The organism is Paenibacillus sp. FSL R10-2796 (genome assembly GCF_037965315.1).
Taxonomy (GTDB): domain Bacteria; phylum Bacillota; class Bacilli; order Paenibacillales; family Paenibacillaceae; genus Paenibacillus_AQ; species Paenibacillus_AQ odorifer.
The window spans coordinates 6,570,178-6,627,848 of the sequence record NZ_CP150178.1 but is presented as its reverse complement, the minus strand read 5'-3'; the positions used below and the strand labels follow the sequence as shown (position 1 = coordinate 6,627,848).

General features: G+C 44.6%; 53 protein-coding genes, 14 tRNA genes and 4 rRNA genes (2 of these 71 only partly in view). 63 read left to right on the top strand and 8 right to left on the bottom strand.

Annotated features, from left to right (window positions below):
- From sat to NST58_RS29615, 3 genes are all read left to right on the top strand, one after another.
- Positions 1 to 827, top strand: partial view of a sulfate adenylyltransferase gene (gene sat / locus NST58_RS29625; protein WP_076305238.1) — the 3' portion only. Its footprint begins 343 nt before the window's first position; 827 of the gene's 1,170 nt are visible here — the last part of the coding sequence; its start codon lies beyond the left edge, outside the window; the stop codon is at positions 825 to 827.
- A 78-nt stretch (positions 828 to 905) separates the two neighbouring features.
- On the top strand, positions 906 to 1,646 hold the full coding sequence (gene cwlD / locus NST58_RS29620; protein WP_038573445.1) for an N-acetylmuramoyl-L-alanine amidase CwlD: 741 nt from the start codon (positions 906 to 908) through the stop codon (positions 1,644 to 1,646).
- 90 nt (positions 1,647 to 1,736) lie between these two features.
- Positions 1,737 to 2,846 carry an Mrp/NBP35 family ATP-binding protein gene (locus tag NST58_RS29615; RefSeq protein ID WP_339245158.1) on the top strand — a complete coding sequence of 370 codons (1,110 nt, stop codon included), beginning with the start codon at positions 1,737 to 1,739 and terminating at the stop codon, positions 2,844 to 2,846.
- Positions 2,847 to 2,905: 59 nt separating this feature from the next.
- Here the strand turns inward: NST58_RS29615 and gerD are convergent, their stop codons facing one another.
- Positions 2,906 to 3,592, bottom strand: a complete 687-nt coding sequence (gerD, locus tag NST58_RS29610) for a spore germination lipoprotein GerD (RefSeq protein WP_036680627.1) — start codon at positions 3,590 to 3,592, stop codon at positions 2,906 to 2,908.
- Between the two features lie 131 nt (positions 3,593 to 3,723).
- Here gerD and NST58_RS29605 point away from each other — a divergent pair, with 131 nt between their 5' ends.
- The gene (locus NST58_RS29605) at positions 3,724 to 4,314 is read left to right on the top strand and encodes a KinB-signaling pathway activation protein (protein ID WP_038574906.1); all 591 of its coding nucleotides are present in this window, start codon (positions 3,724 to 3,726) and stop codon (positions 4,312 to 4,314) included.
- Positions 4,315 to 4,620: 306 nt separating this feature from the next.
- Positions 4,621 to 5,442 carry a PPK2 family polyphosphate kinase gene (locus tag NST58_RS29600; RefSeq protein WP_052097348.1) on the top strand — a complete coding sequence of 274 codons (822 nt, stop codon included), beginning with the start codon at positions 4,621 to 4,623 and terminating at the stop codon, positions 5,440 to 5,442.
- A gap of 50 nt (positions 5,443 to 5,492) precedes the next feature.
- Here NST58_RS29600 and pdaB read toward each other — a convergent pair whose 3' ends face one another.
- A complete protein-coding gene (gene pdaB / locus NST58_RS29595) occupies positions 5,493 to 6,296 on the bottom strand; it encodes a polysaccharide deacetylase family sporulation protein PdaB (protein WP_036680629.1) in 804 nt (267 codons plus the stop codon).
- A 108-nt stretch (positions 6,297 to 6,404) separates the two neighbouring features.
- On the opposite strand from pdaB, the gene NST58_RS29590 reads away from it, so the two are divergent.
- From NST58_RS29590 to NST58_RS29495, 20 genes are all read left to right on the top strand, one after another.
- Positions 6,405 to 7,016, top strand: coding sequence for a stage II sporulation protein M (locus NST58_RS29590; RefSeq protein ID WP_076277845.1), 612 nt, complete (start codon positions 6,405 to 6,407; stop codon positions 7,014 to 7,016).
- A 253-nt stretch (positions 7,017 to 7,269) separates the two neighbouring features.
- Positions 7,270 to 7,500, top strand: a complete 231-nt coding sequence (locus NST58_RS29585) for a hypothetical protein (protein ID WP_036680631.1) — start codon at positions 7,270 to 7,272, stop codon at positions 7,498 to 7,500.
- A gap of 359 nt (positions 7,501 to 7,859) precedes the next feature.
- A 16S ribosomal RNA gene (locus NST58_RS29580) occupies positions 7,860 to 9,417 on the top strand.
- Positions 9,418 to 9,541: 124 nt separating this feature from the next.
- Positions 9,542 to 9,658: ribosomal RNA gene (gene rrf / locus NST58_RS29575) — 5S ribosomal RNA — on the top strand.
- A 46-nt stretch (positions 9,659 to 9,704) separates the two neighbouring features.
- Positions 9,705 to 9,781 (top strand) — tRNA-Ile (locus tag NST58_RS29570).
- Between the two features lie 24 nt (positions 9,782 to 9,805).
- A tRNA-Ala gene (locus NST58_RS29565) sits at positions 9,806 to 9,881 on the top strand.
- Positions 9,882 to 10,050: 169 nt separating this feature from the next.
- Positions 10,051 to 12,977, top strand: a 23S ribosomal RNA gene (locus tag NST58_RS29560).
- 73 nt (positions 12,978 to 13,050) lie between these two features.
- Positions 13,051 to 13,167: ribosomal RNA gene (gene rrf, locus NST58_RS29555) — 5S ribosomal RNA — on the top strand.
- The 16S, 23S and 5S rRNA genes sit together here with 14 tRNA genes alongside, the layout of an rRNA operon.
- A 6-nt stretch (positions 13,168 to 13,173) precedes the next feature.
- A tRNA-Asn gene (locus tag NST58_RS29550) sits at positions 13,174 to 13,249 on the top strand.
- 1 nt (position 13,250) lies between these two features.
- Positions 13,251 to 13,326 (top strand) — tRNA-Thr (locus tag NST58_RS29545).
- An 11-nt stretch (positions 13,327 to 13,337) separates the two neighbouring features.
- Positions 13,338 to 13,412, top strand: a tRNA-Glu gene (locus tag NST58_RS29540).
- Between the two features lie 40 nt (positions 13,413 to 13,452).
- A tRNA-Val gene (locus NST58_RS29535) sits at positions 13,453 to 13,528 on the top strand.
- 43 nt (positions 13,529 to 13,571) lie between these two features.
- A tRNA-Gln gene (locus NST58_RS29530) sits at positions 13,572 to 13,646 on the top strand.
- Between the two features lie 5 nt (positions 13,647 to 13,651).
- Positions 13,652 to 13,724, top strand: a tRNA-Lys gene (locus tag NST58_RS29525).
- A 16-nt stretch (positions 13,725 to 13,740) separates the two neighbouring features.
- Positions 13,741 to 13,824 (top strand) — tRNA-Leu (locus NST58_RS29520).
- Positions 13,825 to 13,830: 6 nt separating this feature from the next.
- A tRNA-Gly gene (locus NST58_RS29515) sits at positions 13,831 to 13,905 on the top strand.
- Between the two features lie 7 nt (positions 13,906 to 13,912).
- Positions 13,913 to 13,989 (top strand) — tRNA-Arg (locus tag NST58_RS29510).
- 31 nt (positions 13,990 to 14,020) lie between these two features.
- A tRNA-Pro gene (locus NST58_RS29505) sits at positions 14,021 to 14,094 on the top strand.
- Positions 14,095 to 14,105: 11 nt separating this feature from the next.
- Positions 14,106 to 14,179 (top strand) — tRNA-Gly (locus NST58_RS29500).
- A gap of 14 nt (positions 14,180 to 14,193) precedes the next feature.
- Positions 14,194 to 14,267 (top strand) — tRNA-Pro (locus NST58_RS29495).
- A 99-nt stretch (positions 14,268 to 14,366) separates the two neighbouring features.
- On the opposite strand, the gene NST58_RS29490 is transcribed toward NST58_RS29495, so the two are convergent.
- Together NST58_RS29490 and NST58_RS29485 are read right to left on the bottom strand one after the other, a co-directional pair.
- Positions 14,367 to 14,780, bottom strand: a complete 414-nt coding sequence (locus NST58_RS29490; RefSeq protein WP_036681396.1) for an ImmA/IrrE family metallo-endopeptidase — start codon at positions 14,778 to 14,780, stop codon at positions 14,367 to 14,369.
- 28 nt (positions 14,781 to 14,808) lie between these two features.
- Positions 14,809 to 15,240, bottom strand: coding sequence for a helix-turn-helix transcriptional regulator (locus NST58_RS29485; protein WP_076277838.1), 432 nt, complete (start codon positions 15,238 to 15,240; stop codon positions 14,809 to 14,811).
- Positions 15,241 to 15,525: 285 nt separating this feature from the next.
- Between NST58_RS29485 and NST58_RS29480 the strand changes: the two genes are divergently transcribed.
- The 24 genes from NST58_RS29480 (at position 15,526) to NST58_RS29365 (ending at position 31,699) form a co-directional block, all read left to right on the top strand.
- Positions 15,526 to 16,026: an ArpU family phage packaging/lysis transcriptional regulator gene (locus tag NST58_RS29480; protein ID WP_094902361.1), complete on the top strand. Its 501-nt coding sequence runs from the start codon at positions 15,526 to 15,528 to the stop codon at positions 16,024 to 16,026.
- A gap of 531 nt (positions 16,027 to 16,557) precedes the next feature.
- A complete protein-coding gene (locus tag NST58_RS29475; RefSeq protein ID WP_038573440.1) occupies positions 16,558 to 16,971 on the top strand; it encodes a DUF6838 family protein in 414 nt (137 codons plus the stop codon).
- Complete coding sequence (locus tag NST58_RS29470) at positions 16,968 to 17,147, top strand: hypothetical protein (protein ID WP_036681241.1); 180 nt, start codon at positions 16,968 to 16,970, stop codon at positions 17,145 to 17,147. Before NST58_RS29475 ends, NST58_RS29470 begins: the two co-directional genes overlap by 4 nt.
- A complete protein-coding gene (locus NST58_RS29465) occupies positions 17,147 to 18,469 on the top strand; it encodes a phage tail sheath family protein (RefSeq protein ID WP_076193913.1) in 1,323 nt (440 codons plus the stop codon). The genes NST58_RS29470 and NST58_RS29465 overlap by 1 nt, the downstream gene beginning before the upstream one ends.
- A gap of 1 nt (position 18,470) precedes the next feature.
- The gene (locus tag NST58_RS29460; RefSeq protein WP_036681245.1) at positions 18,471 to 18,941 is read left to right on the top strand and encodes a phage tail tube protein; all 471 of its coding nucleotides are present in this window, start codon (positions 18,471 to 18,473) and stop codon (positions 18,939 to 18,941) included.
- Positions 18,942 to 19,066: 125 nt separating this feature from the next.
- Positions 19,067 to 19,489 (top strand): phage portal protein, encoded by a 423-nt coding sequence (locus NST58_RS29455; RefSeq protein WP_339245153.1) that lies wholly within the window; start codon positions 19,067 to 19,069, stop codon positions 19,487 to 19,489.
- Positions 19,490 to 19,683: 194 nt separating this feature from the next.
- A complete protein-coding gene (locus NST58_RS29450) occupies positions 19,684 to 21,627 on the top strand; it encodes a hypothetical protein (RefSeq protein ID WP_280753584.1) in 1,944 nt (647 codons plus the stop codon).
- Position 21,628: 1 nt separating this feature from the next.
- Complete coding sequence (locus NST58_RS29445) at positions 21,629 to 22,381, top strand: LysM peptidoglycan-binding domain-containing protein (protein ID WP_076186589.1); 753 nt, start codon at positions 21,629 to 21,631, stop codon at positions 22,379 to 22,381.
- A 9-nt stretch (positions 22,382 to 22,390) separates the two neighbouring features.
- Positions 22,391 to 23,353: a hypothetical protein gene (locus NST58_RS29440; RefSeq protein ID WP_076099867.1), complete on the top strand. Its 963-nt coding sequence runs from the start codon at positions 22,391 to 22,393 to the stop codon at positions 23,351 to 23,353.
- 5 nt (positions 23,354 to 23,358) lie between these two features.
- Complete coding sequence (locus NST58_RS29435; RefSeq protein WP_076099903.1) at positions 23,359 to 23,655, top strand: DUF2577 domain-containing protein; 297 nt, start codon at positions 23,359 to 23,361, stop codon at positions 23,653 to 23,655.
- Positions 23,652 to 24,083 carry a DUF2634 domain-containing protein gene (locus tag NST58_RS29430; protein ID WP_076099869.1) on the top strand — a complete coding sequence of 144 codons (432 nt, stop codon included), beginning with the start codon at positions 23,652 to 23,654 and terminating at the stop codon, positions 24,081 to 24,083. The genes NST58_RS29435 and NST58_RS29430 overlap by 4 nt, the downstream gene beginning before the upstream one ends.
- Entirely contained in the window at positions 24,076 to 25,134 is a 1,059-nt protein-coding gene (locus NST58_RS29425) for a baseplate J/gp47 family protein (RefSeq protein WP_248549696.1), read from the top strand. Before NST58_RS29430 ends, NST58_RS29425 begins: the two co-directional genes overlap by 8 nt.
- Position 25,135: 1 nt before the next feature.
- The gene (locus tag NST58_RS29420; RefSeq protein ID WP_076304948.1) at positions 25,136 to 25,549 is read left to right on the top strand and encodes a phosphoglucomutase; all 414 of its coding nucleotides are present in this window, start codon (positions 25,136 to 25,138) and stop codon (positions 25,547 to 25,549) included.
- 1 nt (position 25,550) lies between these two features.
- Positions 25,551 to 26,573, top strand: a complete 1,023-nt coding sequence (locus NST58_RS29415; protein WP_339245146.1) for a DUF2793 domain-containing protein — start codon at positions 25,551 to 25,553, stop codon at positions 26,571 to 26,573.
- Positions 26,574 to 26,584: 11 nt separating this feature from the next.
- Positions 26,585 to 26,920 carry a hypothetical protein gene (locus NST58_RS29410; RefSeq protein ID WP_076099872.1) on the top strand — a complete coding sequence of 112 codons (336 nt, stop codon included), beginning with the start codon at positions 26,585 to 26,587 and terminating at the stop codon, positions 26,918 to 26,920.
- 3 nt (positions 26,921 to 26,923) lie between these two features.
- On the top strand, positions 26,924 to 27,535 hold the full coding sequence (locus NST58_RS29405) for a putative phage tail protein (RefSeq protein WP_339245143.1): 612 nt from the start codon (positions 26,924 to 26,926) through the stop codon (positions 27,533 to 27,535).
- 11 nt (positions 27,536 to 27,546) lie between these two features.
- A complete protein-coding gene (locus tag NST58_RS29400; RefSeq protein ID WP_339245140.1) occupies positions 27,547 to 29,082 on the top strand; it encodes a hypothetical protein in 1,536 nt (511 codons plus the stop codon).
- Between the two features lie 13 nt (positions 29,083 to 29,095).
- Positions 29,096 to 29,536, top strand: coding sequence for an XkdW family protein (locus NST58_RS29395; protein ID WP_076193931.1), 441 nt, complete (start codon positions 29,096 to 29,098; stop codon positions 29,534 to 29,536).
- A gap of 25 nt (positions 29,537 to 29,561) precedes the next feature.
- Positions 29,562 to 29,780 carry a hypothetical protein gene (locus tag NST58_RS29390; RefSeq protein WP_076280157.1) on the top strand — a complete coding sequence of 73 codons (219 nt, stop codon included), beginning with the start codon at positions 29,562 to 29,564 and terminating at the stop codon, positions 29,778 to 29,780.
- A 94-nt stretch (positions 29,781 to 29,874) separates the two neighbouring features.
- Entirely contained in the window at positions 29,875 to 30,156 is a 282-nt protein-coding gene (locus tag NST58_RS29385) for a hypothetical protein (RefSeq protein ID WP_036681272.1), read from the top strand.
- A gap of 2 nt (positions 30,157 to 30,158) precedes the next feature.
- The gene (locus NST58_RS29380) at positions 30,159 to 30,359 is read left to right on the top strand and encodes a hypothetical protein (RefSeq protein WP_036681274.1); all 201 of its coding nucleotides are present in this window, start codon (positions 30,159 to 30,161) and stop codon (positions 30,357 to 30,359) included.
- The gene (locus NST58_RS29375; RefSeq protein WP_339245136.1) at positions 30,352 to 30,741 is read left to right on the top strand and encodes a hypothetical protein; all 390 of its coding nucleotides are present in this window, start codon (positions 30,352 to 30,354) and stop codon (positions 30,739 to 30,741) included. Before NST58_RS29380 ends, NST58_RS29375 begins: the two co-directional genes overlap by 8 nt.
- Positions 30,713 to 31,405: a M15 family metallopeptidase gene (locus NST58_RS29370; protein ID WP_339245134.1), complete on the top strand. Its 693-nt coding sequence runs from the start codon at positions 30,713 to 30,715 to the stop codon at positions 31,403 to 31,405. Before NST58_RS29375 ends, NST58_RS29370 begins: the two co-directional genes overlap by 29 nt.
- 12 nt (positions 31,406 to 31,417) lie before the next feature.
- The gene (locus NST58_RS29365; RefSeq protein WP_076129773.1) at positions 31,418 to 31,699 is read left to right on the top strand and encodes a holin; all 282 of its coding nucleotides are present in this window, start codon (positions 31,418 to 31,420) and stop codon (positions 31,697 to 31,699) included.
- 103 nt (positions 31,700 to 31,802) lie between these two features.
- On the opposite strand, the gene NST58_RS29360 is transcribed toward NST58_RS29365, so the two are convergent.
- The 4 genes from NST58_RS29360 to NST58_RS29345 all read right to left on the bottom strand — a co-directional run bounded on the left by NST58_RS29360 (position 31,803) and on the right by NST58_RS29345 (position 36,930).
- A complete protein-coding gene (locus NST58_RS29360) occupies positions 31,803 to 33,113 on the bottom strand; it encodes an MBL fold metallo-hydrolase (protein WP_339245131.1) in 1,311 nt (436 codons plus the stop codon).
- A complete protein-coding gene (locus NST58_RS29355) occupies positions 33,110 to 34,789 on the bottom strand; it encodes an iron ABC transporter permease (RefSeq protein WP_076193939.1) in 1,680 nt (559 codons plus the stop codon). The genes NST58_RS29360 and NST58_RS29355 overlap by 4 nt, the downstream gene beginning before the upstream one ends.
- Before the next feature lie 5 nt (positions 34,790 to 34,794).
- Positions 34,795 to 35,871 carry an ABC transporter substrate-binding protein gene (locus tag NST58_RS29350; protein ID WP_339248809.1) on the bottom strand — a complete coding sequence of 359 codons (1,077 nt, stop codon included), beginning with the start codon at positions 35,869 to 35,871 and terminating at the stop codon, positions 34,795 to 34,797.
- A gap of 90 nt (positions 35,872 to 35,961) precedes the next feature.
- Complete coding sequence (locus tag NST58_RS29345; protein WP_339245128.1) at positions 35,962 to 36,930, bottom strand: ABC transporter ATP-binding protein; 969 nt, start codon at positions 36,928 to 36,930, stop codon at positions 35,962 to 35,964.
- Between the two features lie 165 nt (positions 36,931 to 37,095).
- Between NST58_RS29345 and NST58_RS29340 the strand changes: the two genes are divergently transcribed.
- The 14 genes from NST58_RS29340 to NST58_RS29275 form a co-directional block, all read left to right on the top strand.
- A complete protein-coding gene (locus NST58_RS29340; RefSeq protein WP_076129777.1) occupies positions 37,096 to 37,989 on the top strand; it encodes a LysR family transcriptional regulator in 894 nt (297 codons plus the stop codon).
- A 234-nt stretch (positions 37,990 to 38,223) separates the two neighbouring features.
- A complete protein-coding gene (ppc, locus tag NST58_RS29335) occupies positions 38,224 to 41,016 on the top strand; it encodes a phosphoenolpyruvate carboxylase (protein ID WP_339245126.1) in 2,793 nt (930 codons plus the stop codon).
- 513 nt (positions 41,017 to 41,529) lie between these two features.
- On the top strand, positions 41,530 to 42,096 hold the full coding sequence (sigW, locus tag NST58_RS29330; RefSeq protein WP_036681288.1) for an RNA polymerase sigma factor SigW: 567 nt from the start codon (positions 41,530 to 41,532) through the stop codon (positions 42,094 to 42,096).
- Positions 42,097 to 42,217: 121 nt separating this feature from the next.
- Complete coding sequence (locus NST58_RS29325; protein ID WP_036681404.1) at positions 42,218 to 42,832, top strand: zf-HC2 domain-containing protein; 615 nt, start codon at positions 42,218 to 42,220, stop codon at positions 42,830 to 42,832.
- A gap of 214 nt (positions 42,833 to 43,046) precedes the next feature.
- Positions 43,047 to 43,877, top strand: coding sequence for a diadenylate cyclase CdaA (cdaA, locus tag NST58_RS29320; protein WP_036681290.1), 831 nt, complete (start codon positions 43,047 to 43,049; stop codon positions 43,875 to 43,877).
- On the top strand, positions 43,870 to 45,330 hold the full coding sequence (locus NST58_RS29315; protein WP_081387931.1) for a CdaR family protein: 1,461 nt from the start codon (positions 43,870 to 43,872) through the stop codon (positions 45,328 to 45,330). Before cdaA ends, NST58_RS29315 begins: the two co-directional genes overlap by 8 nt.
- Positions 45,331 to 45,418: 88 nt before the next feature.
- Complete coding sequence (glmM, locus tag NST58_RS29310) at positions 45,419 to 46,759, top strand: phosphoglucosamine mutase (RefSeq protein ID WP_076129780.1); 1,341 nt, start codon at positions 45,419 to 45,421, stop codon at positions 46,757 to 46,759.
- 640 nt (positions 46,760 to 47,399) lie between these two features.
- A complete protein-coding gene (glmS, locus tag NST58_RS29305; RefSeq protein WP_076129781.1) occupies positions 47,400 to 49,232 on the top strand; it encodes a glutamine--fructose-6-phosphate transaminase (isomerizing) in 1,833 nt (610 codons plus the stop codon).
- A gap of 368 nt (positions 49,233 to 49,600) precedes the next feature.
- The gene (locus NST58_RS29300; RefSeq protein WP_076193947.1) at positions 49,601 to 49,870 is read left to right on the top strand and encodes a helix-turn-helix transcriptional regulator; all 270 of its coding nucleotides are present in this window, start codon (positions 49,601 to 49,603) and stop codon (positions 49,868 to 49,870) included.
- A gap of 3,064 nt (positions 49,871 to 52,934) precedes the next feature.
- On the top strand, positions 52,935 to 53,915 hold the full coding sequence (locus NST58_RS29295; RefSeq protein ID WP_076193953.1) for a hypothetical protein: 981 nt from the start codon (positions 52,935 to 52,937) through the stop codon (positions 53,913 to 53,915).
- A gap of 906 nt (positions 53,916 to 54,821) precedes the next feature.
- The gene (locus tag NST58_RS29290; RefSeq protein WP_305953706.1) at positions 54,822 to 55,145 is read left to right on the top strand and encodes a transposase; all 324 of its coding nucleotides are present in this window, start codon (positions 54,822 to 54,824) and stop codon (positions 55,143 to 55,145) included.
- Positions 55,103 to 55,564: a transposase gene (locus tag NST58_RS29285; RefSeq protein WP_256716579.1), complete on the top strand. Its 462-nt coding sequence runs from the start codon at positions 55,103 to 55,105 to the stop codon at positions 55,562 to 55,564. Before NST58_RS29290 ends, NST58_RS29285 begins: the two co-directional genes overlap by 43 nt.
- Positions 55,565 to 56,471: 907 nt before the next feature.
- Positions 56,472 to 57,173 carry a thioesterase domain-containing protein gene (locus NST58_RS29280; protein ID WP_076193955.1) on the top strand — a complete coding sequence of 234 codons (702 nt, stop codon included), beginning with the start codon at positions 56,472 to 56,474 and terminating at the stop codon, positions 57,171 to 57,173.
- 13 nt (positions 57,174 to 57,186) lie between these two features.
- Positions 57,187 to 57,671, top strand: partial view of an ACP S-malonyltransferase gene (locus NST58_RS29275; RefSeq protein WP_076193957.1) — the beginning only. Its footprint extends 784 nt past the window's final position; the window shows 485 of its 1,269 coding nt (coding positions 1-485); it begins with the start codon at positions 57,187 to 57,189; its stop codon lies off the right edge, out of view.

The window sequence follows — 57,671 nt, the reverse complement described above, 5'->3', positions numbered from 1 at the left end:
TGGATATTGAGAGTATTTATACGGTTGATCAAAACCTTGAAGCGCAAAATGTATTCAAAACAACAGACCCTGAACATCCAGGAGTAAGTAAGCTGTTGGCCCGCCCGGCTATCTATGTAGGAGGACCAATTACAGTGCTGAATAGACCACAGCCAGAAAAGTTCGGAGAATTTTATTTTGACCCTTCAGCTACACGTAAGATATTTGCAGACAAGAGCTGGAGAACAGTTGTAGGCTTCCAGACGCGTAACCCAGTTCATCGTGCACATGAATATATTCAAAAATGCGCTATGGAGGTTGTAGACGCTCTGTTCTTAAACCCGCTAGTGGGTGAGACGAAGTCTGATGATGTACCGGCAAATGTACGAATGAAGAGCTACCTGGCGCTTTTGGAGAATTATTATCCTGAGGATCGTACCTTTCTAGGTGTTTTCCCGGCGGCCATGCGTTATGCTGGTCCGAGAGAAGCGATTTTTCATGCTATGGTTCGCAAAAATTACGGCTGCACACATTTTATTGTCGGACGTGACCATGCGGGCGTAGGTGATTACTACGGAACTTATGAAGCGCAAGAAATTTTTGCGAATTTCACCGCTGAGGAACTTGATATTACTCCATTATTTTTTGAACACAGCTTCTTCTGTAAAAAATGCGGAAATATGGCTTCCAGTAAAACCTGCCCACATCCTGGCGACGATCATATGACATTGTCGGGTACAAAGGTACGGGCTTTGCTTCGGGAGGGTCAATGTCCGCCTCCTGAATTTACGCGACCTGAGGTTGCGCAGATTCTAATTGAAGGCATGACTCAAGAAGTAACAGCTTAATCATCGTTAGCTAGTACTATTTGGCCTTCTTGTCCCATATAGATGAGTATTATCTATCGGGACGAGGGGGTCTTTGTTATGTCTGGCCGAAAACACAGTAAAGTCTCGGTCTGGATCTCATGGAGCAGTATCAAAAAATGTATGCTGGGCGCGACACTGCTGGCTATAATGATCGGCATTATAGCGTATGACATGCCTACTGCCAAAACGTTAAATTATTGGAGTCTGCCTTTGTCTGGTAAAGTGATCGCTATCGACGCTGGACATGGGGGAGCAGATGGAGGGGCAGTTAGCCGGGAAGGGCTAATTGAGAAAGACATTAATCTTGCGGTCTCTCTTTATTTACGTGATTACCTGCAACAGGCAGGGGCTATTGTTGTAATGACCCGTGAAGGGGATTATGATTTGGCTCAGGAGGGCACTAAGGGCTATTCTAAGCGCAAGACTGAAGATCTTAAGCAAAGAGTAAGAAGCATTGAAGAGAAGGGCGCAGATCTTTTTATAAGCGTTCACATGAACAGTGTGCCTTCAAACCGATGGAGCGGGGCGCAGACCTTTTACTATCCCAATCACAAGGATAATAAAGCTATCGCAGAGTTTGTACAGAGTGAGCTGAAGACTACACTGGAGAATACTGATCGTGTAGCTAAGACTGTAAATACTGTTTATCTACTAAAGGCATTAAAAATACCTGCGATCCTTGTAGAGGTCGGTTTTTTGTCGCACCCTCAGGAATCAGTTCTACTCGGAGATGATGTTTATCAACGCAAGGTAGCGACTAGCATATATCGTGGCATTCTTCGTTATGCTTCCGAGTAGCCGGGACTACTCATCAGGAGATGGGTAATGCTATAATAGACAAAAACTCCGGAAGAATTCTCCTCCGGAAAGGAAACAGAGGTGCTTTCCATGCTGACTAGGGAACATATCCAGGAAATACTGCAGTCAATAACAGACCCGGAAACCGGAAAAAGCCTTGTGGAACTACAGCTGATCCGTGACATTATGATTAAAGAAGATCGTATATCTTTATCAATCGTATGTCTGGATCCTGAAGAGCAAAGTCGCATGGATCTAGAACAACGGGTTCGTGAGTTGCTTGAAGCGGGTGGAGTCACTAATGTGCATATCCGGCTGCGTGATGCAACCGATTATGAACGTGCTCTGCTTCGCGGAGAGAGTGCCGGGGAAGAGCCGTTGACTGATGAACCTGGGAAACTTAAGGGACATGCAGCAGGCCTTGACGATCATGAATTAATCAATGAGAACTCTGGTGTTAACTTTATCGCCATTGCCAGTGGTAAAGGCGGTGTTGGAAAGTCTACGGTTACTGTGAATTTGGCAGTAGCTTTGGCTAGAAAAGGTAAAAAGGTTGGATTGATTGATGCGGACATTTATGGGTTTAGCATCCCTGATATGATGGGAATCGAAGAGGGACCCGTTGTAGAAGAGGGAATCATTATTCCTGTGGAACGTTTCGGAGTGAAGGTCATGTCTATGGGCTTCTTTATCCGTGAGAATAGTCCGGTAATTTGGCGGGGACCTATGCTTGGCAAAATGCTGCGCCAATTCTTCGGTGATGTGGGCTGGGGAGAACTTGATTATATGCTGCTTGATCTTCCTCCAGGTACAGGTGATGTGGCGCTTGACGTACATCAGATGCTTCCTCACAGCAAAGAGATTATTGTTACTACCCCTCATGCTACCGCAGCGTTTGTGGCGGCTAGAGCGGGCTCTATGGCTCTGCAGACAGAACATGAGATTATTGGGGTCATTGAGAACATGGCTTATTATGAGTGTAAAGACTGCGGTAAAAAAGATTATATTTTTGGCAGAGGCGGAGGCGCTCGGCTTGCGGAGACACTCCATACGGAGCTGCTTGCACAAGTTCCATTGGGCGCACCGGACAACCATATTTCTGAACCGGATTTTTCACCTTCCGTATACAAGGAAGACACAGCAACTGCGTTGTTGTTTGCTGATATCGCCGATAAGCTGATTGCGAAATATGAGCACTAATTATTGTGCATAAAAAGAGGCCGTCCCACTTTGTTAGGTGGGATAAGGCCTCTTTTTTGTTATGTGCTTGAATCATCGCCGCTACCGCTGCCACTTTCACCACCGCTGCCGCTGCCTTCCTGTTTATCGCCGCTTTCGCCGCCCTTCTTCTGTTCCTTCGGTTCGAGCTCGTCCTGAACGACCTTTTTAAGTAAATTCAATACCTCCATCCGGAATAATGGAGTCTGCATAGATTCCTGGATGGTCTTCATGGATTGCTTTCGGTAGTCAGGTGTTTTGGTGAGATTAAGAAACATGGTCATCATTTCTGGAGACTTCATGATTTCTTCGACGGATTTTTGATAGGTGGGATCTTTAATTAGTTGCAGGTGCAATTCTTTGCTTTGTGATTGAATGGCTTTAGCAAAATCGCCTGCGAACTTGGGATCAGTCATAATTTTCTCGATTTCCTTTTGATATTCCGGTGCAGTGAGGGTATCTTTAACAGCGGTTTTTATATCCTCTGTTGTTTGAAGTGGCATCATTTTCATACTCATTCCGCTGGTGCCTCCAGAACTGGAATTTGATAATGATTCCTCAACTGCTTTTTTTCCATCTTCACTTTTTAATATATCAATAACCATGGTCTTCATTTCTTTATAACTGCCCTGACCAGAAGAAGAACTGCTCTGCTCACTTCCGCAAGCCGTTAAGGCCATAACAAAGCTTAAAGCCAAACCCACAGATCCGATAAATCTCCATTTCATTGGCGCTGCCCTCCTTTATTAGGATTCTCCAGTTGTATTATGCCGCATTAACACACATTTATGTTGCTGATGTAATGGTGTTTTGTCGGTATCCTTGGTAAAATAAATCTGACATAGGGGAGGTGAAGTGGCTGAGTATAAAAAAATGGTTTTATTTATTTTGGACAACCCTTCTAATAGGAGCGGGCGGAGCAGTAATCGCAGGTCTGGCACTGCAATTCGTGAACGGTCGAATTGATTTCAAAAGTGTCGCTGATTTCTTTTTATACCCGCTGATACTATTCGGCTACGGTATGCTTGTCAGTGTTTATGCGCAACTTGGTTTTTTTGCTTATCTAATTTTGAATTACATGGGCAATGGTGTTTTCCCGCCAAAAATTTGGAAATACATACAACTGGTGCTTTCTGTACTCGCATTGCTTGAACTGATTTTTTTGCGTACCGTCGTTGGCGGGGAAAGAAGTGTCTTGTCTGATCTAATATTAGGAATCTTTATTTTGTTAGCTGCCATTATTGTGTCTTATTTCAAAGTGAAAAGTACAAACATCTCAGCTTGGATTCCAACCCTCTTTTTTATGACAGCTATTTCAATTGTGGAAATTATCGGCGTGCTCCGTATAGGTGTTGATAGTGCGACAGTGTTTATTGTTGTTCCGCTCATCGCCTGTAATGCATTCCAAATTTTGATGCTTCACCGTATTCTCAAGCCGGCAGCCGGATAAAGGCTGGGGCGAATTCAGCAAATCATGAACCCCGTGCTCTGGCCTTCAGAAAACGGGGTTTTTTGCTCTAGAATGTATCCTAACGATTAAAATCCGCTGGAGGAGGTTAATCTTAAAGAACAATAGAGCGGATTCTTTGTGTGTAGCAACGCTCACAAAACTAAGCAGATGCTTCCTAAGTGAGTTTTGTACGAAGTTTTTCAATGATGCATATGCTTTACAAAACTAAGCGTATGCTTCCGAAGCAGTTTTGTACGAAGTAATACAAGCGTAGCAACGCTCACAAAACTTTTAGGAGGGGAATATATGGACATCAAGCGTTATATGATAAAAGACACAAATGAAATCCAGCTTAACAAGCTGGACCCGGACGATACAGGTAACTTTAAATCAAAAAAAGAAGCAGAAGCCAAAACAGAGCAGTTAAAGGAACGGTTGGCAGAGCTTCAAGATATTCTTTTTGCACAGAAAAAGCATTCACTGCTCGTAATTCTGCAAGGGATGGATTCCAGCGGTAAGGATGGAACGGTTAAACATATTTTTTCAGGGATTAATCCACAAGGCTTTATAGTGACCAGCTTCAAGAAACCTTCTCTGGAGGAAGAAGCTCACGATTTCTTATGGAGAGTGCATCAAAAGACACCCCCTAAAGGCTACATCTCTGCATTTAACCGCTCACACTATGAAGATGTATTGGTACCGCGGGTACATGGGGGATTGAAAAAGGATGATTTGAAGCGCCGCTTTCGTTACATACGGCAGTTTGAGGAGATGCTGGTGGAAGAGGGAACGACAATTATCAAGCTTTTTCTGCATATTTCAAAAGAGAAGCAGCTTAAGAAAATCAAAGAACGGCTTGAAGATCCCAAAAAACACTGGAAATTTGACGCAAGTGATCTACAGGAGCGGGAGTTTTGGGATGATTACCAAGAGGCATATGTAGATGTTTTTAAGGAGTCTAGTATTGATAAAGCACCCTGGTACTGGATACCAGCCAATCATCAATGGTACCGCAACTATTTGGCCTTATCCATCGTTGTAAAGACACTGGAGAGTCTGGATCTGAGCTATCCGAAGCTGAATACCCCCACACCCGACATATCGGAGCTCATTTCCCCGCGTCATTAATATTTGGATAAAACCAACATCTATTGCGGTACCTAAGATTGGGAGGAGCGTTACAGCCCGGCAGCATCCTCTAAGGCACTATTTAGTGAGGCCGAGTCACGAACCTCTTTACCCTCTGCGTTGCTTTGGCTGATCAGCTCAGAGACGGTAACGAATTCATAACCTTGTCTGCGGAGCTCATCGATAATTTGCGGAAGAGCTTCGTGAGTTTGTTTGCAGGAATCACTGGCATGTAGTAGAACGATATCACCAGGATGTGCTTTAGTCGTTACACGCTTCACGATATTGTCTACACCTATGTTCTTCCAGTCTAGAGAGTCTGTGTCCCACTGGATGACTTTGTAACCAAGATCATTGGCCACTTGCAGAACTCTTTTGTCAAAATCACCATTAGGCATACGAATTAAATTTGGTTCTTTACCGGTTAATTCTGTAAGCACAGTGTGAGCCGTTGTGATCTGAGTGCGAATCTCTTCGTTACTTAGAGTGCTGTAATTGACGTGTTTATGGCCATGGCTGCCAATTTCGAATCCTGCGTTTTTAATGCTTGTTACAATATCCGGGTGAGTCTTACTCCATGGTGACGATAGGAAGAAGGTGGCTTTGTCCACTTTCTTGTCTTCAAGTACCTTCAAAATTGGTTCGGGTCTCTTTTCCCCCCAGCTAATATCGAAGGTTAGGGCAATCAGCTTCTTCTCTGTTGGCACACTGTAAATGGCAGAAGGTCCAGCCTCAGAAAAAACGGTGATATTACCCCTCTCGACATAGACAACTCCAGCAGCAAGAAGCACAGCGGCGAAGATATAGATGAACCTTTTGATCTTTTTGCCGCTGAATACATAAAAAGAATTCATTAATGACAGCGCTCCTCTCCCATGCGAAATGCTTGTTTGTTCTAAATGTATGCTCGTACCGCAAGGTTATGACCTAAGAAACAGAGATCACAATTTCAGGAGGTATTTATGTTGTCGTTCTTCACGTTTGTTAAAGATATTAAATCGATCCGCAAGGCTGTGCTGCTATCCTGTCTGCTCTTCGTAATAGGAGCGGTTGTTGGCTGGGTAGCGACAAGTAGTCTGGAAAAGCTATTGGTTCAGCAATTGGAAGGGCTTAGTGAGATCAGTGGGAACTTAAGAGACACCGCTAATCCGCAATGGAACTTCTTTGTATTTATATTTCTGAATAACGCCATCAAGGGCGTGGTTATTATTTTCCTGGGAGCGTTGTTCGGCATATTGCCAGCTATATTCTTATTTATAAACGGAGCGGTAATTGGCTACTTGATACATTTATCCGCACTGCAAGGACAGGATTTGTTCGATTTAATCGTAAAAGGATTGCTGCCACACGGGATTATAGAGATTCCGGCAATCATTATCGCGTGTGCCTTTGGGCTGCACTTTGGCGGAAAAGTGATTTCAAGTCTATTTCGATCTACAGATAGAAAAGAGGAGAGAAGCGCAGACTGGTCTGCTTTCATGCGTCAAACACTTACGGCTTCCATATGGACTGTAATCCTGTTATTTGTTGCAGCCATTATTGAAAGTACAATTACTTTTTCACTTTTATCATAAAACTTCCGGGAATAGAGCATAACATTAAGGGCGTTCATCCAAGGATTGCCTAAAGGTAAGGAGTATATAATCTAGACGAAACCATAAAGGGAATTTTTAATAATTATGGTTATAAAAAGAGGACTCCGGTTAATCTAGTGTAAGAGGATCTTAAGGCAGCTTTCTCCATGAGATGTACTTACTGATTATGCAAAAAAGGTTTTGGGGGTTTAGAGAAGGTGTTAATTGCAACTTCATGAAGGAGGCCAAGCATATGTTGGGAATGTTGTTTAACGAAAAGGAATGCAAGGAACTGGATTATGTTTTGAGAAAAGAACTAGATGAGATGCTGTTAGATTTGAGTGATCAGCGCTTGGACCAAAATATCAGGCACGCCATCGCTAATAGATATAAGACTGTATTCCGGATGTATGCTCGCTTCGCTCCTCAGAAAGAGCTTTCCAAGTATGCATGGGGTGGGCGTTCTTCTCAGTATAAACACTGAAGATATACGAGAATTGCTACAGTTTTATAAAGTTTTCAGATTATTTAATAAAATAGCTTGACTAAAAAGGAGTGCTCATGATAAATTATATCTCGCGCTCCTTTTGCTTGTGTAAAAGGGAAGCGGAAGGCAAGAAAAATTGAAAAAAAGATTTTTCAAAAAAAAGACTTGCCAAACAGCTTAACACTGTGATATATTATAAAGGTCGCCGCTGATAAACAACGACGACGAAATGAGAGACATTGATCTTTGAAAACTGAACAACGAGTGAGTGGGAAATCACGTAAGTGAAATCCAAAATTAGAGAATTAATTTTCTCGTCAGATGTTTCAAAATGAGCATATCGCTCTTTTCAATACTAATTGGAGAGTTTGATCCTGGCTCAGGACGAACGCTGGCGGCGTGCCTAATACATGCAAGTCGAGCGGAGTTACTTTGAAAGCTTGCTTTCAAAGTAACTTAGCGGCGGACGGGTGAGTAACACGTAGGCAACCTGCCCTTCAGACTGGGATAACTACCGGAAACGGTAGCTAATACCGGATAATTTCTTTTTTCTCCTGAGAGAAGAATGAAAGACGGAGCAATCTGTCACTGAGGGATGGGCCTGCGGCGCATTAGCTAGTTGGTGGGGTAACGGCCCACCAAGGCGACGATGCGTAGCCGACCTGAGAGGGTGAACGGCCACACTGGGACTGAGACACGGCCCAGACTCCTACGGGAGGCAGCAGTAGGGAATCTTCCGCAATGGGCGAAAGCCTGACGGAGCAACGCCGCGTGAGTGATGAAGGTTTTCGGATCGTAAAGCTCTGTTGCCAGGGAAGAACGTCCGGTAGAGTAACTGCTACCGGAGTGACGGTACCTGAGAAGAAAGCCCCGGCTAACTACGTGCCAGCAGCCGCGGTAATACGTAGGGGGCAAGCGTTGTCCGGAATTATTGGGCGTAAAGCGCGCGCAGGCGGCTATTTAAGTCTGGTGTTTAAACCTTGGGCTCAACCTGAGGTCGCACTGGAAACTGGGTGGCTTGAGTACAGAAGAGGAAAGTGGAATTCCACGTGTAGCGGTGAAATGCGTAGATATGTGGAGGAACACCAGTGGCGAAGGCGACTTTCTGGGCTGTAACTGACGCTGAGGCGCGAAAGCGTGGGGAGCAAACAGGATTAGATACCCTGGTAGTCCACGCCGTAAACGATGAGTGCTAGGTGTTAGGGGTTTCGATACCCTTGGTGCCGAAGTTAACACAGTAAGCACTCCGCCTGGGGAGTACGGTCGCAAGACTGAAACTCAAAGGAATTGACGGGGACCCGCACAAGCAGTGGAGTATGTGGTTTAATTCGAAGCAACGCGAAGAACCTTACCAGGTCTTGACATCCCTCTGAATCTGCTAGAGATAGCAGCGGCCTTCGGGACAGAGGAGACAGGTGGTGCATGGTTGTCGTCAGCTCGTGTCGTGAGATGTTGGGTTAAGTCCCGCAACGAGCGCAACCCTTAACTTTAGTTGCCAGCAGGTTAAGCTGGGCACTCTAGAGTGACTGCCGGTGACAAACCGGAGGAAGGTGGGGATGACGTCAAATCATCATGCCCCTTATGACCTGGGCTACACACGTACTACAATGGCCGGTACAACGGGAAGCGAAGCCGCGAGGTGGAGCCAATCCCATCAAAGCCGGTCTCAGTTCGGATTGCAGGCTGCAACTCGCCTGCATGAAGTCGGAATTGCTAGTAATCGCGGATCAGCATGCCGCGGTGAATACGTTCCCGGGTCTTGTACACACCGCCCGTCACACCACGAGAGTTTACAACACCCGAAGTCGGTGGGGTAACCCGCAAGGGAGCCAGCCGCCGAAGGTGGGGTAGATGATTGGGGTGAAGTCGTAACAAGGTAGCCGTATCGGAAGGTGCGGCTGGATCACCTCCTTTCTATGGAGAATCGTTCTCTGCAATGAGAACATTCAAATCGGAAGTTTAACTTCCACAATAGAACCCTCGGGTTCGAACACTCACTCGTGTTCAGTTTTGAAAGAGCAAGTCTCTTTCGTATGCGTTTGGTGGCGATAGCGGAGGGGTTCCACACGTACCCATCCCGAACACGACCGTTAAGCCCTCCAGCGCCGATGGTACTTGGACCGAAGGGTCCTGGGAGAGTAGGACGTTGCCAAGCGGACAACCAATTCATTGGTTGATTCACAATGTTATATATGTTATATGGGCTTTTAGCTCAGTTGGTTAGAGCGCACCTCTGATAAGGGTGAGGTCGGTGGTTCGAGTCCACCAAGGCCCACCATATAACATTATAGAGTAATTTTATGGGGCCATAGCTCAGCTGGGAGAGCGCCTGCCTTGCAAGCAGGAGGTCAGCGGTTCGATCCCGCTTGGCTCCACCATAAATTTTTAAATGAATAACTTTTTCAACTTGATCCTTGAAAACTGGATACCGAAACGAATTTGCGTTTTAGAACATCTTTTAGCAACTTGTGCAAACAAGTAAATGTTATTAGTGAGATGATTCCAAAGAGAATGTCATCGTATGATATTTTCCTGCGGAAGAATCAAGGTTAAGCTAATAAGAGCACACGGAGGATGCCTAGGCGCCAGGAGCCGACGAAGGACGTGGCGAACAACGAAACTGCCTCGGGGAGCTGTAAGCAAGCTTTGATCCGGGGGTGTCCGAATGGGGAAACCCAGCTGTGGTAATTCGCAGTTACTCATTTCTGAATACATAGGAAATGTAGAGGCAGACCAGGGGAACTGAAACATCTAAGTACCCTGAGGAAGAGAAAACAATAGTGATTCCGTCAGTAGCGGCGAGCGAACGCGGAACAGCCTAAACCTAAGAGCTTGCTCTTAGGGGTTGTGGGACGTCTCACATGGAGTTACAAAGGAATATGGTAGGCGAAGAGGTCTGGAAAGGCCCGCGATAGAGGTAAAAGCCCTGTAACCTAAACTGTATTCTCTCCGAGACGGATCCCGAGTAGTGCGGGGCACGTGAAACCCCGTATGAATCCAGCAGGACCATCTGCTAAGGCTAAATACTACCTGGCGACCGATAGTGAAACAGTACCGTGAGGGAAAGGTGAAAAGCACCCCGGAAGGGGAGTGAAATAGAACCTGAAACCGTGTGCTTACAAAAAGTCAGAGCCCTATTAATGGGTGATGGCGTGCCTTTTGTAGAATGAACCGGCGAGTTACGTTTAACATGCAAGGTTAAGCCGAGAAGGTGGAGCCGCAGCGAAAGCGAGTCTGAATAGGGCGAATTAGTATGTGGACGTAGACCCGAAACCGTGTGATCTACCCCTGTCCAGGGTGAAGGTGCGGTAACACGCACTGGAGGCCCGAACCCACGTACGTTGAAAAGTGCGGGGATGAGGTGGGGGTAGCGGAGAAATTCCAATCGAACTCGGAGATAGCTGGTTCTCCCCGAAATAGCTTTAGGGCTAGCCTCGGTATAAGAGTAGTGGAGGTAGAGCACTGATTGGGTGCGGGGTCCGCAAGGATTACCAAGCTCAGTCAAACTCCGAATGCCATATACTTATTGCCGGGAGTCAGACAGTGAGTGCTAAGATCCATTGTCAAAAGGGAAACAGCCCAGACCATCAGCTAAGGTCCCCAAGTGTGTGTTAAGTGGGAAAGGATGTGGAGTTGCACAGACAACCAGGATGTTGGCTTAGAAGCAGCCACCATTGAAAGAGTGCGTAATAGCTCACTGGTCGAGTGACTCTGCGCCGAAAATGTAACGGGGCTAAACACACCACCGAAGCTATGGCTAGATACGTATGTATCTGGGGTAGGGGAGCGTTGTGTAGGGGTTGAAGGTGTACTGAAAAGAGCGCTGGACACTACACAAGTGAGAATGCCGGTATGAGTAACGAAAAGATCAGTGAGAATCTGATCCGCCGAAAGCCCAAGGTTTCCTGAGGAAGGCTCGTCCGCTCAGGGTAAGTCGGGACCTAAGGCGAGGCCGAAAGGCGTAGTCGAAGGACAACAGTTTGAAATTACTGTACCACCGTAATCCGCTATGAGCGATGGGGTGACGCAGGAGGGTAGTGACGCGGACTGATGGATGTCCGTCTAAGCAGTGAGGCTGATGTGTAGGCAAATCCGCACATCGATAAGGCTGGGCTGTGATGGGGAGCGAAAATTGTAGTAGCGAAGGTCATGATCTCACACTGCCAAGAAAAGCCTCTAGCCAGGAGAAGGTGCCCGTACCGCAAACCGACACAGGTAGGCGAGAAGAGAATTCTAAGGCGCGCGGAAGAACTCTCGTTAAGGAACTCGGCAAAATGACCCCGTAACTTCGGGAGAAGGGGTGCCCCGGTAGTGTGAATAGCACGAGGGGGCCGCAGTGAAAAGGCCCAAGCGACTGTTTAGCAAAAACACAGGTCTGTGCGAAGCCGCAAGGCGAAGTATACGGGCTGACGCCTGCCCGGTGCTGGAAGGTTAAGGGGAGTGGTTAGGGGTAACCCGAAGCTATGAACCGAAGCCCCAGTAAACGGCGGCCGTAACTATAACGGTCCTAAGGTAGCGAAATTCCTTGTCAGGTAAATTCTGACCCGCACGAATGGCGTAACGACTTGGGCGCTGTCTCAACGAGAGATCCGGTGAAATTTTAATACCTGTGAAGATGCAGGTTACCCGCGACAAGACGGAAAGACCCCATGGAGCTTTACTGCAGCTTGATATTGAATTTGGGTACGATCTGTACAGGATAGGTGGGAGCCGTAGAAATCGGAGCGCAAGCTTCGGTGGAGGCGCCGTTGGGATACCACCCTGATCGTATCTAGGTTCTAACCTAGTACCCTTACCGGGTACGGGGACCGTGTCAGGCGGGCAGTTTGACTGGGGCGGTCGCCTCCTAAAGAGTAACGGAGGCGTTCCAAGGTTCCCTCAGAATGGTTGGAAATCATTCGCAGAGTGCAAAGGCATAAGGGAGCTTGACTGCGAGACCTACAAGTCGAGCAGGGACGAAAGTCGGACTTAGTGATCCGGTGGTACCGCATGGAAGGGCCATCGCTCAACGGATAAAAGCTACCCTGGGGATAACAGGCTTATCTCCCCCAAGAGTCCACATCGACGGGGAGGTTTGGCACCTCGATGTCGGCTCATCGCATCCTGGGGCTGAAGTAGGTCCCAAGGGTTGGGCTGTTCGCCCATTAAAGCGGTACGCGAGCTGGGTTCAGAACGTCGTGAGACAGTTCGGTCCCTATCTGTCGTGGGCGCAGGAAATTTGAGAGGAGCTGTCCTTAGTACGAGAGGACCGGGATGGACGTACCGCTGGTGCACCAGTTGTTCCGCCAGGAGCATGGCTGGGTAGCTACGTACGGACGGGATAAGCGCTGAAAGCATCTAAGCGTGAAGCCCCCCTCAAGATGAGATTTCCCAATTAGTAAGACCCCTTGAAGACGACGAGGTAGATAGGTTGGAGGTGGAAGTGCAGCAATGCATGGAGCTGACCAATACTAATCGGTCGAGGGCTTATCCTATATGTAGAATGCAGATTCGTTTCGGATTCAGTTTTCAGGCATCAAGCCTGAGCATTTACGCTGTAAATGCCCGTTTGGTGGCGATAGCGGAGGGGTTCCACACGTACCCATCCCGAACACGACCGTTAAGCCCTCCAGCGCCGATGGTACTTGGACCGAAGGGTCCTGGGAGAGTAGGACGTTGCCAAGCGGATATTCCCTGATAGCTCAGTTGGTAGAGCACTCGACTGTTAATCGAGTTGTCACAGGTTCGAGTCCTGTTCGGGGAGCCATGCTCTCATAGCTCAGCAGGTAGAGTGCTTCCATGGTAAGGAAGAGGTCACCGGTTCGAATCCGGTTGAGAGCTCCACAGATTTGCAAGGCCCGTTGGTCAAGGGGTTAAGACACCTCCCTTTCACGGAGGTAACATGGGTTCGAATCCCATACGGGTCACCAACTTTTACTTGTACTTACCCTTAGAGGGTCCCATAGATATGGAGGCTTAGCTCAGCTGGGAGAGCATCTGCCTTACAAGCAGAGGGTCGGGGGTTCGATCCCCTCAGCCTCCACCATAATCTTCCTAAGAGATTATGGGCAACATAGAGGTACCATCAATGGGGATTAGCCAAGCGGTAAGGCAACGGACTTTGACTCCGTCACTCATAGGTTCGAATCCTATATCCCCAGCCAAGTGCGAGCCATTAGCTCAGTTGGTAGAGCACCTGACTTTTAATCAGGGTGTCGAAGGTTCGAGTCCTTCATGGCTCACTTTTATTATTATCATGCGCGTGTGGCGGAATGGCAGACGCACCAGACTTAGGATCTGGCGTTTCACGACGTGGGGGTTCAAGTCCCTTCACGCGCACCACTTATTGCGGACGTGGCTCAGCGGTAGAGCATCGCCTTGCCAAGGCGAGGGTCGCGGGTTCGATTCCCGTCGTCCGCTCCATAATTTTGCGCCCTTAGCTCAGCTGGATAGAGCGTTTGACTACGAATCAAAAGGCCGGGAGTTCGAATCTCTCAGGGCGCGCCATTTTATTATTAAGCAATTATAGTATTTATAACGGGATGTAGCTCAGCTTGGTAGAGCACCTGGTTTGGGACCAGGGGGTCGCATGTTCAAATCGTGTCATCCCGATTTTCACCTTTGCGGGTGTAGTTCAATGGTAGAACTTCAGCCTTCCAAGCTGATAGCGTGGGTTCGATTCCCATCACCCGCTCCATAATTTTATAGTAACGGGATGTAGCTCAGCTTGGTAGAGCACCTGGTTTGGGACCAGGGGGTCGCATGTTCAAATCGTGTCATCCCGATACTCAGCTTAATCGCTGCTCAAAAGCTCTTACTTCGGTAAGGGCTTTTTGTTATGTATTGAATATACATATAAATACAACTAAAGAACATATGTTCTATTATTCCTCCAAAAAAAATCGGACTTCCGGTGGAATTCCAATCCGTAGATAATAGTTTCTCCATGATTCCTCTTGTTCGGGGCTTCTGCCCGAAGAAAGTAATTTTACAGCAAAGACATTAGCTTGACGTTCAAGCTTCCCAGGAGAGAAATAGGAGCTTTCCTCCAGAAAAAAGCGATTGATCCCCTTGTGAAGCCGATCATGTCCTAATTCATGCGCACAAACGAAGCGCTGCCATTCTACAGGCAACTCATTATGAATGACGATAAACCTTCTTCTTAGTTTTCGATAATATAATCCCTTTGTGCCAGTCCCCAGGTTCATGAAGCGGATTTGAATGCCTAGTGCTGCGGCAAGCTCGAACGGGCAGTTGGTTTTATATTTTTTAATCAGACTATTGATCAGTTCATCCATGTTCTTCACCTGCAGCATGTTAGTATAGTTATTTAGTGTCTTTGGATTTTTTTCTCTTATTCATCTGTTTGGCTTCCCAGAACAATCCGGTTAGTACATCTTTAATCCTCTGTTTATCTTCTTTGTCTAATGGAATTCCGTCAAACATCAGCTCTCCATCATCCTCTAGCATTTTTCGAAAGTCTCTTTTATCTTTGCTTGTAGCCCAATCTGGGACAGCCTCATCGCTTGAAAGAGTCTGGTCCTGCAAATACCCTGCCTGATCCATTAGCTCCCCGTAGGGGACGCCAGTGGCCTCAGCAATTTTGCGTAACGTGGTTGGTTTAGGAACCCCTCTTAATCCATTCTCAATCCGGGAAATTTGCGAACCGCTAATTCCGGCTGCTGCTGCTAATTGATTAATGGTGAGTCCTTTTGTTTCCCGAAGATGCTTCATATAATCCCCGAATTCCTGTTTCATCTCAACTCACTCCTTATTGGCTTTAACCTTATGATAATAATATAAGCCATTTTTGCCAATAGGTAAACAACAAAGCGTATATTATTGCCAAAAGGCAAGATAATGGAGGGATATACGCTCTTTTTCGATAAAAACAGCCTAAAACGGGGTTTTACGAGATTGGTAAAGAAGTGGTATATTGTAGAAAAATACGAACAGAATACGAACAAGACTTATTTTATCACATTGGGCTGGAAAATTCCGCAAATTAAATCTCATTCAGTTAAACCCAAAAGGAGTGCATAAATGATGAACATATCAACTTTACCAGAGTTGGACCGTCGCCGAACCCAGGTCGCTATAGAGAGCATGTTGGAGAAATACCGTATTTTTAAGACCGTTACATTTGAAGCTAAGGAAGCAAGCACAACTTATTCATACACAGAAAGATTTCATGGTCCTACTAACACTGTAACTGATCAGACTGCTGCGATAGCTTCTTATAATGTGGACATCCCCGCCGCAAGGAGAGCTTATTGTTCCGCAATAGACTCTGTGGTAGAGAGACTCGATACGAGAGAACAGCAGCTGGTACGGGAAAGGTATATGAGAAGAGACGAGATGTACGATTATACGATTTACAATCATGTGTTTGATCCACCGGTAAGTAAGGACACTTACGTGAAGATACGCTCGAAGGCTTTTTACAAGATGGCATTAGCGTTAACGGATCTCGGCTTACTGTCTCTGCAAACTTTAGTAACAACAGCGCCTAGGGTAAAGAAAGAGAAAATGAGTATTACTTAATAGAAGTAGAATAGTTTGATTAGTAAAGAAGACTGTATCGTCCGAGCGGATGATGCGGTCTTTTTTTGAATTATAAGAAAGTATAAGTTTCAGGGTGTACTTTATCCTTATAATCCTCGCACAAATGCTTGCCGTCCATAAAAGGAGGGTCGAAAGCTCTTTAGCTTGTCTTCAATTGTGTACCACCAAAAAAACGCTCTATACCATCCCAAAGCTAGCCAAAACCTCGTCCGTTTACCCTCTCCGCAAGGATAATATGGGGGTATGATTATAACATGGCAAATGAAGCAAAAGAACACCGCAAGAGCATGAATGCTCTGCTAATAGTTCCGCCCTAAGGGTGATGAGAACAACCTAGCGGTGAAAGATTCTTCTCGCATTTGCCTAATGAAGAAGGGATATTATCCAACCTCGGATAGTATCCTTTTTTCTTAAATCTAGTTGAGGGGGTGTCTGCTTAATGTTCATGCAGTTGAAGGTTAACACCATCAAGGATCGACGAACGGTCGCAGATCAGAAAGGAATGGAGTGATGTCGGTACAACAATTGCGAGAACACATTACAAGTACACTTGAACGGTATTTTCCTGATGTGCCTGTATATGTAGAAGGAGAAAAACCTCAAACCGCTTATTTTCATCCCGGATTGATCTCAGCAACACTGGATCGGCAGCGGGAGGGCAGATATTTAGCGGTCTACCGTTTTGGCATCCGTTATGAGCAAGGCAATTTGCTGGAAGCTGAGAGAATGGCAGATAAGCTGAGTGAGGCGATGGCAGGAATGGAGCAGGATGGTGGAGCTTTTCGTGTAGTTAGGCAAGCTTGGGAAGCTGGAACTGAAGGGCATGGGCCGCTGTTTACAGTTGACTATATGTTGTATTTGCAAAACGACAAGCCTGACAGCATTAAGATGGGACAAATGATTGGAGGAGAACGATTGAAATGAGTACTAAAGGGAGTAACGGGAATGGGTTCAGTAAGGAACAGATTGTGAATTCCTCACTTTTTACGCCGAGGGAAAAGGATATATTGAACGTTATTTTGCAGGATGGCAAGAACTATACGCTCGAAGAAGCAAAGCAATCTATGGGATTGTTCAAAAATAAGGAGGTAATGAACTAATGGCAGGCGGAACATGGACAACGCAAAATAAGGTGCGCCCTGGGGTGTACGTAAATGTAGCATCAAATCAAGGTGCCATCGGCAAAATGGGAGAACGCGGGATTACGGCATTGGCGCTTGCCCTATCTTGGGGAGAGCCGGGAGTAATCATGAAGATTACCCCGCAGGATGATGTGAATAAGCTGCTAGGAGTGGATTTGGAACATCCAACTCTACTGCCAGTGCGTGAAGCGCTGAAACGGGCGGGAACCTTGCTGCTCTATCGATTGAATGAAGGCGTTAAAGCGGCAGTCACGAATAACGGCCTTCAGGTAACAGCTAAATATGGCGGTGTACGCGGAAATGATCTTTTGATTGTGATTGAGAAAAATATAGAGAATGCTGCTCTTTTTGATGTAAAGACGTTGCTTAATGGAACCGAACTGAACAAGCAAACGGTCGGAACGGCTGAAGAGTTGGTCGCGAACGATTATGTTCAATTCCAGAAAAATGGTGCAGAAGGCTTGAAGCTAATTGCAGGCATGCCGCTTACAGGGGGGGCTAACGGAACCGTGACGAATGGAGCACATAGTGACTTCCTGTCTGCTCTTGAGGTGCAGGAATTCCAAACAGTGGGTCTAGTATCGCAGGATAGTGCTCTGAAGGCACTCTACAGTTCTTTTGTGAGACGGCTTCGGGATACAGAAGGGAAAAAGGTACAGGCTGTACTATCCGATTATGCGGCTGCAGGTCATGAAGGTGTGATTAGCGTGAATAATGGGGTAGTACTGAGCGACGGAACTACGATTGATAACGTCAATGCCGTTGCTTGGGTAGCTGGTGCTACAGCAGCAGCTGCTGTTAATGAATCGCTGACTTATCAGGGTTATGATGATTCGGTGGATGCTGATGTAAGACTTAGCCATTCTGAGACTACAGCTGCGTTGCTAAAAGGAGAGCTTATCTTTACTTACAGTGGCGGACGGGCTGTGGTGGAACAGGATATCAATACATTTACCGCGTTTTCACCGGACAAAGGCAAAGCATTCTCCAAAAATCGTGTACTGCGCGTGCTGGATGGAATTGCAAATGATATGAAGCGTATTTTTGAGAACTACTATATCGGTAAGGTCGCGAATAATGAAGATGGCCGTGCTCTTTTCTGGTCACAGTGTGCGACTTATATGAATGATTTGCAGGATATGGGTGCAATTGAGGGCTTTAACGCGCAGACAGATGTTGTAGTTGTGGCTGGTGCAGATAGTGATAGTATCGTGCTGGATGTGGCTGTGAAACCGGTAGATTCCGTAGAAAAAGTATATATGAAAGTGAAGGTGGTTTAAGATGGCATTTTTAAAAGCTAGTGATACGATTTCCGGCCAGGAGGGCCGTGCTTATGCTGTGATTGGTACGCAAACCGAAGAGATGTTCTATGTGAAAACTCTTGAAGCTACAGTAGAAAAAACAAAGGCAGAGGTGAAAACACTGGGCCGCCGGGGTGTTCAGCATAAAGCGACTGGATGGTCGGGCAGCGGTTCGATGACGATTTTTTATATGACTAGTCGTTTCCGCCAGATGATGCTCGATTATATGAATACGGGTGTTGATCAGTACTTCGATATTGAGGTTACGAACGAAGATCCATCGTCCAGCGTGGGAGCACAGCGTATTATTTTAAAAGGCGTGAACCTTGATAGTGTCATCATGGCCTCACTTGATACAGAGTCAGATGCTCTGGAAGAAGAAGTTAGCTTTACCTTTGAAGATGTGCAGATTGTGCAAGCTTTTGGTGCTCCGGCAGGTTCCGGGCTTTAATTAAGACAACTAGATAGATTGGAGCAAGCAAGACCCGAACGTAGAATGAGCGGCGGGTCTCTTCTCTGTCTATTGGCAGCTAGTAGCAGGAGAAGTATCTAATAAATAATTCTAGGAGGAAGACAATGAGCGAATTAAGTTTGTTTTTTGCCCAAAATGTAGCATGTGACACGACCGAGGAGTTTGTAGTATCCCAGCGTTTTAAGGATAAGGTAGGAAATGCGGTAGCTTGGAAGCTGCGCAGTATGACTGAGGATGAGAATCAGGAATGCCGCAAGGCCGCAACCCGTAAAGTCAAAGGTAAAAACGGAGTGTATACCTCCGAAATTGAGCCTAACGATTATATGGCGAAGCTGATGACCTCAAGTGTAGTGCATCCGGATCTGAAAAATGCTGAATTGCAGCGTTCTTATGGCGTACTTGGCGCTGAGACACTGCTGCGTAAAATGCTGCTACCAGGTGAATTCGCGGCGTTGGGTGAGCGGGTGCAGGCCTTAAATGGTTTTGGCACGGACATGAACGAGCTGGTGGATGAAGTAAAAAACTAATCAACGAGGGCGATAGTGAAGCCAATTTTGCTTATTACGCCCTCCATGAGCTGCACATTTTACCCCATGAGCTGATGAAGCTGTCTTCCCGCGAACGCGCCGCAATATATGCGATGATTGCTGTTCGTGTGGAGAAGGAGAAGCGCGATCAGGCACGGAGTAAGGCGAGGAAGAGATAGTTAGGGGGTGAGAGAATGAAGATAGACGCATCTAAAGCCGTAATGCTACCGATGAAATCTCTGGCAATTTGGAAGAGTGTTAATAAACAATGTGTTCGTGTGAACAGCAATCTGGATATCGTTAATCGATTGGTCAAGGGAGTGCAGGTAGTTGTTAAGCGGTCAAGCGATGAGATGAGCCGTTCTCTGAATCTAGTGAACCAATCTTTGCAGGATATCAATGATACGCTACTTGAAGGCTTTAAGAGACTTCCTCCTAAGGTCATAGTTTCTAGAGATATAGTTATCGAGCAAAGCCAACAAGCAGGGCAATCACAACAGTTAGCGCTTCGAACATTAAATAGCTCCCCAAGTGTGCAAAAAGGTAAGGCTGAAGAAGAAGAGGCGAAAAAGGTAGAGTGGTGGAAAGGGCTAAAAGCGAAGGAGAAAAAGAAAGAAGAGGAGAAAAAGCCGGAGGTTAAGGCTGATCCGGTCCCCAAGCCCAAAATTAATCTGAAAAAGGAACCTCCGGTTCCACCATCCCCACCAACTCCTGACTCGAGAATTATGAAGTTTCTCAAGACAGTTGATGTGGTAAAGCCATTTAATGCCGTGAAGTCTTTTGGGGAGAAAGCTGTAAAAGCTGCGGCACAACCAGGAGATATCGCTGACTGGAATAAGCTGAATGACAATACAGATGCTGCACTTGGGAAAATCGGTGAGAAAGCAATGGGAGCCTTGAGGCCAGTGATGGATACTTTGAACGAGGCGCTGACTTCAAACCAATTTATGCCGATTATAGATGCTATGGCTAACGGCTTTCTGATCATTGCTAATGTGATTGGCATGGTAGTGGATGGCTTATTATGGTTGGTTGGAGTGTTGCAGGAGAACTGGTCTTGGATTAAACCGATTCTTGAAGCGATAGCCATTGTCTATCTCGTAGCTATGATCGTACAAGTGGCTCTACTTGTAGCAGCCGCTTATCAGCTTGCAGCAGCATGGTTGGTAGTAAACTGGCCTATTTTAGTGGTTATCGCTGTTATAGCTGTTCTTATTTATATTTTTCAAATGTTAGGTATTTCTGCGGGGGATGTCGTTGGAGCTATAGTGGGAGCATTTGGATGGTTAAGCGCAGTGATGGATAACATTTGGATTTTTATACAGAATGCAGCTATCTCTGCATGGGATTATATAGTGAATAAATTTCATGAAGCGGTCAATTTTATGAAGCAGCTGCTATATGATTTGGGTATGGGTGCCCTTAATGTTCTTTACAATATGACAGTTGGAGCAGAGGGCTTTGCCGGGGGATTCATGAAGGTAATGGCAAAAGCAATCAATTGGGTACTAGACAAATTCAATTCCATGATTGAGGCTTTAAGTCATATTCCATTCTTCGACGAATTGGGGATAAGTGAACTAAAAGTTGAGAGGAAGGAGCCGGAAATTCCTCATGCAGCAAGCGATATGATCGATAAATACCGGCAAAATTTTAAGGCGTTTGCTCCTACCGCTGATAATTTTCCAGAGCAAAAGACTGCTAAGATCGAGTACGTTAATCTTGAAGATAGTTTTAATAGCGCCAGTCAAAAAGGAAAGAATGCCACGAACAAGTTGATGGACAAAGGGCGCGATGCTACTGAAAAAGTGAAGGATATGTTGAATCCGATCAGCAGTACAAAAGCACTGGATTCAACAGGTCTACTAGCTACTCAGGGCAATAATCTGAACACCGTCAACCGTGTGAACGAGCTCGGCTCCATCAACGACACCGTAGACATCTCCAGTGATGATCTGAAAATGCTGCGCGAGCTGGCCGAGATTCAGGCGATCCAGAATTTTGTGGAGCTTACGCCGACGGTGCAGGTGACGACCGGGAATATTAACAATGCCGGAGACATTGATACGATTATCAACAAGATCGGGCAAAAGCTGAACGAGGAGTTTGTCTCTACGGCGCAGGGGGTGTATACGTAACGTGGAAGAGTACGGGATTTTTTTGGGCTTTAATAATCAGGAGGATGCAATCCGGCTGCCAGTCAATCCAGAGACCTTGGAAATCAAGGAGAGTGGAGATGGAAAAAGCTATACCATTATCGATCTGGGTGAGATCAATACGATTGCTTATCCGAAGCTTACGGAGATCACAATTGAAAGTATTTTCCCGGCACAAAGGTATCCGTTCGTATTGGTGCAAGAGGATGGATTGAAAAGGCCTTTTGAATATGTGGAACTTATTAAGAAATGGATGAAGAGTCGTCGGCCTATTCGGTTTGTGTTCTCCGGTGTGAGGTATCCCGATGATACGAAAAAGGATGAGAAGAAGTTAAACAAACCGCAGAAATGGCTAGAGGAATCTTCAATTAGTGAGGATAGATCTTTAGAAATTGATTTTGCTGTGAATATGGCTATGAGCATTGAAGGTTTCACTTGGAAGCTTAGTGCGGGTACGTCAGGGGATATTGAATATTCGTTATCTCTCAAAAAATACGTATTCTATCAGGCGGTAGCTGTGAAGGTTGTCAAAGGTGAAGTGAAGGCGGAGCAGAAGCGGGCCAATGAAAAAGCAAAGCCTACTACCTATACCTTAAAAGCTGGAGACAGTCTATGGAGCATCGCTCAAAAAAACCTAGGAGATGGCTCGAAGTACAAAGTCATTCAGAAGCTTAATGGCATTCCGGATAGTGAGCTGAAAAAGCTGCCCATCGGTAAAGTCATCAAGCTGCCGTAGGAGGGTGTTATGGAACTGCTAGTGAAGAATAAAGAAGGGAATCTATGGGATATTTCTGGCATCGTCTCAGATATTTCTTGGAAAACCGCACGGTCAGGTAAACCGTCAACGCTAGAGTTAACGCTTGTGGACAGCGGAATCTATCAGCTCCCCAAGTTCGGGATCAGCAATGGTGATATTATTCAGTTCAGTAAAGATAATGTGGATGTATTTTACGGATTTGTGTTCAGCATTGATACGGGCTCGGATCAGGAGATTAAGCTGACAGCCTATGATCAGATTCGTTATTTGCTGGGCAATGGTAGTTATGTTTTGCAGGATGTTACGGCTAGTGATGTTATCAAGAAAATAACAACGGACTACGGATTAAAGACAGGTGTGCTGGAGGAGACAGAGTACCGGATTCCTTCTTTAATTGAAGATGACAAAAAGCTGTTAGACATCATTATGGGAGCCATCGGCAGTGAGCTTCAGTATAAGGGGCGGTTGATGGCTTTTTACGATGATTTTGGGAAGCTGACGCTGCGTAAACCGGATTCTATGCTGCTTAACCTGGTGCTCGGAGCGGGTCATTATCTGTACGATTATTCGCTCAAAAAAAGTATTGATGACGATACGTACAACACGATTTTTCTGTACAAGGATAACGAGGCATCGGGCAAACGCGATTTCTATCCGGTTAGTGACAAGGACAATGTGAAACGCTGGGGTATCCTGCACTTGTATCAGAAGGCTGATGACAAAGCGAATGCTGCCCAAATTCAGGAGAAGGCAAACAATTTACTGAAAATGCACAACCGTGAAAAGCTCAGTCTCTCCGTACAGGCGATTGGTGATATGCGCGTAAGAGCAGGCAATTTCATTTATGTCCTATTGGATGAATTCGAGACTCAATTGTTTCTGGTGGACCAATGCAGCCATAAGATTTCTGGAGGGGAGCATACCATGTCCCTCGATATTAAGGTGGTGTAGAAATAATGTTAGATATTATTAAAAAAGCAAGTCTAGGAGCCGTGGGAAGTACAAATCCCGTGGCTTTTTCTTATGGAACGGTAACGGAGGCAGCTCCTTTGCAGATCCAGGTGGATCAGCGGTTTATTTTATCGGGGAATGCGTTAGTGCTGCCTGAATCGGTAATGGAAAGCAAGATCGACATCGAGGGCAAAGAAGTAATACTTCGGCGAGGACTAGCGAGTGGGGACCGCGTATTAATGGTTCGAATGCAGGGCGGACAAAGCTACATTGTTCTGGATCGGCTGGTGAGCCCGATATGATCCCTGCGATTGGAAAAGCTGGACCGATAACGGCCCTGCTTGAGGGGGAGGTCAACCTTGAGCGTGGGGAAAGTCCTAGTCTTACGTACCGGATGGATTGGGAGAGAAAAAGGATTACAGGCCAAACGGATGGACTAGAAGCTGTTCAACAGGCGGCGGCTAAAATATTGCGAACCGATCGGTTTGAACATCTGATTTACAGTTCTGATTACGGAACAGAGTGGCGGTTGGTGCTTGGCAAGGATCGGCTGCTGGTTAGAGCTGAAATCAGACGTATCGTAAGTGAGGCACTACTTCAGGATGAACGAATACTTAGCTTAGAGAATATTGTTGTTTCGTTTACCGGAGATAATCTAACTTTTGACTGCAAGGTCGTCACACGTTACGGAAATTTTCAGCTGAGAAAGGAGTGGAATGAGGATGTATGAGGATCAGACGTATGAGGCTCTTTTGGAGCGGATGCTGGACCGGATTCCATCAGGATTGGATAAACGCGAGGGCAGCATCATTTATGACGCGTTGGCTCCAGCAGCCGCTGAGTTGGCACAGATGTATATTGAGCTGGATGTGAATAATAATCTGTATTTTGCAGATACGGCTACCGGAGAGTACTTAGAGCGAAGTATCTCCTGGTTAGGCATTGTAAGACGTGAAGCTAGCAAGGCGCAGCTGAAAGGGATTTTTTATAAGGCGGATGGAGGATTGTTAGATGTTCCACTCGGCAGCCGCTTCTCACTCGAAATGCTGAATTATACGGCTGTGGAGAAGTTATCTCCTGGAGTGTATCGCTTGGAAAGTGAAACCGCTGGAGAAGAAGGAAATCGATATTTTGGCTCTTTACTGCCAGTGGATTATATCTCAGACCTAGCGCGCGGAGAAATAGCTTCTCTTCTGATCCCTGGGGAGGACATTGAAACGGATGATGCACTACGCCAGCGTTATTTGGATTCAGCCAGACGCCCAGCTACTAGCGGAAATAAATATCACTATATGGAGTGGGCACTACAAGTTCCGGGTGTGGGAGGCGCACGTGTTTTTCCATTATGGAAAGGTCCTAAAACTGTGAAGGTGATTATTGTGGACGCCGAAAAAAAACCAGCATCCGAGCTGTTGGCGGCTCAGGTGCAGCAATACATTGATCCGGTCTCAGGAGCGGGTGAGGGACAAGCACCGGTAGGGGCTGTTGTGACCGTGGCACCGGCTGCGGGCAAAAACATCAGTATAAGCGCCAAGGTAACCCTTGCTTCTGGCTATGCACTGCAAGCTGTAAACCAAGGCTTTCAGGTGATGCTTGAGAAATATCGCAAGGAGAAGGCTTTTTCAGCAACCTATATCAGTCAGTCTGTCATCGGGGCATTATTGCTTGCTACTGAAGGAGTTGCGGATTACACAGAGCTGAAGTTGAACAGTGGAGCGGGCAATGTGATGTTGAACGAAGAAGAAGTACCGTTGTTCGGCAACGTTCTACTGGAGGTGTAGCATGGGTTATCCAGAGCAAATTGATATTTTTCAAGAAAAACTTAATAAAAAAGTAAACGGTAGTAGCTATGTTATCGAAGAGAGATTACCGCTTGTAAATGGCGTTTACAGTGGTCTTCTAGCGCATGACAATATTAATAATCAGACCATTGCGGTGTACACAGGGTCACAGTATTCCGGGATCGAGCTACGCAATTTCACTGTGTCTTTTCCGGATGAGGCGCCCTGGCGGCGGTTGATTAAGATTTTTGCCGATGTGCCTGAGGTATATGTGACTTACGAAACTCCCGGCGATACGGTTGAAGCAGAGGATATTAACGGTTTGCAGGTGAGTCTTACTGCTGTCCAGACTGAAATAGAGCGTTATAAGAACAAGGGCCAGATTGACGGAGGATCATTTAGAAGAGAGGTGTAAAATGGCACAGACCATACAAATAAAGCGGGGTACAAAGGCTGAGCTAATGAGTTATGGCGTGTTGAAGGCAGGCGAGCTTGGTTTTTGCAGTGATACTAAGGAAGTTTATATTGGTGACGGCACGTCCAATTCCATGGTCGGCAGGGCGCTGTCAGGGCCAGAAGCTTCGCGTCCGGTTGCAGGAGCCGTTGGTCGTTTGTATTACGTGACTACGGGTTCGAATAGCGGATATTTATATTTTGATGATGGGGCAGCTTGGCGGCGGGTGAATGCGCAGAAGCTTACCGATCTGACAGGTACAATTGATGATATCGCTGATGGAGCAACCTATGCGAAGGTGCTTAAAGCGGATATTAGTGCGGGACATATCAATAAAGTATCGGATGGCACAAACGTAAAGACTGCCGCTGAGATCAAGACTCACATTGATGATGTGGCCAAGCACCGGACAATCAATGATGCAGGGACTACGATTACAGACTTGTGGTCTGCGCAAAAGATTAAAAATGAAATTGAGCTGGCTAAGCATAACATCGAACCGCAAGCATCGGTAAAAGACCAGAACCTGCTGGCTCCACCTGCCAGTCCGGTTGAGGGTGATCGTTATATTATTCCAGCAGGGGCAACCGGGGTATGGGCGGGCAAAACGAATCAAATTGTTGAATACCAATCTGCGGCTTGGGTATTTTATGTTCCTGCCGTCGGTTGGACCGCTTACGTCGATGATGAGCAGAAGATTTACAGCTGGAACGGCAGCGCATGGGTACGTACCGGTGGTGCACTACAGACCATTACAGCCGGGAACGGGCTAATTGGTGGGGGTCAGGCCGATGTTGTGACACTCAATATTGGTGCAGGCAATGGAATCACGGTTACTGCAGACGCGATTGCGGTTACGGCAGGAAAAGGGATCACCGTAGATGGATCCGGTGTAGTTGTCAGTGTGGATGGAAGCAGCATCATTTATGATGCAGCGAATGGCAATAGACTTACCGTAGCCAGTATTGATGGCGGAACATTCTAGGGGGCGGGACAATGGCTCTAAAAACATTGATTCAAATACGCCGCGGCTTGGAAAGCGCCATTGGAGCGCTGGCTATTGGTGAGCTTGGGTATTGTACAGACAGTGGCAAGCTGTACATTGGTTCTGCCGCTGGTAATGTCTTGCTGGTAGCCGCGCAGAGTACCGGGGATATGCTGAAAAGCATTTACGATACGAATAACAATGGCAAGGTGGATTTTGCGCAACAAGCGGATAGTGTAGCTTGGGCGGGGGTAGCAGGTAAACCAGTGGTATTTCCTCCGGCGGCGCATACACATGATTATTTGCCCAAAGGCCCCCTAACCTGGAATCAACTGAAGGGGGTGTAGTAGATGAGTTACGGCAGCTCTTTATACAACGAATTGCAATATTCCGCAGATAAAGATTCGAGCCATCCGGGTGAAGTCGAGGCGCCTGATCTAATGCAGTATTTGCCGGACTATTATAAGGATGTCCGCGAAATGGAGAAGCTTCAGGAGACCATCGGGCTAGAAATTGGTGGACTGAAGCTGGGCACTATAGACGTACTGGATCAGGCTTTTGTTGAAACGGCAACGGTGAGCCTTGGACGATGGGAAGCTGAGCTTGGACTAAATATCGATTCATCCAAGTCATATGCCACACGCCGAGAGATGATTAAGGCAAAGCTGCGTGGAAATGGGACGACCACACCGGAGATGATTCAGCGGACGGCGTCAGCTTTTTCAGGTGGAGTGGTTGAAGTAAAGGAAGTGCCTGAGGAGTACCGTTTTGAGATTCATTTTGTGAGTACACTGGGGATTCCTCAAAATATGGCAGGGTTGATTCAAATCATCGAAGAGATTAAACCTGCGCATTTAGCTTATGAATTTGTGTTCAGCTATACCTGGTGGGACTCTGTTAAGGCTTTGACTTGGGAGAGTGCTCACAGTAAAACCTGGAACGAATTAAGAACTTATAGATAGGAGAGTGACATATGCAAACCACAGGAAATTTGGGCTTAAAAAAGCCAGAGGGAACAGATATCGTTGATATTGCCGATTTGAACGGGAATATGGACATTTTGGACAATGCCGTTAATGGCAAGGTCGATAAAGTAACAGGCAAACAGCTATCTACGAACGACTACACCGCAGCTGAGAAAACGAAGCTGGGGGGGATTGCTACGGGAGCGAATAATTATGTGCATCCTAATCACACGGGGGATGTTATAAGTACTGGTGACGGGGGGACCGCAATTGCGGCTGGGGTGATTGTAAACGCCGATGTTAATGCTTCAGCCGGAATTGATGCTTCGAAGATTGGAACGGGAGTGGTCTCTAACGCGGAGTTTGGGTACTTGGATGGGGTGACTAGTGGGATTCAGGGGCAGCTGAATGGTAAGGCGCCGTTGGTTACTACGCCTCAGCAGACGACAGCGGATATTACGTACTACGTACGGACGGACGGGAATGATAATAATACGGGATTGGTGAATACGGCGGGTGGGGCGTTTAGGACTATAACAAAAGCTGTGAACATGATTCCGCAGATTGTTACTCATAATGTGAACATTATTATTGCTCCTGGAACTTATGCAGAGAATATAAACATTACTGGATTTGTAGGAAAAGGAGTAATAGAATTAAAGGCTCAAGGTGGAGCAGTTCTTTCAGACTCATACATTATTCAGTCCCTTACTGTAACCCGTTGTCTTAATTCTGTTGTTGTAACCGGACTTAAAGCTTCTTCAACTACGAGCAATGGATTCAATGCAACTTACACGCATTCAGTTCTCTTCAATTATTGTAAAGTTGATGCTGCTACTTCTAATTTCGATGGTGTTTTTGTATCGTTTGCATTTGTGCGTGTTTACGGAGGTTCTTTTTCAAACAGGCGTTCTGGGATCACAGCCTATCTTGTCTCTCAAGTTAACGCTGAAGGAAATACAGGAAACGGAAATGCGACAGGACTGTTTGCAGATGGAGGTACAATTGTTAAAGCATCAATAAATCCATCTGCTTTAGTTGTGGTTAATAACGAGGTTGTCAGTACGAGTGGCGGTATTATTACCTCGGGGGTTGTTAATCCTTGGGGAGATAATACATTTTCAAAACGAAGTGCCTTTTCTGCCATACCATCTACTAATCAAGTGGTTCCGAAAGCCGTTTTAACAAAGATTAATTTCCAAACTGAGTATTACGACAATCTGGGTGAGTATAACCCTTCGACTAGTATGTTCACAGCAGCGAAATCAGGATTTTATCTAGTTGAATGCTCTATTGTAGTTAGTTCGCCGGAAGCACTAACTTCTCATTATCTTCAAATTTATAGAAACGGAACAAGTAGAGAAATAGGTGCTTATGGTATACCAGTGAACTCTGGTGGCGATATACAGCTATCTATAACTGCTATGCTCCCTATAAATGCAGGAGACAAACTTGAAGCCTATGTGCAGCATCATAATTCAATAGATAAAAGTATAACGACTGATTCTATATATTCAAGATTCAAGGTATCTCAAATTGCGTAATGGAGGGATTATAATGAACATATCAGCAGCAATTATGCACATGTACCCAAAATCTGACCCAGTGCATGACTTTACGGTGCGGGACAACGGGCCTGAACCTATTTTACGTGAAGGCGTACACGGACGGACACGCTACGAAATCCGACCATTAGATGAAGACGAAACCGAGTATATAGAAGATGTACACTATCGTTATGTAGTGGATTTTAACCGATTGAAAAAGGGCGTAGACTACGACATTATTGAACGTGGCCCATACATCGCAGCTTGGAACCTAGATGTCCCACAACCAACGGAAGAAGAACTCGAAGCCGCGTGGGAAGCATATCTAGAAGCAGAAGCTAACAAACCACCAGAATTAAGCGAAGTCGAGCAACTCCGTGCTGAAAATACTGCTTTGCAAGACAGGCTTCAAGATGTCGAAGTCATTATGGCTGAATTACTCAGCATATAAACCCAAAGGGAGGTGAGTTGTAATCATGACAATGAATTCATTAACAGCCGCCAAAATTCGGTTGATGGCTAATGCCTGCATCACTCGTTTTGAGCGTGAGGAGGGTCCGATAGAGAATATCATTTCTTCCTATAACATGCAGCCGGATAATGAGAATTTGGTTAAGGATCAGATTCTCGAGAAACGATCAGATATTCATTTTGCTGAAAACGATTCGACTGAGCAAGCTTCATCAGCCAAATAATTAGCACGCATCCACACAGGAGCGTGTTTTTTTGTGCCCTCGGTGGTGCCGGGGGCTATTACGCATCAACATCATTATAGAAAGGAGCGGACGAATGGGCGAAGGGGATATTGCGCAATTGGAGAAGCTGCTGCCGCTGGCAGATAAGTATGGGCTGGCTTATATTGTTGCTTTCATTTTGATGATCGTGCTGATGGTGTTATTGCGTGCGATTGTCAAAGGGAACCTTGTACCGCGAGAAATGCTGGATCGGGCAGAGGAGGATCGGGATCGTCTGCAAGCGATTTTGGATAAGGAGCGCTCGGAGTTTATGCAGCCCACACTGGACGTCTTAAAGAAACTGAAGATTGACCATACGGAAGACAGGGGGAGTTAGGAATGCTGTCACAATGGATTCGGCGGCTGCTTCTCCCCCGGCATGTTGATAAAGAGATGGAGCTCCGCAGAGCCTCTACCAGCGTTACACTGACCATAAGTCATTATAAAAATGTCTCGCAGGAAATTCAGGAGGAGATTGATCGCAACCGGTTCGCCAAATATTTAGTTTATGATCGAGGGGATCATGATGCACATGATTGAATTTTTATTATTGGTGCTATATGGCACTACTACGGCCTGCGGATTATATATTATTCATCGCCACAGGCAATATTTTTACGAAAGATTTCATAAAGGTGTGGTCAGCGTTTTTATGCTGGCTATGCTTTTTTTCTTATTGGCTTATACATTCAATATGCTTATCGTTCTACTATTCCGTTTGGCAGAATTACTAGGAGTGGACATGGCAACAGGGCTGACTTGGCTTCATTATAGCTGGGCTATTGCCCAATTCGGTACAACTGGTGGAATTATCATATTAGCGATACTGACACGTTCCGGGAAATACGACCAATTTATTTATCTGAAAAAGATAGACAGAAAAGAGGAACTTCATGCTGACATTAACTCAGGTGAAAAATAAATCAGCCCAACGCCTAACAGGCCTACATCCCGTAGTTCGTTCCGCTGCTACTGCGCTTATCGAGCGGTGTTACAAACTCAACATCCCCATTCTCATTACGCAGGGACTGCGCACGATAGCTGAACAGGATGCTTTATATGCACAAGGCCGCACCAAGCCCGGAGCAATTGTTACCAATGCACGTGGCGGATATAGCTATCACAATTTTGGATTGGCCGTAGATTTTGTTCTTTTGCTGCCGAATGGATCGAGTGTGTCATGGGATATGTGCCGGGACGGCAATAACAACCAGATCGCAGATTGGCAGGAGGTTGTGAAGGAGGCAAAAGGGCTGGGCTTCGAGTGGGGTGGCGACTGGACAAGCTTCAAGGATTACCCCCATTTTCAAATGGCGTTTGGGTTAACACTCACACAGTTACGAGCAGGGACAAAGCCCTCAACATCTGCGGTGGAGTCAGCGTATAAGGTCATCAATCGGAAGGAGGAGGAAGAATTGAAGAGTGATGTTATTGCTGTCGTAAAGGTTAACGGGGTTAAGGTTGCAGATGGAGTGCTTGAAAAAGGCATCACCTACGTCCCTGTACGTGTTATTGCAGAAGCGCTGGGTGCTCAGGTAGGTTATGATTCTGCGACTCGAACGGTTGAGATTATGAGTAGCCACTAAGGAGGGAAAAGGATGGAAAATGGAACAATTTTAGATGATGTTATGGCATTCGCCTCTATATTAGCAGTATTCGTACTGGCACTGGTTCAGTTGGTCAAAAATAGTATCAACATCCCGCGTAACGTAGTCCCGATTATCGGACTATTGATAGGTTTGTTCATCGGCGTAGTAGCGTATCCTTTTACTGAACTTGATTTAGTGCTTCGCCTTTGGGCTGGGGGTCTTGCAGGCTTATCTGCAACCGGGTTGTTTGAACTAGCTTTTAAGGATCGCCCGGGCACGACGAAAGGGTAAGTGGATAATAGGTACGAATCATAAAAAGGGCTGTTCCAAAAAGTCTGAAAAAGACCTAAGGAAGAGCCCCATTGTTTTTCTTATGATATTACATAAATAAGTTTCAGAACGAAAGCGTGCTGCCGGGTTGTAAAGAATATAGTCCTGTGAAACCTTCTCCTTTTAATATAGAAGCTACTTGGTCGATATGTGGTTTGGGAGCATGGACAAGCACTGTCCGGTGGCTGGGAATCGTTTGGAGCATTTTGCGAATGTCCGGCAAGCCTTGATGGACTTTATAGCGGATAAGTGAGACTGTACAGCGTAAGCTGCTAGATTCTCCGATCATAGCTTGCTCAACAAGACGATGTCCAAAGCTTCCCGCCGCTAAATGTCCCGTAAAAATCACATGGTTGTCAGGAGAAACAGAGAGTTGATGGAAGTATTCTTGTGCTTTTGCTGACTGCATCATCCCGTCATTGGTGAATACGATAGCTCTCTTAAGATTCAGCATTGCCTTCGCGCGTTCGTCCGAATTAGATACAACACACAAGTTTTTTCTGTTAAAAAGGGCATTTACGCGCTGAATAGCGTCCTCTTTCAGCCATTCCACCTTGTCGCTTAATGCTCGTAAAGGAGCGACGAGTGCTTCTTCTACGATCAATTGATGATCTGGAAAACATTCATTTGCCCATACGACCAATTCTTGGCTTCTGCCATGGATAGGCACAGGAAGGAGGACGGAGCCCCCTTTTTGCAAGGTATTGTGGATGGCTAGTTCTAATTGCTGTAATTTCACAAGCTGCTCATCAGGATCTGCCCCATAAGCGGCATCGATAATGGACAGATCAGCCACATTTTTAGTTTTGGCTTCCATAATTGCTGGGGTGTCTGCCATGAGCAGCTGCGACTCCTCCGTATAATCCCCTGAGAAAAATACAGTTTTGTCCTCCCATTCTAGGCCCAGCCAAACCGAACCTGCTAAATGCCCGCTACGTCCCCATTGAACTCGAAGGTTAGGCGCAAGCGTCAGCCAAGTTTGAGGGGAGACATGCTCCTCTAAATACTTGAATTGAATAGCTTCTTTATCCGTTTCCTCATAGGGGAGCGGGGCGGATTGAGCCGCCACATATTTATCCCAGGCCTCGAAATAATCAGGAAGCTGTAATGAGGTGGATCTAGTAGTCCATACCTTACCTCTGTATCCGTGTTTATAAAGTAAGGGCAGCGCTATGGAATGATCCTCATGAGCATGAGACAGAAAGACTGCCTGCAAATGTGGAATAATATCCTTATCAAGTAGGGGGTATTCCCCTGGGCCTTCTTTTTTTACGCCACAATCGAGCAGGATGCCATTTCGTGAATCCTTGCCCTGCAAAAGATAGGAGGAACGGCCATGCTCTCCGGCCCCTCCCCAAATCGTTAGTCTGCTCATTGTTGTCTCCGCTTTCTATCTGGGCTTAAATATTCTAAGACTAATAGTAATAGGGTAGTGATGCCTACAGAGATTACAGCCATGGCCATCCCCATGGCTACCGCACCTTGTTCAAACTGGGCAAAAATATAGGTTGCCGAGGTCTGCATTGAAGGTGGCAGAATGAGTAATGAGGCTACCAGTTCCCGATTAGAAATGGTGAAAGTCATCATCCAGCCAGCCACCATCCCCGGAAGGATGAGGGGAAGCAGGATACGGCGGAACACATACAGCTTACTACCTCCGAATACTTGTCCCGCTTGCATCAGAGAGGAATCGATTTGCCCATAGCTTGCTTTTACATACTGAACAGTATAAGGAAGGAAAAGTACGACATAAGTCAGTACAACCATCCAGTAGGTATTATAGAGCGGGATAGGCATCCAGCGGGCATTCCACAGCAGAATTAGCCCTACTACAATTACAATTCCAGGGACTGTATTTGGAAGCAAGCTGAATAAATCTGTAATTTTCTGCTTGAATGTAGCCCCTTTTCCTACCGTTAAGGCAAACCAAGTCCCCAGAATAACAGCGATACTGGAAGCAACGATAGCTAATGTGAAGCTATTTAATAAGGCCTCAAGTCCTTGTGAGCCCGGGGATAACAGCTCTGCATAATGTTTTAAGGTTAAATTGCTCCAGGATACACCTTCTCCCCGAAGCTTCAATAATGAGGCTGTTATGATAGAGAAATAAGGAATGCCGATGGATGCCAGAAGCAACAGAAGAACATAACCCCAGCTAAGAAACCCTACGATGCCTGTACTCTTATAACGTTTAGTACGAGTTCCTTTTCCACCGATCAGACGGTAAGAGTAGCGGCTGCTAATTATAGTTTGGATGTACCACATGACAAGACAAACTCCGAGCAGCAAGGAGGCTAGTGAAGTAGCCTTACCAAAATCAATCGGCCAACTGGAGATATATTTATGGATCTCAGAGGTCAGCACGTAAAAGCCGATCCTGCGGCCAAAGGTCGCAGGGGTACCGAATTCAGCAATGGTTTTGACGAAGATGAGCAGTGCTCCAAGCCCATAGCTAGAGAGCAGTAAAGGAATAATCACTCTTTTAAATCTGTAAAAGAAGGGGGCGCCGTGAACAGAGGCTGCTTCCTCCAGATTGCCCCCGATCTGCAAAAGCGCATTGCGCAGCAGCAGGTACAGGAAGGGAAACAGGTGAAGGCTCATGATCAGCACCATACCCCCATAGCTAAAGAAATATGGTGTCAACACGGAGGAGGAGGGCAGAAACTGCTCCATATACCCACCCGTCTGCATAAACAACATCCAGCCCATAGAACCAATGTAAGGCGGCGTCATAAATGGAATTAACAGCACGACATCCAGCCAGTTGTGGCGCCCTAAGTCGGTTTTTGCCATAATCCAGGCTAGAGGTAGCGCAAACAAAGTAGTTAGCAGAATGACGCTTACCCCAAGCCCGATAGAATTCAGCAGCACCTCTACTAGGTCATTGCTCCCCATAATGGTTCGTAGTGGTGCGGCTATGTCGAGATGCTCCTCTGGATAAATACTGGTCCAGAAAATGAGCAGGAGTGGCAGCAGCACGATCACGGTTAGTATAAATAAAGCCAGTCCACCGCTCACCCATTTAAATGAGCGCAAAGAGTTAGTATTCATTACGCTTATTTAAAAATTTGTGTGAAGGTCGAGGAAACTTCATCGCTGTGCTCATTCATCCATTCCCAATTCACATCAAATGTTTTGATTTCTTCAAGATTGGCACGATTTTCTGCCTTCACGTCAGTTCTGCCTGGCAGCAAATAGGCTTTGGCAACAAGGGCTTGTGCTTCATCGGAGAGCAGGTAGTCGATAAAAGCCTTAGCGTTATCTACATTTGGGCTTGTCTTAATGATCGCAGCCGGACGAGGGCTGATTACAGTTCCTTCAGCAGGATAGACGATATCCACAGGTTCTCCGTCAGCCTTTGCTTTATAAGCCATGTAATCTACGCCAGCAGCAACGACGGATTTAGCACCGGTAATCACCGGATCAAGTGTCTCTTGATTGGCGCCTGCCATAGCTACTTCATTGCTTTTATATTGTTTGAAAAGATCCCAGCCACTGTCCCCCTTAGCACTTAAATACCCAGTCATGAAATCAAGAGCCGAGCCGGAAAGTGAAGGATCAGGGATATTGACTGCACCCTTCCATTCCGCTTTGATGAGGTCATCCCAGGAGGTCGGCGGTGAGCTTACTTTTTTGGTATTGTAGACAATACCGAGTGCGGATGCACTGTAACTGAAATAGTTACCTTCATCTATATCTGACCAATCGCTAACCAGCTTGTCTGCATTAATCGCTTCTTTATATGGAAGTAATAATCCGTCGTTTTTCATTCCTTGCATGGACGGAAGAGAGGCGAGGACAACAACATCAACGACCGGATTGGATTTTTCTGCTTCCATGCGGGCAAGTATTTTTCCTGTAGTGCCTTGGAACATTTCAACCTTAACGCCAGTTTTGGCTTCAAAGCCGTCTTTGATTTTATTGGCTAAACCTTCAGGGCCTGCACTGTAAACGACAAGATTGCCGCTTAGTGTCTTTTCTGTTGGTTGTGGGGCTTCAGTTTGCGTCGCCGCAGTATCGGTTTGGTTGTTGCTTGCGTTAGCCGCAGGGGTGTTCGAGGAGCCGTAGCCCACTAAAGTAATACCAAGTGCAGTTGTTAGAAGAAGTGAACTTAACCCTTTTGTCTTTTTCATTTGATTCAATGTTATTGCCTCCCTAATATTGTTGTGTGCATCTTGCTGCATGGAACAGCATCATATAGAGCCATTCCATGCAGTAGACGCTTAATTCAGATGATGGATTTGGCGCTCTGAAGCGTACAGCTGAATCTTTTCCCCTACAGGTAGGCGCCGCTCATGATAAGCGGTCCAAGTCCCATTGTGTTCCATGTCCAGAATGATCTCATAGCGATCCCCCATATAACTCACATGCTGAATAGTCCCTGTAAAAGGAAGAGAGGAAGCATTCTCCTGAGACCAGCGTAAATGTTCTGGACGCAGCATCTGTTTATCCGGAACGATCCAGTTGGATTTACCAATAAAGTGGGCTACAAAAGGATGACTCGGTTTACGATAAATGTCCTCAGGAGATCCACTTTGTAAAATAGTACCACCTTGCATTACAACTACTTCATCTGACATAGACATCGCTTCGGTTTGATCATGCGTCACATACAGGGCTGTAATGCCCATGTTTTTTACCAAGGAGATTAACTCCAGCCTCATTTCATCTCGCAAGACCGCATCCAGCGCACTTAAGGGCTCATCGAATAATACAAGCTGAGGGCGCATGACTACGGCTCTGGCAAAAGCAACCCGCTGCTGTTGTCCACCGGACAGCTGATGTGGAAAACGCAGCTCCAGCCCCTCCAGCTTGACCGATCGAAGCGCCTCCTGCACCCGAACCCGTAAATTCTTTTTTTGCTTGGAAGCTCGAAGTCCGAAGGCTACATTCTCGAACACAGTCAGATGCGGCCAGAGGGCGAAATCTTGAAAAACCATGCCAAAGTTACGGCGATGAATGGGGTGGCTAATTCTTTTGCTGCCTGAAAAAATAAACTCATCATCGATCAGAATTTCTCCTGCATCCGGTGTTTCCAGCCCAGCAATCAGACGGAGTAGTGTCGTCTTTCCACAACCTGAAGGACCGAGTAATGTCGTAAAGCTTCCAGCGGGAATCTTCAGATCTGCAGCTTTCAAGGCATGCACATCTCCGAATTTCTTTTCCAATCTGTGGATTGTAATTTCCTTCATTCTATCTACCTGCCTGTTCTTAAGCTTGTTCTTAGTGTAAAGGTAAAGAATTCCCGCTATATTTGCTGAATGTAACTGTGATATTAACTTTTTTGCCGATTTATTTTAACATTCATAGAATTCTTCTATGTTACCGTTTAGGAAAAGGCGAGGGAGTGGAAGAGAATGAACCTTAATCTAATGAAGCTGGAAATTGTAGAACTGCTGAATAAACATAAGAAAATTACCACGGTAGCAGATAAACTCGGACTAAAGCAGCCCACCGTTACGTATCATTTGAAGAATTTAGAGCAGCAATTGGGGGAGAAGTTATTTGAATCCAGAATGGATAAAATGATTCTTACGGAGAGTGGCAAAGCTTTTCTTCATTATGCGATCAAAATCAATGCGCTTGCTGCGGAAGCGGAGCGGGTGGTAAAAGAGTTCAGTCAGGCAGGTCGGGGGACACTGAAAATTGGCGCCAGTTATGTTCCAGCTACTTATATTCTTCCACAAATATTGGGGCAGTTTGGCGAACAGCATCCGGGGATTACCATTTCTTTATCGGTTAAGCCTTCACCGGTGATCAAAGAAATGCTTGCCAGCCATGAGATTGATCTTGGTATTTTGTCTACGGAATCTTTTTATCTGCCTGATCTGCATACTCAAGCCTTATGTGAGGATGAGCTTGTCCTTGTTTTTGCACCTACACATGATTTTGCCGGATTTTCTAATTTAAACTCGGCGATGATTGCTTCAGCCAGCTTTATTTTACATGACAAGGAATCAAGCACACGCCAGTTGACGGATAAATGGTTTGAACGAGAGGGAAAAGAATCAAAACCGCATATTTTACTCGATTCACTGGAGGCAATTAAGCAATCGCTCATGAGTGGACAACATGTTTCATTTATTTCACGCCTTGCTGTGGAGGACGAGGTAGCCAGAGGAAGATTGCTAATGCGAGCCATTCCGGATTATAATTTTGAAAGACATATTTATTATTCGTATAACCGTGATCGCCATTATTCTCCTTTAATTGGGCTGTTCATTGACCAGCTCCGCACAATCCGAATATAAGCATACATAGAGAATATACGATAGATCCATTATATATATGAAAGAATACATAAAATATAAGGACTGTATAAATTCAGAAATTGGTGTATAATCTTAGGTGCTGTGTCGCTTTACAGCACAAAAAAGTTGCAGATTTTCAAACGGTTTTATTGTATGATATGAGGAAGCTTTAATAGACGATATTTAGACAGACAAACTTAACACATTGATCCGGAAGAGAATGGGGGGAGCAGCATGACCGAACTTACGACTACCGTCAGCAAAAGCAACTCTAACAATCTGCTGCGACGGGACGTACGGTTCTTGGGGAACATTTTAGGAGAGGTCTTGGTTCACCAAGGCGGTAACGAACTGCTGGAGATCGTGGAGAAGATCCGCGAGACCAGTAAATCGCTACGCTCACTATTTTTACCTGAACTGCATAGTGAATTTAAGGAGTTAATCAATTCTTTGGATCCGGAGAACCGTCATCAGGTAATAAGAGCGTTCGCCATTTATTTTCAATTGGTGAATATTGCCGAACAGAACCACCGGATTCGCCGTAAACGTGACTATGAACGTTCAGCTGGGGAGACAGTACAACCCGGTTCTATAGAAAGCGCTATTCAAGAGCTTCGTGAACGTGATTTCTCTCATGAGGAAGTCAACGAGATTATTGAAGGATTGTCTCTGGAACTTGTAATGACGGCACATCCAACGGAAGCTATGCGCCGTGCGATTCTCGATATTCATAAACGGATATCCGATGATGTTATGGGTCTTGATAACCCTACCTTAACTTTCCGTGAACGTGAACAGCTTCGCGAGAAGTTATTGAATGAAGTGATTACGCTTTGGCAAACGGATGAGCTGCGTGACCGCAAGCCTACAGTACTCGATGAAGTGCGTAATGGAATGTATTATTTCCATGAGACGATTTTCCATGTATTGCCCGACGTGTATCAAGAGCTTGAACGCTGTCTGAGCAAATATTATCCAGGACAGAATTGGCATGTGCCAACCTACTTGCGTTTTGGATCATGGATTGGCGGAGACCGTGATGGTAACCCATCGGTAACCTCAACAGTCACTGCGCAGACTTTACGCATGCAGCGTAAGCTGGCCATTCGTGAATATCAGCGTATTATGCGTGAACTCATGAAATATCTAAGCTTTAGCACAAGTATTGTTAAAGTGACGCCTGAGCTCGCAGAATCCATCGAAGCTGATCGTCAGATCATTAACCTAGGCAAGATGGAAGAATGGCGCAATGACAATGAACCTTACCGTATTAAACTTAGCTACATGATCTCTAAGACACAAAATGTTTTGGATGATGAGAAAAAAGATACTCCTGAGCGTTATGCTACACCTGAGGAGTTCATAGATGATTTGAATGTCATTGACCGCAGTCTACGGCATCACTACGCCGACTATGTGGCCGATACTTATATTAAAAAGCTAATCCGCCAAGTGGAGCTGTTCGGATTCCATACGGCAACTCTTGACGTGCGTCAACACAGTCAAGAACATGAGAATGCCATGACAGAAATTTTGGCGAAGATGAACATTTCGCCGGATTACTCTAAATTGACGGAGATTGAGAAGATTGATCTGCTGGAGAAATTGCTGAATGATCCACGTCCGTTGACCTCTTCTTACCAGACTTATACTGAAAGTACAGAGGAGTGTCTGGCTGTTTACCGGACGATCTTCGCATCGCAGGAAGAGTACGGCAAACAATGTATCACCAGTTATCTGATCAGTATGGCTGAAGCTGCGAGTGACATTCTGGAGGTTATGGTCTTCGCCAAAGAGGTAGGACTATTCCGCAAGGATAACGACGGTACAGTTGTATGTACCCTGCAAGCTGTGCCACTTTTTGAAACGATTGATGACTTGCATGAAGCACCGCAAATTATGAACACACTGCTCAATATGCCGATCTACCGTGATGCGGTAAGAGCAATGAATGATTTGCAGGAAATCATGCTTGGATATTCAGATAGTAATAAAGATGGCGGCGTGGTTACTGCTAACTGGGAACTGCGTGTTGCCCTAAAAGAAATTACAGCGACAGCGGATAAGTTCGGAATCAAGCTGAAGTTCTTCCATGGTCGTGGTGGAGCGCTCGGCCGTGGGGGTATGCCACTTAACCGCAGTATTCTTGCTCAGCCTGCTTCGACAATTGGCGGCGGGATTAAGATTACCGAGCAGGGAGAAGTAATCTCCTCCCGTTACTCCATGCAAGGGATTGCTTACCGCAGTCTGGAGCAAGCGACATCTGCGCTTGTAACAGCAGCAATTAGTGCGAGAGTGCCACAAGCGGATCTTTATGAAGAGAAATGGGAAGAGATTGTTGCCCGTATTTCTGAGGTCTCGCTGAACAAATATCAGGATTTGATCTTCCGTGATCCGGATTTCCTGACTTATTTCAAAGAATCAACACCTCTGCCTGAGGTAGGAGAGCTTAATATCGGTTCCCGTCCTTCCAAACGGAAGAACAGCGATCGTTTTGAAGATCTGCGTGCAATTCCTTGGGTATTTGCATGGACACAAAGCCGTTATTTGCTCCCAGCCTGGTACGCTGCTGGAACCGGACTGCAGAGTTTCTATGAGGGTAAGGAAGAGAATCTGAAGATAATGCAACATATGTATGAGAACTTCTCATTCTTTACTACACTGATAGATACGCTGCAAATGGCTATTTCAAAAGCGGACTTGATCATTGCTAAGGAATACGCCAGCATGGGCAAGAACGAGGAAGCACGTCAACGGATCTTTGGCCAGATTGAAGATGAATTTAATCTGACCTCTGAGCTAATCCTGAAGATTACAGGTCAGCAGGATATTCTGGATAACGTTCCTGTGATTCAAGAGTCGATCAGACTCCGCAATCCATACGTTGATCCGCTTAGCTACCTGCAGGTTCAATTGCTATCTGAGCTTAGAGCGCTCCGTGAAAATGATGGAGATGATAGCGAGCTGCTTCGCGAAGTATTGCTTACCATCAACGGCATTGCCGCCGGTCTTCGGAATACCGGCTGATATAGTCTTAACAACAAAAAGTCCGCCCTATTTGGGGCGGACTTTTTTTGCCTAATACAAGTTGTTGTGATCATAAACTGTATATTGCTGCTGTGAACATTACTTGTTCCTAAATATTGGAGAGTCAAACCCGATATTTCTTTATTACCCTACCCAAGTAACCGAGATGTAATCGGAGGTAATTAACGTGGCACTTATTACTTCGGTGATGGAGCAGCGTAGAGGATATTTGGAACTGTAGGAGCGCCAGCGTTCGCCTTTATCCTCAGATTTCGACCGCTATATGCGGTTTATAATCAGGAAATGTGAGGATAACAGCGACCGGAAGTCCAAATATTTCTCGGAGCTGCACTTAATCGCCTATACCAAGTTGTCCAGTTTTTAACTCAGTTTACATAGAAGGTTACAATACAATCCTTGATTTTTACACAAACTTGAATTACGATTTAATTGCTTGTACCGTGGATATTTGCGAAGAAATACCAAGGGCGGCAAGTCTGGGGGAGTTAACAGGTGGAGAATTTGGAAGGCAGATTGACAAAGCTCGCCTTGAAGGGCGACCAAAGGGCATTTGCCGAGCTTGTGGAACTATATAAAGACAAAATATATCATTTAGCTTACAGGATGTTGAACAATCGCCATGAGGCCGAGGATATTGTTCAGGAGACCTTTTTGCGTGTGTATAGGAATTTGGATCGTTATGATGATAAACAGAAGTTCTCCACATGGATTTACCGGATTGGAACGAACCTCTGTATTGATAGATTGCGTAAACGAAAACCAACCTATTCGCTGGATGCTGAAATGAACGATCAGGAGGGCCTTGATGGCTATTCATTGATTCCGAGCGACAATGTGACACCTGAGACCGAACTATTGCTCTCTGAGACGCAGGGGCTAATCTATGAAGCGATTGACAGTCTGCCTGTGAAATACAGGTCGGTGATGATTCTGAGATACCTGCAGGATCTGTCCCTTCAGGAGATTAGTGATGTCCTGGACATGCCCGTGACCACGATTAAGACGCGTGTACACCGAGGCCGTGAATTTTTGCGTAAAAAATTAGGCCCAAAAATGTAAAAATAGATTTTATTTATGAAACATCTTTTCGAGAGCGACGTATGTAAGTTAAGCAAGTCTTATGTGTCCTGACCCTTTGTCTTAGGATAATTAAATAGCACTCATGAAAGGATTGGCTCCTATGGAATGCAAACTGGCCGTCTCTATGATGCATGACTACTTGGATGACGACTTGCCCGAACAGCAGCAGAGGGAATTGAAGGAGCATCTTCTATCCTGTCCAGATTGCCGTGCAAAGTTTAAAGAATTGGAACAGACAGATATGTTGATGTTCTCCCTAATGCATCAGAATCCTGTAGCTTCAGATGATCTTGTGAGCCGGATAATGAGTTCATTGCCAAAGACTAAGAAAGAAAAAGCCTTTATTACCTGGATCAAGAGACACCCTGCACTTACAGCGGCATCTCTATTCCTTGTCGTTATGCTGATGAGCACCGTAACTTTTTGGAGTCCAGACAGACAACTTGTAGTTAGAGGTGTTGATTTGGATCAAGTGGTCATCAAAGGGGATACTGTAATTGTACCTTCCGGCAAAATAATTACCGGGGACCTTACCATAGAGAACGGTAAAGCACAGGTATATGGAGAAGTGAACGGCAACGTGACAGTCATTGACGGATCTCTATATCAGGCTTCAACAGCTCATATTTCTGGGCAAGTCAAAAGCATAGACCAGGCAGTAAGCTGGTTCTGGTATAAAGTGACGAACATGTTCTCTGAAGTTGCCTACCGTTAATGCGGGCAGTGGTTACCTTGAGCAGGAATATTAATTAGCGCCTCTTTTTCCGGAAAGATGGCGCTTTTTTGTTTCCTTAAATTGGGTGGTTTCGGAAAGGATTGAGGGACTAAACTTGCAACTGAAGCCCGAACGTTATAACCTAGATATGATACAGAGCTAACAGACATTTTACATAAACCCAGCTAATTTGAAATGACGGGGGTTTTAGGCAATGAGTTATTTTACTGAGCTAACATGGAAAGATTCCATTAAAGATATAATTGATATCCTAATCGTCAGTTACATTATTTATAAAGTGCTTAATATGGTACGCGGGACGCGAGCGATTCAGCTTTTAAAAGGGATACTGGTTCTGGTCTTGATTTGGGCGGTAAGCACAATCTTGGACTTGTATACACTTAAATGGCTAATGAATCAAATGTTTACTTTCGGGGTCCTAGCTGTCTTTATTATTTTTCAGCCGGAACTACGAAGGGGACTGGAGCAGCTTGGACGGGGCAGATTTTTCGGACGGGCTGGAGAAAGTGACGAAGAGATTAGTAAGTTAATCGGCGAAGTGATTAAAGCCGTGAATTATTTATCTCGCAGAAAAATAGGGGCGTTAATCGTTTTTGAGCGGGAGACGGGGCTAAACGAATATACAGAGTCAGGTATACCCATGCGTTCCCTGGTCAGCTCCGAATTGCTTATTAACATCTTCATTCCCAATACACCTTTGCATGACGGAGCCCTTATTATGCAGGGAAATCAGATTGCTGCGGCTGCTTGTTACTTGCCTTTGTCCGAGAATCCTTTTATCAGCAAAGAACTGGGAACCCGGCATCGGGCTGCTATAGGAATAAGTGAGGTTGCGGACTCGGTGTCTGTCATTGTCTCGGAGGAGACAGGGCAGATTTCCCTTGCCATCAATGGCCAGATCGTTAGAGACATTAAGGAAGAATCCATGATATCGAAGCTCCATCAAGAGCTTAGTGTAAGTTCATCGCTGAAGGAGAAGGGTTCAACTTTCTGGAAACGGAAGGGGGACAAGAATCATGGATAAGTGGATGAACAATAACAATTTCAATAAGATTCTGGCCCTTGTGTTTGGGATCATTTTGTTTACGATGGTTCATGTCGATACTGCGCCTTCTGGACAGACAACAGTGGATATTAAAACAAAAACTATTGAGAATGTGAAGATTGAAGTGACCGGCCTTGACGAGGACAAATATGTCCTTGAACCCTTGGCTGTCGATAGTGTCAGTCTGGAGGTAGCGGGTAAAAATTCCGATATCTCCTTTCAGTTCTCGGATGACTATAAAGTGATGCTTGATCTGAGTAAGGTTGAACCTGGGGACACCACGTTGCCACTTTACTATAAACTACCCAAAGGTGTATCTCTGGTAAGAATGAATCCTAAAGAGGTTACTGTACATGTAGAACCGCGAAACACGAAGTCTTTTCCCATAACATTGGTTACAAAGGGAAAACCTGCAGCGGGCTATCAAATAGGCACGCCTGTCTTGCAGCCTACAGATACTGTAAAAGTGACACTTGCCGATAATGAACTAAGCAAGGTAGCCAAGATACAAGGGACTATTGAGCTTAACGGTGAGAACGAAACCTTTGTAGAAAAAAAACTGAAGCTACACGCTTATGATAATAATGGAAATGAAATTAAAAATGCTGTAATTGAACCTTCTACTGTATCTGTGGAATTGCCGATTACCTTACCTTTTAAGAGTGTGCCGCTGGAGATTGGCTTTACTGGGCAACTTCCAGATTCACTCGTATTATCCAAAGTGACCCCTGAGCAGGAAACGGTCGTAGTGTATGGACAAGCAGAGGCTTTAAAAGCTTTATCTGCTTATGAAGCTACAGTCGACCTTAGTGCAATAGATTCTGCGGGGACGAAACAAGTAAAGGTGGATCTGAAGGCACCGGCTGGAACGGAGAAAGTTATGCCAGAAGCTGTGAATGTTTCATTAACCATCTCAGAAATTGCTGAGCGGACGATTGAGGCGGTACCCATCAAGCTCCAAGGCGTGGGGGATGAATTGGAAGGAAGTATCGTTAATCCTTCAAGCAAGGAAATTGCGCTTACCTTAAAGGGTGCACCTGCTTTACTTGATCAACTTGATAAGAAAAATATAGGGGTTGTGGCTGATGTTAGCGGACTTTCAGCTGGAACTCACGAGGTTTCTTTGCGGGTATCATTACCCAAGTTCATCGCATTAGCCAATGCAGGGGTGCCACTTACTGTGACCGTGCAGCTGCTATCGCCTGCAGCACCAGTCCCTACGCCTCATCCAGATACGGGGGGTGTGACTACTCCTGAGCCGAGTTCTGAACCTGTTATAGGCGATGTGGAACCTACGGAGAAGCCCACGCATAGTGGAGAGGCTGGTGGAGCAACACCAACGCCTGTCCCGACGGATAACAATCCGGAGAATAACGGCACAGCTAACACAAGTACGAATTCCGAGAATCCTGTAAGTACAGGTGGGACGTAATCTTTTGAGCCCAGAGGTACACCAAAATAGTATGCAATTCATATGATAGTACATTAAGCTAACGTAGCGTATTCAAAGGAGAAAAATAATGGGGAAGTATTTTGGAACTGACGGTGTGCGGGGAGTAGCAAACCGTGAATTGACTGCAGAAATGGCTTATAGTATTGGCCGTTGTGGAGGATATGTACTAGCGGGTAACTTGGATAAACCGAAGGTTGTTATCGGAATGGATACACGTATTTCCGGTCCTTTATTGGAATCCGCGCTGATAGCGGGCTTATTGTCTATTGGAGCCGATGTAATCCGTATAGGCGTAGTGAGTACCCCTGCTGTTGCTTATATTACGAGATTGTTAAAAGCAGACGCAGGCGTCATGATTTCAGCTTCTCACAATCCTGTAGAGGATAACGGCATTAAGTTCTTTGGTGGGGATGGCTTCAAGCTTACAGATGAAACTGAACTGCGCATTGAAGAGCTTATGGATGCTGAGGTAGATGAATTGCCACGTCCTATCGGTTCGGGTTTAGGTATGGTTACCGTAGATAATGATGCTAAGTATCTTTATCTGGAGTATTTGAAAACTACCATTTCTCAGGACTTTAAGGGAATCAAGGTTGTACTGGACTGTGCGCATGGCGCAGCGTATGAGCTTGCTCCAAGACTGTTCAGAGAGCTTGGCGCTGAGGTTATTTCTATCGGGGCTGAGCCGGATGGATTGAATATTAATGATGGATTTGGTTCGACACATCCAGAGACTTTGCGTGAAGAAGTCTTGCGGCATGGAGCCGATTTGGGACTTGCTTTTGACGGAGATGCTGACCGCCTGATCGCTATTGATAATAACGGTGATGAAGTCGATGGTGACTTTATCCTTTGTATTTGTGGTGATGCCATGAACCGTGCAGGTAAGCTGAAGGATAGCACGATTGTGTCAACCGTTATGAGTAACATCGGATTCTATAAAGCTACCGAGAAATTATCCCTGAATACTGCTAAGACAGCTGTAGGGGATCGTTATGTTATGGAAGAAATGCGTCGTGGGGGCTTTAATCTAGGTGGAGAACAGTCTGGACATGTTATTTTCCTGGATTACAATACAACTGGTGATGGTATTCTTACAGCTATTCAGCTGGTAGATACGCTTAAGGCTACAGGCAAACAGCTTAGCGAAGTTAAGAGTATGATGACTAAATACCCGCAGGTGCTGGTTAATGTTCGTGTACAGGATAAGACTAACTACCCTAATAACCCGGCTATAGAAGCGGCTATCGCTGAAGTGGAAGGTAAGCTAGGTGACAATGGCCGTGTGCTTGTACGTCCGTCAGGTACGGAATCTCTAATCCGCGTTATGGCAGAGGGACCAGATAAGTCAGATCTAGATCTTTATGTGAATCAAATTGTGGAAGTAGTTCAACGCGAATTGGTATAATCCATTACCTTAACTATAAGGCTGGTGCAGTGAGCGGGAGCGATTCGAACTCGTTGCACCAGTGTTATTTTATTTTAGGATTGGATCGTTTGAACTCGTTTTGTAAAATTTAGGTTGATGCGCCATTGCCAAAGTACTACAAGGTGCATATAATAGATTAAGTGTCATTCTAGAAGGAAAGCGGGGATTGTGAGGTTAGCAATAGCAAGCGCCAGAGCTTGGTCTAGCGCGGGGGAGAAGGGAAAGCTGCTTACTTGTTATGTAGGCTATGGCTTGAACGGATCACGGCAGACGTAAGCTGACGAGGTGGAGGTGTTCGAAATGTTCGGCGGGGACCTCCCGGTGATGCACCAGAGCCGTAAATGGATACGGAAAATGAAAGGGCGACCTTTCACACAACGTTTTCATGGGTGCAACAAATTATATTATTCATGTGTGCGCGCATCAGAAGGAAACACGTTATTTCTGCCACGGCAGAGGAGAAGGCTGTGCATTTCATGAACATTAGAATGTAAGTGACAGTTTATTTTGTTGATCCTAAAATACAACAGAATATTTGCTTTTTCTCAAAAACATGCCGCACGGCACGTTTCTTTCCTCATGCCGCCACATTACGATAACTCGGACGGGGGAAATTATAATGTGTGGTATTGTAGGATATATTGGTAATCAGAATTCGCAGGGGATCTTGGTTGAGGGTTTGAAGAAATTGGAATATCGTGGATATGATTCCGCTGGTATTGCTGTATTTACCCAAGAAGGACTGCAAGTAGTGAAAGCTCAAGGCCGTTTGGCGAATCTGCAGTCGAAGCTCGAAGACAGCCCGCTGGCAGGTAGCGCAGGTATCGGACACACACGCTGGGCGACTCACGGTAAACCATCCGATGAGAATTCACATCCACATACGGATAACAGCATGAAGTTCTCGGTAGTTCATAACGGTATTGTCGAAAACTATCTGGATCTGAAAGAAGAGCTGATCGCTGGCGGATGCCACTTTGTCTCTGAAACCGATACAGAAGTTATTTCACATCTGATTGCTCGCGAATATGACGGAGATATCGTGAAGGCTGTACAAAAAGCGATTACGTTCATGCGCGGTGCGTTTGCATTAGGTGTCCTGACTGAATATGAGCCAGATAAACTGGTGGCTGTGCGTCAAGCTAGCCCGCTCATTATCGGTCTTGGCGAAGGAGAAAATTTTATCGGGTCAGATATTCCGGCACTGCTTGAATATACCCGTAACGTATATATTTTGAACGACGGCGAAATGGCTGTGCTGACAAGAGATGCTGTCGAATTGATGACGATTGAAGGCAATTTTATTTCTCGGGAAATGATTACTGTCGATTGGGATGCAGTTACCGCAGAAAAAGGCGGCTACGAGCATTTCATGCTGAAAGAAATACACGAGCAACCTAAGGCTTACCGCGACACCATGCGTGGTCGTATCAATGCCGAAGGTAACAAGGTTGTATTGCCTGAACTGAACATGACTGAAGAACAAATCAAGAACATTCGTAATATTCAAGTCGTTGCTTGCGGAACGGCATACAACGCAGGTGTGGTAGGACGTACTATGATCGAATCTTTGGTTCGTATTCCAGTTGAAAATGATATCGCTTCGGAATATCGTTACCGTTCACCAATCGTGACTCCAGAAACTTTGGTTATCGTAGTCAGCCAATCCGGTGAGACTGCAGATACTTTGGCAGCTCTGCGTGAAGCGCAAGCTAACGGGGCACACGTATTGGCGATCACTAACGTAGTGGGCAGTTCTATTGCTCGGGAAGCAAACGATGTGTTGGTAACCTTGGCGGGTCCGGAAATTGCAGTAGCTTCGACCAAAGCTTACACTTCACAATTGATCGCATTTGGATTGTTTGCTCTTTACTTGGCTGAAGTTCGTGGTACACAAACCGAAGCACAAGTTACTAAGATTCTTGCAGCTATGCAATCTCTACCAGAGCAAGTAGAAGAGATCCTAGCTCAAAAAGAAGCGATCAAAGGTTATGCTGAACAAATTTCTGAGCACAAAAACTTGTTCTTCATCGGCCGCGGCGTAGACTACGCTGTTGCTCAAGAAGGATCCTTGAAGCTGAAAGAAATTTCTTATATTCACTCCGAAGCTTATGCTGCAGGTGAATTGAAACACGGTACATTGGCTCTGATCGAAGAAGGCGTTCCAGTTATTGCCCTGGCAACTCAGGAAGCTGTACTTGAGAAGACCGTCAGCAACATCAAAGAAGTGAAAGCTCGCGGCGCAGACGTGCTGGCAATCACGCACCAAGAGCATTTAACTGACCTGCTTAGATCAGTTGATCAAGTGTTCGTGATTCCTAAAACACTTCCAATGCTGACAGCAGCTTTGTCCGTAGTGCCTCTGCAATTATTGTCCTATTATGCTTCTCTTGCGCTGGGTCATGATGTGGATAAACCACGTAACTTGGCGAAGAGTGTTACTGTGGAGTAGAATTGGTGATGTGAAAGTACAGTTTGTAGAATGACATTAAAGTTAGTTATTAGACATTAATGTGAGTATCTTAACAATAATGTTTGTATCTTAACAAAATAGATTGTGATGATTACTGTTTATAATCTTTTTAGCTTGCTGTGGGTAATACGTATGTTGTTACACGTAGGACGTACTAATGTCATAGATAATCTGAAGATTTGTAATAGAAACTACAACGATAATTCAGAAAAACGTTGATAAATCAAGGTGTTTGGGTGTTTATTGCTTTGGATTTCAAGTATTCGGAAAGTGTCTTTTCATAAGATTGAAGATCCTAACGGATGAATATGGAATAGCACTTTCAGAATCGGGAATTTGGGGGAGTTATGAACAAAATTGGAGAAAACGTTCATTTATTAAGAAAAAGAATGCGATTAACCCAAACTGATTTTTCTAAGCAAATTGGCATCTCACAGGGTACTTTGAGCGATATTGAACAAGGTCATTGCAATCCATCTGTTGAAACGGTCCTGTCTATACATGAACAATATGGGGTTAGTTTAGACTTAATTCTAAAGGGATCTGAGGATGATCAATCGGCGAAGTTACATTTGAAAGACAGAAGAAATGATGAGGAAGAGCTTACTTTTTTTTAAAGTGAGGCTTAAGTTTTGTTTTTTTTAAGTGGATCGAATGGTCTCTCGTCCGACCGATTCCAAAATATTTAGCTCGATCACTCGGCGGGTCAAAAAACGAATCGTCCAGCGAGCGTACCCTTTTGGAGGCTCAGAACAGGCTAGAGCAATGATACGGGCTTACACTTCACCCGTGATGGAGGAAGGGCGTGGCGGTTCTGCGTGGCGACGATAGTTCAGCGTCTCTTCCAGCCCACGTGTAAAATAGTCTCTTACCGTATAAAAGACTGTTACATTGCTGACCCCGCAACGACTGGCAATTTCAGCTTGTCTAGGGATCGAGCCTGATTTTCATTCGAGAGCAACAGCACGAGACAACGGCGGCGAATGCCAACAGATGTGGAATCGGCATGAAGAACTTGTTCAATCCTTTCGCGCTCTTTCGGCTCCAGTCGAATCTCTTATTTCAGGGTTATATTTTTATTGGTATATTTCTTCTCTCATTGTTAGTCCTTATGCTAGTGACAATACTGAGTAGAGCATATCAGGAAGTGAAAGAGGAGGTCTTAATTCAAGATTTAATACTAAAAAAAATCTAATTTCAATTTTGCAGGATGTATTATTAAAACTCGAAGAAAAATAATTTGAATGCCACATACAAACTCCTAAAGAGTGGCAAGGATTGATTTGTGGTTGTCTTGGGCGTAATTTTAAAGTATCTATCTGATACCGCTAAGACCTAAACTCCAGCAGGATTTCATGAATTACGGGAAGCCTGGAAGGGATATATGTTCTGAGAAAATAAAGTATTTGACTGGCAGGCTTTTCATTAAGTTAACGGGCAGATAGTTCAATCATAATGTAACACAATTAGAATACGATCAATGGATTCCCCTTTCGATTTAAATAAAAATAACCCCCTATGTTTTTGTTCATAGAGGGTTATTTTTATTATTACGGCTCTATATCAATCTTCTCATAGCATGGGAATTTTTATAATCGTACACTGACTAAAGTTTTCTGTACTCAGTTTTTCTTCATCTGGATATTCTCTTAAATATAGCTCGCAGCCTATCAATGAATCGATCACCTTTGTTCAATTGATGTGACGTAAATTCAGAAAGGCATTCTAGTAGCAAGGCCGCGAAATCAGCCTTGAGACGCATTTAAAGCAACTGGGTCATCAATAAATAATTCTAAAGCTTTTTTTAACTAATGATTTAAGATATTCGATGTTTTTGCTGACAAGAATCATATTGTATACATTACTCCATTCACTGTCGACATGATGAATGAAATTTTCTTTTACCAAGTGGTAAAAATTATCTTGTCTAAGTTTGTTTAGTTTTGTATATTCTTTTCTCTCATAAAATTTGTGTGCTAACTCAAAGAATTCAGAATTCTTTTTAACTTCAGTATTATTACGCATAAACTGCTCGAAGGTATTATTTGCTTTTCCTGTCCCTGAATGATACACAAGTAGAATTGCAATTTTATCATATACTGAGTAGATGGGAGTTAAAGCCGATTCTACAAAGTAAGAATAATCCATATTGGGGAATGCTATTTCTTGTTCATAAAGTTCAGTTCCATTCTGTCCAGATGACACAATTAGGTTTAAGAATATTGCCTAATGGCTTCATGAAGTCTCCATACAATATCTGAATGGTGCAGGATGTATTCATAGGTTTTATCTTTCTTTGTTAAAAAGGGATTTATTATTTGAATAGAATTGGAGATAACATTCGGTTATTAAGAAAAAGGATGGGGATAACACAAATTGATCTTTCCAAACAAATTGGCATCTCACAAGGTACTTTAAGCTTTAAGCGATATTGAACAAGGTCATTGTGATCCATCAGTTGAAACTATCCTGTCTATAAAGTGGAGTTAAGTTATAGAATGTCATTTCGCATCACTATCCTTACATAAATTGGTGATGAACAACTGTGTCTTAAAACTTAATCTATTATCGAAAGTGCCAATATCTCTTCTTCACTCTTAAATAAAGCTAAACTTATTACAGGAGTGAGCTTATCAAAGGACGGAGAATTATTAATACCTAACTCTTTGCAGCAGAAAATCAAAAGGGATTCTGAGATAATATTAGAGAAAGGCAAGGAATTAAGTGGTAAACAGCGGAATTCGTTTAGAGGGCGCATACAAGCTGCTAGAATTGTTAAAGAAGGTACATTTCCAGAACTCAATAAGTTAGCGACAGCGATGGTAAATGAGAATAAATGATATATAAAATCTGTTCGTAAGAAACGCAATAGAAATGGTGTTAACTATTTTAGTGAATGAGGATTTTGTGAAGAAGAACAAAAGTTATGATGTGTTCTTTTTATAGAAATAAGGGGAGTTGAAGTTGTCAATAGACAGCATTGTATTTGCTTTAGTGGAGTTAGGTAACTAAGATATTTCAAAGTATTTTACTGAACATAATATACCCAAAGGTCTATAAAGACATTATAGTTGTGAAGTAGACATTAAAGCTATGAAGTAAACATTAAAGTTATGAAGTGAGCATTAAAGTTATGAAGTTATATAACGTGATGAATTATATTAATGTCTTAGTTCGTTCTGAAGGCGAAAGAGACCATTTGAAAAAAGTGGAAGAGACGCGCCTGTTATCCATTGCAGGACTATCTAGGGTCATTATATATTGGTGAAATACACTCTTGCGACGAGCCAAAGTACATGCACGAGACCACGAAATCAAGGAGCACATGGTATCCATTCACTTGAGCATCCCTATTTCTGATGCCCCGAATGCGAACAGCCCTCTGGAAAAAAGTATGGCGGTTAATGAAAGAATTTCGATCACATCGGTGATTTGAAAGTAACGAAATCGCTCCAACTATACCATTCCGTGGTGTATCCTAACCGACTGAAGCGCCAGTTTCATGCTATTGGCTCTCAACAAAGGGGACACAATAAATATAAACTAATGGATAAGCTTTTATATTATATAGAGAAAAGAAAAACATACTTAGATACTTTTATGAAAAGGAAGTTTATAAAATGCTACTAAATTGATAATATGTATGAGTATACATAATAATTGAAAATGGAGGTATTTTATATGAGTATTTTTGCTCTACCTTTGTGTATTCCTGAGATATATGGCTTCTTGCATCATGCGCATAAGCTAGCAATAATTCTTGAGAATGAAAAACATTTACCTTGGTTCTACAGCAATTATATACAGCTCTACACAGCGGAATATTTGGATGAATTTAAACTTGACTTCTACTCCTTTGATGGTAAATATGCCCGTCATCCTGGAATTAATGAGAATTGGTATGAAAAAGGGTTCTTTTTAAATATGCATTCAGAGATTATACCCTTTATTATTGGTTGTATTACTAATGGCCGGTATGTTGAGATTCTAATGGATGAGTTTTATTTATCCTGTAAACCAGCTTATCAATCATGGCATCTATCTCATCAGAGTTTAATCTACGGTTATGATAAAGATAAGGAACGTTTTTTAATCCTTGGTTTTAACCGGGCAGGTGATTTTGGCGAAATTGAGGTGTCTTTTAGTGAGATTGAAAAAGCATTTCTCAATTCCAGTATAGGGGGAGTCGGATTTTTTGATTGTTCTACGTCAGTGGATTATTCAAATACTAATCCTGAGCTTAACCTCCCTGTCATCAAGTCCTACCTCAATGATTTTGTCCACTCCACAAATTCGTTTATGACTTACACCCCCCCGGGCGCTTCTTATGGTTTAGGTACTTATAAAGAACTATATAAACGTTTGTCTCTAATAGAATCCTCTAGAGAGGATATTAGACCGATACATATTATACTCGAACATAAAAAATGTATGGTAAATAGGTTGTTTTATTTAGAAAAAGAAGGATATATCGAAGAAGCCTCTACTTTGATTAATGGATTTACTGATCTCGTAAAAAATATTAATAAAATGAAAAAGGTACAATTGAAATATTGTTTAACGAAGGATCAACGGTTAATTAGTCATATAACGCAGGGACTTGATGATTTGATGAATAATGAAGAAGAACTTCTGAATCTATTGATAAAGAAACTGGATTAAGGATAGTTATGATAAAATTTTGTGTTGGTGTAGTTTTCATAAAAAAATAATCTTAAGCTGATCCGGCTCAAAACCAAAATCAGTGGCATAAGGCCTCTTGAATGAATCGCTACGGGTTCGGAGGGTTCTTACGATCGCTGTTAAATCCCTATTTCTTGATTAAAAAGAATTATCGGTTGAAATGGGGCTTTAAAGGCGAACGCTGCCATTTCTTCAGAATCCCTCCGACCCTTCGCTCTGTTCAATCGTACAGTCAACCACAGATTTTTAGATTGAACCAAAATGGCTCAAAACCAAAATTAGCGGTTGAAATTTTAAATTGAGAAAAAATGGACATAAATGGAAAGATATCTGCAAATCCTGTATTGTTGTAAGTCCTACCTCAACAATAAAAAGGATATGACAGATGCCACGCCAGTATATCAACGAACTGTTAGGATTACCAGAGCTACAACTTCATAGCGTTCTCTCGATCCAGGAGACTGAAGTGCATTTGGAGGCCACAACCGTGGCCTATAAACAGCCTTGTCCCCTCTGCCACTCCGAAGAAGCGGGAAAACGAGATGGCCGTAATACAGCGCGCAAGATTCGTCATGTCAGCATCTTTGGTAAAAAGTGTTTTTTTGCATGTTCCCTCGTTACGCTTGGCCTGCTCGAGGTGTGATATTGGATTTATTTAGACCTATACGTGTGTTGGCCCCAAGGAACAATAAAGCCGTGCTTTTCGCTCGCAGACCGTAAATCAGGCGCTGGTTTCCACGGCAGCACATAGTGCGAGAATGCAAGAAGCTCCGGCTAGCACGGTTCAGCGCATGCATCAGGAAGCCCTTCCTGCTGAGAGCGAGCGTTTGCTCCAGCAAGCATGGCATCAAGCGAAAGACCAGACGGATCTGGTGCTCGGTATCGATGACTTTGCGATTAAAAAAGGGACACACGTACAACACTGGTATTCACGATCTTCGAGGCGAAACCATGCTAGACCTGCTTTCGGGGCGAAAGCTGGACGCGCTACGCGCGTATGCCAAACAGCATCCGGAATTTTTAAACCTAAATCCCAAGGCCGTCGTCATGGATCTGTCTCAAGCGTATCACACATGGATCAGCGAGTGTTTTCCAAGGGCGATTCGAATTGCCGACCGCTTCCACGTTCACGGTTATGTCATCGAAAGTGTCCAAGCTGTCCAGAAATCTCTTCAATTTACCCTTTCTCCCGGGCCAAAGGGATCTTAAAAAGTCATTACCGACTGCTAAATCCGCCAGCAGATTCGTTAACGGACAAGAGTCAAACTCAGTTAGAGCAGTTGCTGGCCTTCTCTCCGATCTTGCGCGAGGTGTGGGAATGGAAAGAATCCTTTTCCGGTTGGTATGACTATTCACCGAATTTCGATGTGGCCCAGCTTGGTTTTACCCGTTGGTGCCAACAAGGGGAAGGTATTGAGCATGAAGCTGTGCAATCCGCTTTGAAAACGATGCGAAACTGGGAAGAGGAAATCGTGAACTACCATCACTGCCGCTGGACGAACGCGAAAGTAGAAGGGCGACATAATCGCATTAAATCGTATCAACGCCGACACTATTTCACGCGCAATCGTCGATGTTACAAAGCCGGTATTTTATTCGAGTGTAATTGGTATCGGTTATTAGGATGAAAATATCAACCGCTATTTTTAGATTGAGCCGCTGATCCTGCTAGGAAATAAGATTGGCTTATTTTGTTTTAAATGGCTATATGTTGTTAAATTATATTGTTGTTTTTTACGTGAAAAATAGAGTTGTACCTAAATTAATAGGTCAACTCTATTTTTTTATGCTGTTTCGAGATACGAATATTCAATAAGTGCTCCGTTTTCCCGCAATATTTTATGCGATATATTTACTTTTATTGAAATTTATATTGTTAATATGATGGAAAATGAAATTAACGGAATAATCCAACTAATGACAATATATCAACAATTAAAACTAACAACTCACCGAATATCGTAACCACCTTTGAACAGTTTGTATTCCAAGTTTATCCAATCATAGGATTATTTAATAAAGCAAGTACAGCACTTCCCAAAATACAATAATAAAGCCTGAACAAACATTCTTATATCTATAATAGAATGTTTATTCGTAAAATTCAAATAACAACAGCCTTGATTAACATAGCGATTTAAATATATATATATTGATGGAAGCGAGCCAGGAACAACTTTCAAGAAAATGGCTGTGTATCGTCAGATACAATAATTTATCCCTCTGTATTTCGGACCAACTCTAAATAAAGCGAAGGAGGAAGTGTTATCTGAGAGAATAAGCAGTTTATCATATGTTTTTAAAGAAAAAAGTGAATATTATCACTTTTAATTGTTTTATTAGGAAAAAATTACAATGTTGTTACAATGATTGTGCTTTCATTTATTTGCTCATATACTTTCGCTAAAGTCATTCAGCTTATCAATCGTTTTATGCAAACGATTGTCTAACCTTCTTACATAATGATTATCTCGATTAATTGTTGTGCTTCTTAAAGAAATTTACTCTCAATAAAACTATGGGAAGGTGATTCCAATGACGGTTCGGTTAATCTGTTTGCCATATGCCGGAGGTTCGGCATCGGTCTTCCTGCCCTGGAAAAAGCGGCTGCCGTCTTTTATCGAACTTTGTCCGATTGAATATGGCGGACGAGGGAAGAAGAGCTGGCGCGCACCCTACGTATCCATCGAAGAAGCAACAGAAGACATCTGGTTGGATCTCCATCCCCTGATTTCGGAGGGATGGCCCTATGCTTTTTACGGTCACAGCATGGGGGTACTAATTGTTTTTGAATTAGTTAACCGTATTTATGGAACCTCATTGCTCAAACCGGAGCACTTGTTTCTGACCGGGCGCAATCCACCACATCTTCCTGAACAATATTTGATTCATCAACTAACCGACCGGGAATTCGCCGAGGCCCTGTACAGACTCGGGGGAACACCGGAACCCGTTCTATTTAACCTGAAGTTTCAAAAGCTGTTTTTTCCAATCATCCGATCCGATTTACAGGCTGTACAATGCTACGAAGCTCCACAAGAACATTCGGTATGGGACTCGCCCTTGACTATTGTGAACGGTAGCCAGGACGAAGTAGTAGATCATGACCGTTTGCGGGAATGGTCGGATTATACACGGGGCGCATTCCATTGCTACACCTTTTCCGGTGATCATTTTTTTATCAATGAGAAGTCAGATGAACTGATCAAACTAATGGCCAGCGAGTTGTCCGGCTAAGAAGGAGAGTACCATGCACAAGAAGAAGGTATTTATTTTTCCAGGACAAGGGTCCCACTACGCTGGTATGGGAAAAGCGTTCTACAACGAGTTTCAGTCTGTGCGAGCGTTGTATGAGGAGGCCGGTGATTTGCTTGGCTGCAATATGAAGGACGTGTTGCTCCATTACACGATGGATGAACTGGAAAGGTCCGGGGTGGTTCAGCCGGCGATCGTACTGGCGAGTTATTGCTCGTTCAAGGTGTTGACGGAGGAATACGGTATATATCCCGATGTTCTGGCCGGTCACAGTCTGGGTGAAATATCGGCACTCTCCTGTTCCGGTGCGCTAACGTTTGCAGACGCATTGAGACTGGTTCAGAAGCGGGAACAAATCATGGAGGAAGCCAGCGTCGAGCTGGGTGGAATGATCGCGGTTATGGGGATCGATCCCGAATCGGCCGAGCGGGTATGCGAAACTATTCCCTGCGACCTCGGATATGCTGCCGTATCCAATTA

Coding starts and splice junctions, on each gene's coding strand:
- cwlD (WP_038573445.1), top strand. CDS start 906: ATGTCTGGCCGAAAACACAGTAAAGTCTCGGTCTGGATCTCATGGAGC.
- NST58_RS29615 (WP_339245158.1), top strand. CDS start 1,737: ATGCTGACTAGGGAACATATCCAGGAAATACTGCAGTCAATAACAGAC.
- gerD (WP_036680627.1), bottom strand. CDS start 3,592: ATGAAATGGAGATTTATCGGATCTGTGGGTTTGGCTTTAAGCTTTGTT.
- NST58_RS29600 (WP_052097348.1), top strand. CDS start 4,621: ATGGACATCAAGCGTTATATGATAAAAGACACAAATGAAATCCAGCTT.
- pdaB (WP_036680629.1), bottom strand. CDS start 6,296: ATGAATTCTTTTTATGTATTCAGCGGCAAAAAGATCAAAAGGTTCATC.
- NST58_RS29590 (WP_076277845.1), top strand. CDS start 6,405: ATGTTGTCGTTCTTCACGTTTGTTAAAGATATTAAATCGATCCGCAAG.
- NST58_RS29585 (WP_036680631.1), top strand. CDS start 7,270: ATGTTGGGAATGTTGTTTAACGAAAAGGAATGCAAGGAACTGGATTAT.
- NST58_RS29490 (WP_036681396.1), bottom strand. CDS start 14,780: ATGGATGAACTGATCAATAGTCTGATTAAAAAATATAAAACCAACTGC.
- NST58_RS29485 (WP_076277838.1), bottom strand. CDS start 15,240: ATGAAACAGGAATTCGGGGATTATATGAAGCATCTTCGGGAAACAAAA.
- NST58_RS29480 (WP_094902361.1), top strand. CDS start 15,526: ATGATGAACATATCAACTTTACCAGAGTTGGACCGTCGCCGAACCCAG.
- NST58_RS29475 (WP_038573440.1), top strand. CDS start 16,558: ATGTCGGTACAACAATTGCGAGAACACATTACAAGTACACTTGAACGG.
- NST58_RS29470 (WP_036681241.1), top strand. CDS start 16,968: ATGAGTACTAAAGGGAGTAACGGGAATGGGTTCAGTAAGGAACAGATT.
- NST58_RS29465 (WP_076193913.1), top strand. CDS start 17,147: ATGGCAGGCGGAACATGGACAACGCAAAATAAGGTGCGCCCTGGGGTG.
- NST58_RS29460 (WP_036681245.1), top strand. CDS start 18,471: ATGGCATTTTTAAAAGCTAGTGATACGATTTCCGGCCAGGAGGGCCGT.
- NST58_RS29455 (WP_339245153.1), top strand. CDS start 19,067: ATGAGCGAATTAAGTTTGTTTTTTGCCCAAAATGTAGCATGTGACACG.
- NST58_RS29450 (WP_280753584.1), top strand. CDS start 19,684: ATGAAGATAGACGCATCTAAAGCCGTAATGCTACCGATGAAATCTCTG.
- NST58_RS29440 (WP_076099867.1), top strand. CDS start 22,391: ATGGAACTGCTAGTGAAGAATAAAGAAGGGAATCTATGGGATATTTCT.
- NST58_RS29435 (WP_076099903.1), top strand. CDS start 23,359: ATGTTAGATATTATTAAAAAAGCAAGTCTAGGAGCCGTGGGAAGTACA.
- NST58_RS29430 (WP_076099869.1), top strand. CDS start 23,652: ATGATCCCTGCGATTGGAAAAGCTGGACCGATAACGGCCCTGCTTGAG.
- NST58_RS29425 (WP_248549696.1), top strand. CDS start 24,076: ATGTATGAGGATCAGACGTATGAGGCTCTTTTGGAGCGGATGCTGGAC.
- NST58_RS29420 (WP_076304948.1), top strand. CDS start 25,136: ATGGGTTATCCAGAGCAAATTGATATTTTTCAAGAAAAACTTAATAAA.
- NST58_RS29415 (WP_339245146.1), top strand. CDS start 25,551: ATGGCACAGACCATACAAATAAAGCGGGGTACAAAGGCTGAGCTAATG.
- NST58_RS29410 (WP_076099872.1), top strand. CDS start 26,585: ATGGCTCTAAAAACATTGATTCAAATACGCCGCGGCTTGGAAAGCGCC.
- NST58_RS29405 (WP_339245143.1), top strand. CDS start 26,924: ATGAGTTACGGCAGCTCTTTATACAACGAATTGCAATATTCCGCAGAT.
- NST58_RS29400 (WP_339245140.1), top strand. CDS start 27,547: ATGCAAACCACAGGAAATTTGGGCTTAAAAAAGCCAGAGGGAACAGAT.
- NST58_RS29395 (WP_076193931.1), top strand. CDS start 29,096: ATGAACATATCAGCAGCAATTATGCACATGTACCCAAAATCTGACCCA.
- NST58_RS29390 (WP_076280157.1), top strand. CDS start 29,562: ATGACAATGAATTCATTAACAGCCGCCAAAATTCGGTTGATGGCTAAT.
- NST58_RS29385 (WP_036681272.1), top strand. CDS start 29,875: ATGGGCGAAGGGGATATTGCGCAATTGGAGAAGCTGCTGCCGCTGGCA.
- NST58_RS29380 (WP_036681274.1), top strand. CDS start 30,159: ATGCTGTCACAATGGATTCGGCGGCTGCTTCTCCCCCGGCATGTTGAT.
- NST58_RS29375 (WP_339245136.1), top strand. CDS start 30,352: ATGATTGAATTTTTATTATTGGTGCTATATGGCACTACTACGGCCTGC.
- NST58_RS29370 (WP_339245134.1), top strand. CDS start 30,713: ATGCTGACATTAACTCAGGTGAAAAATAAATCAGCCCAACGCCTAACA.
- NST58_RS29365 (WP_076129773.1), top strand. CDS start 31,418: ATGGAAAATGGAACAATTTTAGATGATGTTATGGCATTCGCCTCTATA.
- NST58_RS29360 (WP_339245131.1), bottom strand. CDS start 33,113: ATGAGCAGACTAACGATTTGGGGAGGGGCCGGAGAGCATGGCCGTTCC.
- NST58_RS29355 (WP_076193939.1), bottom strand. CDS start 34,789: ATGAATACTAACTCTTTGCGCTCATTTAAATGGGTGAGCGGTGGACTG.
- NST58_RS29350 (WP_339248809.1), bottom strand. CDS start 35,871: ATGAAAAAGACAAAAGGGTTAAGTTCACTTCTTCTAACAACTGCACTT.
- NST58_RS29345 (WP_339245128.1), bottom strand. CDS start 36,930: ATGAAGGAAATTACAATCCACAGATTGGAAAAGAAATTCGGAGATGTG.
- NST58_RS29340 (WP_076129777.1), top strand. CDS start 37,096: ATGAACCTTAATCTAATGAAGCTGGAAATTGTAGAACTGCTGAATAAA.
- ppc (WP_339245126.1), top strand. CDS start 38,224: ATGACCGAACTTACGACTACCGTCAGCAAAAGCAACTCTAACAATCTG.
- NST58_RS29325 (WP_036681404.1), top strand. CDS start 42,218: ATGGAATGCAAACTGGCCGTCTCTATGATGCATGACTACTTGGATGAC.
- cdaA (WP_036681290.1), top strand. CDS start 43,047: ATGAGTTATTTTACTGAGCTAACATGGAAAGATTCCATTAAAGATATA.
- NST58_RS29315 (WP_081387931.1), top strand. CDS start 43,870: ATGGATAAGTGGATGAACAATAACAATTTCAATAAGATTCTGGCCCTT.
- glmM (WP_076129780.1), top strand. CDS start 45,419: ATGGGGAAGTATTTTGGAACTGACGGTGTGCGGGGAGTAGCAAACCGT.
- glmS (WP_076129781.1), top strand. CDS start 47,400: ATGTGTGGTATTGTAGGATATATTGGTAATCAGAATTCGCAGGGGATC.
- NST58_RS29300 (WP_076193947.1), top strand. CDS start 49,601: ATGAACAAAATTGGAGAAAACGTTCATTTATTAAGAAAAAGAATGCGA.
- NST58_RS29295 (WP_076193953.1), top strand. CDS start 52,935: ATGAGTATTTTTGCTCTACCTTTGTGTATTCCTGAGATATATGGCTTC.
- NST58_RS29290 (WP_305953706.1), top strand. CDS start 54,822: ATGACTTTGCGATTAAAAAAGGGACACACGTACAACACTGGTATTCAC.
- NST58_RS29280 (WP_076193955.1), top strand. CDS start 56,472: ATGACGGTTCGGTTAATCTGTTTGCCATATGCCGGAGGTTCGGCATCG.